The organism is Alishewanella longhuensis, from assembly GCF_014653435.1.
GTDB lineage: Bacteria > Pseudomonadota > Gammaproteobacteria > Enterobacterales > Alteromonadaceae > Alishewanella > Alishewanella longhuensis.
The window spans coordinates 890,753-932,896 of record NZ_BNAO01000001.1; the positions used below are offsets into that span (position 1 = coordinate 890,753).

The 42,144-nt window shown below is 47.1% G+C and carries 38 protein-coding genes (1 of these 38 running past the window's edge); 17 read left to right on the forward strand and 21 right to left on the reverse strand.

Going from position 1 to position 42,144, the window contains the following annotated elements; genetic code table 11:
- Together der and IE163_RS03790 are read left to right on the forward strand one after the other, a co-directional pair.
- Positions 1–5: the final stretch of a ribosome biogenesis GTPase Der gene (gene der / locus IE163_RS03785; protein ID WP_189430338.1), read on the forward strand. 1,489 nt of this gene lie to the left of the window's left edge; 5 of the gene's 1,494 nt are visible here — the last part of the coding sequence; its start codon lies beyond the left edge, outside the window; it ends in the stop codon at positions 3–5.
- Positions 6–8: 3 nt separating this feature from the next.
- Positions 9–2,264: an arginine/lysine/ornithine decarboxylase gene (locus tag IE163_RS03790; RefSeq protein WP_189430340.1), complete on the forward strand. Its 2,256-nt coding sequence runs from the start codon at positions 9–11 to the stop codon at positions 2,262–2,264.
- Positions 2,265–2,384: 120 nt separating this feature from the next.
- Here the strand turns inward: IE163_RS03790 and IE163_RS03795 are convergent, their stop codons facing one another.
- Positions 2,385–2,960, reverse strand: a complete 576-nt coding sequence (locus IE163_RS03795) for a gamma-glutamylcyclotransferase (protein WP_189430342.1) — start codon at positions 2,958–2,960, stop codon at positions 2,385–2,387.
- A gap of 338 nt (positions 2,961–3,298) precedes the next feature.
- Here IE163_RS03795 and IE163_RS03800 point away from each other — a divergent pair, with 338 nt between their 5' ends.
- Positions 3,299–4,366, forward strand: coding sequence for a hypothetical protein (locus IE163_RS03800; protein WP_189430344.1), 1,068 nt, complete (start codon positions 3,299–3,301; stop codon positions 4,364–4,366).
- A gap of 17 nt (positions 4,367–4,383) precedes the next feature.
- Here IE163_RS03800 and IE163_RS03805 read toward each other — a convergent pair whose 3' ends face one another.
- The 3 genes from IE163_RS03805 to xseA all read right to left on the reverse strand — a co-directional run bounded on the left by IE163_RS03805 (position 4,384) and on the right by xseA (position 7,748).
- Positions 4,384–5,565 (reverse strand): GGDEF domain-containing protein, encoded by a 1,182-nt coding sequence (locus tag IE163_RS03805; protein ID WP_189430346.1) that lies wholly within the window; start codon positions 5,563–5,565, stop codon positions 4,384–4,386.
- Positions 5,565–6,209: a DsbA family oxidoreductase gene (locus IE163_RS03810; RefSeq protein ID WP_189430348.1), complete on the reverse strand. Its 645-nt coding sequence runs from the start codon at positions 6,207–6,209 to the stop codon at positions 5,565–5,567. Before IE163_RS03810 ends, IE163_RS03805 begins: the two co-directional genes overlap by 1 nt.
- A 201-nt stretch (positions 6,210–6,410) precedes the next feature.
- Positions 6,411–7,748 carry an exodeoxyribonuclease VII large subunit gene (gene xseA, locus IE163_RS03815; protein WP_189430349.1) on the reverse strand — a complete coding sequence of 446 codons (1,338 nt, stop codon included), beginning with the start codon at positions 7,746–7,748 and terminating at the stop codon, positions 6,411–6,413.
- 162 nt (positions 7,749–7,910) lie between these two features.
- Here xseA and guaB point away from each other — a divergent pair, with 162 nt between their 5' ends.
- Both guaB and guaA read left to right on the forward strand, forming a co-directional pair.
- Positions 7,911–9,380 (forward strand): IMP dehydrogenase, encoded by a 1,470-nt coding sequence (gene guaB, locus IE163_RS03820; RefSeq protein WP_189430351.1) that lies wholly within the window; start codon positions 7,911–7,913, stop codon positions 9,378–9,380.
- Between the two features lie 58 nt (positions 9,381–9,438).
- Complete coding sequence (gene guaA / locus IE163_RS03825) at positions 9,439–11,016, forward strand: glutamine-hydrolyzing GMP synthase (RefSeq protein ID WP_189430353.1); 1,578 nt, start codon at positions 9,439–9,441, stop codon at positions 11,014–11,016.
- A 76-nt stretch (positions 11,017–11,092) separates the two neighbouring features.
- Here guaA and vapC read toward each other — a convergent pair whose 3' ends face one another.
- Both vapC and vapB read right to left on the reverse strand, forming a co-directional pair.
- Positions 11,093–11,497: a type II toxin-antitoxin system tRNA(fMet)-specific endonuclease VapC gene (gene vapC / locus IE163_RS03830; protein ID WP_189430355.1), complete on the reverse strand. Its 405-nt coding sequence runs from the start codon at positions 11,495–11,497 to the stop codon at positions 11,093–11,095.
- Positions 11,497–11,730: a type II toxin-antitoxin system VapB family antitoxin gene (vapB, locus tag IE163_RS03835; protein WP_189430357.1), complete on the reverse strand. Its 234-nt coding sequence runs from the start codon at positions 11,728–11,730 to the stop codon at positions 11,497–11,499. The genes vapC and vapB overlap by 1 nt, the downstream gene beginning before the upstream one ends.
- Positions 11,731–11,848: 118 nt before the next feature.
- Between vapB and IE163_RS03840 the strand changes: the two genes are divergently transcribed.
- Entirely contained in the window at positions 11,849–12,319 is a 471-nt protein-coding gene (locus tag IE163_RS03840) for a GNAT family N-acetyltransferase (RefSeq protein WP_189430359.1), read from the forward strand.
- Between the two features lie 59 nt (positions 12,320–12,378).
- Here IE163_RS03840 and IE163_RS03845 read toward each other — a convergent pair whose 3' ends face one another.
- Both IE163_RS03845 and srmB read right to left on the reverse strand, forming a co-directional pair.
- On the reverse strand, positions 12,379–13,437 hold the full coding sequence (locus IE163_RS03845; protein WP_229833416.1) for a S66 peptidase family protein: 1,059 nt from the start codon (positions 13,435–13,437) through the stop codon (positions 12,379–12,381).
- 201 nt (positions 13,438–13,638) lie between these two features.
- On the reverse strand, positions 13,639–14,859 hold the full coding sequence (srmB, locus tag IE163_RS03850) for an ATP-dependent RNA helicase SrmB (RefSeq protein WP_189430363.1): 1,221 nt from the start codon (positions 14,857–14,859) through the stop codon (positions 13,639–13,641).
- A gap of 74 nt (positions 14,860–14,933) precedes the next feature.
- On the opposite strand from srmB, the gene IE163_RS03855 reads away from it, so the two are divergent.
- Complete coding sequence (locus IE163_RS03855; protein WP_189430365.1) at positions 14,934–15,659, forward strand: tRNA1(Val) (adenine(37)-N6)-methyltransferase; 726 nt, start codon at positions 14,934–14,936, stop codon at positions 15,657–15,659.
- A gap of 13 nt (positions 15,660–15,672) precedes the next feature.
- Here IE163_RS03855 and fldB read toward each other — a convergent pair whose 3' ends face one another.
- Complete coding sequence (fldB, locus tag IE163_RS03860; RefSeq protein WP_189430367.1) at positions 15,673–16,191, reverse strand: flavodoxin FldB; 519 nt, start codon at positions 16,189–16,191, stop codon at positions 15,673–15,675.
- Positions 16,192–16,357: 166 nt separating this feature from the next.
- Positions 16,358–17,716, reverse strand: coding sequence for a hypothetical protein (locus IE163_RS03865; protein ID WP_189430369.1), 1,359 nt, complete (start codon positions 17,714–17,716; stop codon positions 16,358–16,360).
- Between the two features lie 481 nt (positions 17,717–18,197).
- Here IE163_RS03865 and xerD point away from each other — a divergent pair, with 481 nt between their 5' ends.
- The 5 genes from xerD to lysS all read left to right on the forward strand — a co-directional run bounded on the left by xerD (position 18,198) and on the right by lysS (position 24,499).
- A complete protein-coding gene (gene xerD, locus IE163_RS03870) occupies positions 18,198–19,115 on the forward strand; it encodes a site-specific tyrosine recombinase XerD (RefSeq protein ID WP_189430371.1) in 918 nt (305 codons plus the stop codon).
- A gap of 18 nt (positions 19,116–19,133) precedes the next feature.
- On the forward strand, positions 19,134–19,865 hold the full coding sequence (gene dsbC / locus IE163_RS03875) for a bifunctional protein-disulfide isomerase/oxidoreductase DsbC (protein WP_189430373.1): 732 nt from the start codon (positions 19,134–19,136) through the stop codon (positions 19,863–19,865).
- Between the two features lie 12 nt (positions 19,866–19,877).
- Positions 19,878–21,611 carry a single-stranded-DNA-specific exonuclease RecJ gene (gene recJ, locus IE163_RS03880; protein WP_189430375.1) on the forward strand — a complete coding sequence of 578 codons (1,734 nt, stop codon included), beginning with the start codon at positions 19,878–19,880 and terminating at the stop codon, positions 21,609–21,611.
- 195 nt (positions 21,612–21,806) lie between these two features.
- A protein-coding gene (gene prfB, locus IE163_RS03885) for a peptide chain release factor 2 (protein ID WP_189430377.1) occupies positions 21,807–22,905 on the forward strand; the annotation gives its coding sequence in 2 pieces (ribosomal slippage) (positions 21,807–21,881 and positions 21,883–22,905; 1,098 coding nt in all).
- Between the two features lie 73 nt (positions 22,906–22,978).
- Positions 22,979–24,499, forward strand: a complete 1,521-nt coding sequence (gene lysS, locus IE163_RS03890; RefSeq protein ID WP_189430379.1) for a lysine--tRNA ligase — start codon at positions 22,979–22,981, stop codon at positions 24,497–24,499.
- A gap of 128 nt (positions 24,500–24,627) precedes the next feature.
- On the opposite strand, the gene IE163_RS03895 is transcribed toward lysS, so the two are convergent.
- On the reverse strand, positions 24,628–24,978 hold the full coding sequence (locus IE163_RS03895) for a VOC family protein (protein ID WP_189430381.1): 351 nt from the start codon (positions 24,976–24,978) through the stop codon (positions 24,628–24,630).
- A 165-nt stretch (positions 24,979–25,143) separates the two neighbouring features.
- Between IE163_RS03895 and yghX the strand changes: the two genes are divergently transcribed.
- The gene (gene yghX, locus IE163_RS03900; RefSeq protein ID WP_189430383.1) at positions 25,144–26,034 is read left to right on the forward strand and encodes a YghX family hydrolase; all 891 of its coding nucleotides are present in this window, start codon (positions 25,144–25,146) and stop codon (positions 26,032–26,034) included.
- Between the two features lie 124 nt (positions 26,035–26,158).
- Here the strand turns inward: yghX and IE163_RS03905 are convergent, their stop codons facing one another.
- Positions 26,159–26,623 carry a CreA family protein gene (locus IE163_RS03905; RefSeq protein ID WP_189430385.1) on the reverse strand — a complete coding sequence of 155 codons (465 nt, stop codon included), beginning with the start codon at positions 26,621–26,623 and terminating at the stop codon, positions 26,159–26,161.
- Between the two features lie 215 nt (positions 26,624–26,838).
- Here IE163_RS03905 and IE163_RS03910 point away from each other — a divergent pair, with 215 nt between their 5' ends.
- Both IE163_RS03910 and IE163_RS03915 read left to right on the forward strand, forming a co-directional pair.
- Positions 26,839–27,186: a PadR family transcriptional regulator gene (locus IE163_RS03910; RefSeq protein WP_189430387.1), complete on the forward strand. Its 348-nt coding sequence runs from the start codon at positions 26,839–26,841 to the stop codon at positions 27,184–27,186.
- Positions 27,186–28,142 (forward strand): HAAS signaling domain-containing protein, encoded by a 957-nt coding sequence (locus IE163_RS03915; RefSeq protein WP_189430389.1) that lies wholly within the window; start codon positions 27,186–27,188, stop codon positions 28,140–28,142. The genes IE163_RS03910 and IE163_RS03915 overlap by 1 nt, the downstream gene beginning before the upstream one ends.
- A 101-nt stretch (positions 28,143–28,243) precedes the next feature.
- Here IE163_RS03915 and IE163_RS03920 read toward each other — a convergent pair whose 3' ends face one another.
- From IE163_RS03920 to IE163_RS03930, 3 genes are all read right to left on the reverse strand, one after another.
- Positions 28,244–28,465 (reverse strand): hypothetical protein, encoded by a 222-nt coding sequence (locus tag IE163_RS03920; RefSeq protein WP_189430391.1) that lies wholly within the window; start codon positions 28,463–28,465, stop codon positions 28,244–28,246.
- A 423-nt stretch (positions 28,466–28,888) separates the two neighbouring features.
- The gene (locus tag IE163_RS03925; protein WP_189430393.1) at positions 28,889–29,101 is read right to left on the reverse strand and encodes a hypothetical protein; all 213 of its coding nucleotides are present in this window, start codon (positions 29,099–29,101) and stop codon (positions 28,889–28,891) included.
- Positions 29,102–29,115: 14 nt separating this feature from the next.
- The gene (locus IE163_RS03930) at positions 29,116–29,334 is read right to left on the reverse strand and encodes a hypothetical protein (protein WP_229833417.1); all 219 of its coding nucleotides are present in this window, start codon (positions 29,332–29,334) and stop codon (positions 29,116–29,118) included.
- Positions 29,335–29,562: 228 nt separating this feature from the next.
- On the opposite strand from IE163_RS03930, the gene tadA reads away from it, so the two are divergent.
- Positions 29,563–30,120 carry a tRNA adenosine(34) deaminase TadA gene (tadA, locus tag IE163_RS03935; protein ID WP_189430403.1) on the forward strand — a complete coding sequence of 186 codons (558 nt, stop codon included), beginning with the start codon at positions 29,563–29,565 and terminating at the stop codon, positions 30,118–30,120.
- A 166-nt stretch (positions 30,121–30,286) separates the two neighbouring features.
- On the opposite strand, the gene mltF is transcribed toward tadA, so the two are convergent.
- Complete coding sequence (gene mltF, locus IE163_RS03940; RefSeq protein ID WP_189430404.1) at positions 30,287–31,741, reverse strand: membrane-bound lytic murein transglycosylase MltF; 1,455 nt, start codon at positions 31,739–31,741, stop codon at positions 30,287–30,289.
- A 198-nt stretch (positions 31,742–31,939) separates the two neighbouring features.
- Here mltF and purL point away from each other — a divergent pair, with 198 nt between their 5' ends.
- A complete protein-coding gene (purL, locus tag IE163_RS03945) occupies positions 31,940–35,830 on the forward strand; it encodes a phosphoribosylformylglycinamidine synthase (protein ID WP_189430406.1) in 3,891 nt (1,296 codons plus the stop codon).
- Between the two features lie 150 nt (positions 35,831–35,980).
- Here the strand turns inward: purL and IE163_RS03950 are convergent, their stop codons facing one another.
- From IE163_RS03950 to IE163_RS03970, 5 genes are all read right to left on the reverse strand, one after another.
- A complete protein-coding gene (locus tag IE163_RS03950) occupies positions 35,981–37,105 on the reverse strand; it encodes a GGDEF domain-containing protein (RefSeq protein WP_189430409.1) in 1,125 nt (374 codons plus the stop codon).
- Positions 37,106–37,209: 104 nt separating this feature from the next.
- Positions 37,210–38,100, reverse strand: a complete 891-nt coding sequence (locus tag IE163_RS03955) for a tetratricopeptide repeat protein (protein WP_189430411.1) — start codon at positions 38,098–38,100, stop codon at positions 37,210–37,212.
- 75 nt (positions 38,101–38,175) lie between these two features.
- Positions 38,176–39,093, reverse strand: a complete 918-nt coding sequence (locus tag IE163_RS03960) for a histone deacetylase family protein (RefSeq protein WP_189430413.1) — start codon at positions 39,091–39,093, stop codon at positions 38,176–38,178.
- Entirely contained in the window at positions 39,093–40,934 is a 1,842-nt protein-coding gene (locus IE163_RS03965; RefSeq protein ID WP_189430415.1) for a bifunctional acetyl-CoA hydrolase/transferase family protein/GNAT family N-acetyltransferase, read from the reverse strand. The genes IE163_RS03960 and IE163_RS03965 overlap by 1 nt, the downstream gene beginning before the upstream one ends.
- 196 nt (positions 40,935–41,130) lie before the next feature.
- Entirely contained in the window at positions 41,131–41,826 is a 696-nt protein-coding gene (locus IE163_RS03970) for an OmpW/AlkL family protein (RefSeq protein WP_189430418.1), read from the reverse strand.
- Positions 41,827–42,144: the final 318 nt, after the last annotated feature.

Here is a 42,144-nt window from a genome sequence, read left to right on the forward strand (position 1 = left end):
ATTAACAGATGAAATTCCGTTTTCCCGTTATCGTTATTGATGAAGATTTTCGCTCAGAGAACATTTCAGGCTCCGGTATTCGTGATCTGGCTGAAGCCATAGGTAGTCACGGTTTTGAAGTGATTGGTTATACCAGTTACGTCGATCTAACCGCCTTTGCCCAGCAAGCAAGTCGAGCATCATGTTTTATCTTATCCATTGACGATGAAGAATTTGGTGGCGGTAGCGATGCCGAAGTAAACAGCGCTTTGTTAGAGCTACGTGCCTTTGTGAAAGAAGTGCGCAAGCGCAATGCCGATATTCCTATTTTCTTATACGGTGAAACCCGCACTAGCCGCCATATCCCAAATGATATTCTGCGCGAGTTGCATGGCTTTATTCACATGTTTGAAGACACACCAGAGTTTGTGGCAAGGCATATTATCCGCGAAGCGCGTAAATATTTAGATGCCTTAGCACCCCCGTTTTTTAATGCACTAATGGATTATGCACAAGACAGCTCTTACTCCTGGCACTGCCCGGGGCACTCCGGCGGCGTGGCCTTTTTGAAAAGTCCTGTTGGCCAAATGTTCCATCAATTCTTTGGTGAAAACATGTTGCGGGCCGATGTCTGTAACTCGGTCGATGAGTTGGGGCAATTACTGGATCACACCGGGCCGGTAGCCGAGAGTGAAGCCAATGCCGCACGGATCTTTAACGCTGATCACCTGTTTTTTGTAACCAACGGCACTTCTACGTCAAACAAGATGGTGTGGCACTCCGTGGTCGCTCCCGGCGATATCGTAGTAGTAGACCGTAACTGTCATAAATCGATTTTACACTCGATTATTATGACCGGTGCTATTCCGGTGTTTTTAATGCCAACCCGTAATCATTTTGGCATTATCGGCCCTATTCCCAAAAGCGAGTTCTCGCCAGAGGCGATTGCCAAAAAGATTGAAGCTAATCCGTTTGCCCGCAATGCGAAAAACAAAAAACCGCGTATTTTAACCATTACACAAAGTACCTATGACGGTATTTTGTATAACGTGGAAGAGATTAAGCAAGAGCTGGGTTCAACCATTGATACGTTGCATTTTGATGAGGCTTGGTTGCCGCATGCCAGCTTTCACGAGTTTTACCACAATATGCATGCCATAGGTAAAGATCGGCCGCGCTCTGAAGAGACGCTGGTGTTTGCTACTCAATCTACCCATAAGCTGTTAGCGGGTTTATCGCAGGCATCACAAATTTTGGTGCAAAATGCCCAGCATCGTAATTTAGATACACACCGCTTTAACGAGTCTTATTTAATGCACAGTTCTACCAGCCCGCAATATGCCATTATTGCTAGCTGTGATGTAGCTGCGGCGATGATGGAGCCACCGGGCGGTACTGCTCTGGTAGAAGAATCGCTATTGGAAGCCATCGATTTTCGCCGCGCTATGCGTAAAGTCGATGCCGAATTTGGCGATGATGATTGGTGGTTTAAAGTTTGGGGCCCGGATTTACTGCCAGAAGAGGGCATAGGTAAACGTGAGAAGTGGGTGCTGCATGCTACCGATAGCTGGCATGGCTTTGGTGAAATTGAATCGGGCTTTAATATGCTGGATCCGATTAAAGCCACCATTATCACCCCTGGCATGAACCTGCATGGTCAGTTTGATGAAACCGGTATCCCGGCGGCCATTGTCAGTAAATATCTGGCAGAGCACGGTATTATTATTGAAAAAACCGGCCTCTATTCGTTCTTTATTATGTTTACCATTGGGATTACCAAGGGGCGCTGGAACTCGATGGTAACCGAGCTGCAGCAATTTAAAGACGACTATGATCAAAACCTGCCAATGTGGCGGGTGATGCCAGAATTTGCCGCTAAGAATAAGCGCTATGAAAAAGTCGGCCTGCGCGATCTGTGTCAGCGTATTCATAATATGTATCGTAAGTATGACGTGGCGAAAGTGACCACCGAAATGTACTTATCGCATATTGATACCGCCATGACCCCAGCCGATGCCTGGGCCAAGATGGCGCACCGTGAAATTGAACGGGTATCCATTGATGAAATTGAAGGCCGGGTAACCGCGATGCTGGTAACGCCTTATCCACCGGGTATTCCACTGATGGTGCCGGGCGAGCGCTTTAACAAAACCATTATCAATTACCTGAAATTCACCCGTGATTTTAACGGCGAATTCCCGGGCTTTGAAACCGACGTACACGGTTTAGTTCGTGAAATGGTAGATGGTGAAGTGAAATACTTTATTGATGTGGTGAAAGAATAAGATTTAAACGGTGTTGCTTAATAGCAGCTAAAAGCCGTTACCAACAAAAAGCCGGGATAGCTAGTTAGCATCCCGGTTTTTTTAACGGGCGAACGTAGAGCGCATTGCTAAAGCTGTTGATTAACGCTGCTCAAGCTGTAGCAATAGCGCCTGTTCTATCGCAAATACATGTTCATCCTGCTCACTCAACATACGCAACGCCTGCGCTAACTGCAGTAAATAGTCGCTATTCGTGCCACTTGGTCCTTGGCTTTTCGCAATATGCGCAGCAATGTCTGCCTCACTGGCTGGTCCTAAATAAGCCGCATTATCAGCGCTTGCCACATAAACCACACCGACTTCCTGGCCAAATCCGTCTAACCAATGCAACTCGGTAAAAAAGCGCAGATAGCCGTTTTTCTCGCGATGATCCAGATGCTCAAAGGTCTCCGGTGTAACCTGATACGCCATACCAACACAGCGCGCACCGTCGGCTGCCACTAGCGTGACTACCCGACCCGGTGCTTCCGGCGTGCCACGATGATCGTGTGAACCCTGCCAAAAACGCCGCTGCCAGCCATAAATACAAGCTGGCTTACATTGCAGATAGGGAAAATCGGCCTTATAAATCAGTGAACCATAGCCAAACAGCCACACCGACTCCAGATGCTGTAGCGGTTGGCGTTGTTGGTTTAAGGCAATAGTATTGTGTGACATAAGGCTCCAGACAAGTACATCAAATCAGCACGAGAGTATCAGTGTTGATACTACCAATAAGCTAAGCAAAAATGCAGTAAAGGTTAACTTAATGCTTTTTTATCAGTAAGTTTTTCTGTCTGGCCAATTAATATTGGCGAGTTTTGGTACACCGGAATAATCCTTCAGAAAAACGGTTAGCTGACCAGATATATTTTTCTGCTCGAGCACTATTTCTCTTATTATTATTTAGTGTCATAATTAGTGACTTTAAATAAATTGGGTGAAGCAACATGGCAATCAAGTGCAGCTACGATAATACTCAATCTGCAGTAACAAGGAGCAGAAGTGCAGTCAATATGGGCATAATGACCCGAATGTTTATAAGGCACTTTGAAACTGACAGAAAAGCATCCGGTAATGTTTCTCAAGAAGTGTTGCAATATCAAACTTCGAGTTGTAACAAGAATGCGGTTCAGCAGTGGCATAATCTTAGCCGCCAGACTTGGGGATCCCGGCTTGCCGCATTGTTCCTTGCCTTTGCTATAGTCTCATCGGCTGGACCTGCCATCGCTGCTACTGTTCATAAAGCGCCTGAAGGAACTGCCGGCGTGCTTAAAATCAAACTTGAAGTGCGGGGGAAGGGAACCAAAGGTGCGCGCAATAATATTGAGTGGGAATCTTTGGCGGTAAATCGTCTTTACCAGGTCGAGTTTCCCTTGATAATGCAGACGGTCAGTGCTTTTGATCCTTTAGCCGGACTCATTGAGCGCTCGCTTGAGGAGCATATTGAAGACGAAAATACGGCTACTGCGGAGAACGAATATGCCGATATGGCCGCTGCTATGGAAATGTGCAACGGTGATACCGCTTGCCTGATTGAAACCGGCAAGAAATTCGCCGATGGTATCGCCAGCGGTCAGCGGCAGATGCCAAAATTGCTTGTAGCGGAAGGGAATTTTGCTACTTGGGGCCTATCTTATGATACCAAGGCCTCGTGCAAAGGCAAGTCTATCATTGCTGACAGGGGGCAAGGCGTTGCCATTGATCCGCCTAAACCGGCCCACAATTACACCTATATAATCAGTGGTGAAGGGTACCCGATCTCAGTAGACGATTGCGTGGTGACACTGAGCTATGACGTCAACAGGCATACCTATAGTTTCAGTTTACCGAGCCTGGGCTCAGTTGATGTTATTGCTAATATCTCCTGGTCAGGAGATGAGTTGCGCCGGGTCAATTTTCTCGATGACCTTGAGTCGATTTCAGGCAGTAACGGTGGTATTTTACTAAGTAATATCAAAGCTTCCAGTAAAGGTGGCTTTCTTGAGGGGCGCCAGCAACTGCAAGGTAGTGTTAGCTATTTATTTACTCAAGACGTTGTTCCGGTGACCGCTGAGTTAAGCTGGCGCTTTGAAGTGGAATAATACGTTTGCTATGCGGGTTAAATGTCAAACTTTAGCCCGTTATCAATGTCCGGTCCAAACTTAGCCAAGGTTACGGTGTTGCGGCCAGCTTGTTTGCTGGCATAGAGTGCGTCATCAGCTAGTTTAAATGCAGTAATGCGATCGTGTTGCACGGGGATAACATGCACCATGCCAATGCTGATGGTCAGTTCAACATTGGCCTCTTCAATAAACTTTAATTGCTCTGCTACTTGTTGACGCAAGCGATGACTAATTTTTAGTGCAGTTTGCTCGTCAATATCAATGAGCAACACGGCGTATTCTTCACCACCAATTCGGCCAATAATATCGTTACTGCGTAACTGCTTTGATAATAGCTTGGCTACCGAAACAATAGCCTGGTCACCGACGGCATGACCGAAGGTGTCATTCACTTTTTTAAAGAAATCGATATCAATCATCATAAAAACCGCAGGCGTAGATGGGTATTGCTGCCAATAGCGCTCCAACTGATTAAAAAAATGCTCGCGGTTTGCCAGGCGGGTTAAACCATCACGTTGTGATTTTAGCGTAAGTTTACGTTCCAGTTTTAAGAAGCTTAACCAAGGTAGTAACAAGGTGGTAAGGGTAGTCAGTAAAATATGACTGAGCAAAGTATAAACCGACGACTCCGGGAGGCCATGTAGATTAAGTTGCTGCCAATTAAGCATTACCAGTAAAGCTTGAATAAACATCACCAGGGCATGAAGCAAAAACACGCTTTGCAGTGTTCTGGTGAAAGTGGGTTCGGTGATGATAGATTTATGCAGTAGGTAAGCACATAAGCAAAATGTTAGCGCTATAGCCAAGGCTACTGTGATACTGAGTAAACCAGGTTGCTGATAACTCGCCAAAAAAATTGCTATCACTATTGCCAGCGTGCCTAACGCTTGCTGGCGACGCTGTTTGGTATAGCGAAACCGGGAAAATTGCGCCAATCCTGCTAGTAAATAAACCGGTGCCAACAATAGCAAGCAATCAGCAATAAAAAAGCTGAAAAAATTTGGAATGGCATAAGGGCGTAACACCACCAGAGCAGAACCCAGCACAAAAAAGCCACAGGAATAGGACCACAGTTTAAAGCAGCGATCTTTAGGCTTGCGCTGGTACAGCAGGTAAAGATACAGGCCAACAATAAAATTGGTTGCTAGTGCCAGCGTAATCACGGTGGGTAAATGCACTAGTTTGCTTCCGCCGCAATTTGACTCAGAGCCGCGGCCAATTGTTGTGGTTCTTGTGCGCCAGAAATTAGGTATCGATTATTAATAATAAAGGCGGGAACAGATGAGATACCAGTTTGTTGGTACTGGGCAATATCTTCTCGCACCAGCTGCGCGTAGTCATCACTAGCAAGGAGTTGTTGCGCTATTGTTGTGTCAAGCCCAGTGTTAAGCACGCAATCAAGTAATACCTGGTGATTAGAGACATCAGCCGCTTCACCAAAATAGGCGGTAAATAATGCCATCTTCATGGCAGTGGCTTTGCCGAAGGTGTCGGCCCATTTCACCAAGCGGTGGGCATCAAAGGTATTGCAGGTAAACCGCTTTTGCATCTTACTAAAGTTAAGCCCCAGGCCCGCGGCGAGTTCCATCAGGTGTGCTTGGGCCTGGCGCATGTCCGCTTCACTTTTGCCATACTTTCGGCTAAGTGCCGGTAAAATGGCTTCTTGTGGGGCTTTTTTGTCCGGGTTTAATTCAAAAGCGCGCCACTTTAATTCGACGCTAATATTTGGCAGTGTTGCCAGCGCTTGTTCTAAACGCGCATAGCCTATGGCACACCAGGGACAGGCGATATCGGAAACTAAATCAATCTTTAAGGGGGTCATGCCAAAGCGTCCTTATTGGTCTTATGAAACAAGGTACTGCGTTATTTTGCAGTAAACAAGTTTAAAACAGGTTTAGAATAGCAACTCATTGAGATACTTAGCTAAGCAATTAAGCTGAAGATTGCTTTGCTGTGTTCAACGCTATCTCTGTACGGTACTTACCGTTAATTGGCTCAAAAAGTGCGGCAACTGAGATAATACTTAGGTATTAAGTATCTCAGTGACCACTGCAGCAAAACGCCCTGTTGCTAGTTGCGTGCTAATCGTCTCACCGACCTTAAGCTGCGCTGCGCTGGTCAGTGCTTGTTGCTCGGCATTAAAGCTAATACTGTAACCGCGTGCCAAGGTCGCCAAAGGGCTTACGGTATGGAGTTGAGCACTAAGGGTGGCTAGTAGTTGTTTGTGTTGTTTTATCTGCTGTTGCTGCGCCTGTGCTAACCGTTTGCTCAATTGTTGCAGCTGCTGTTGCTGTTGCATAATGGCTTTAGCCGGCGATAAATGCTGCAGACTTTGTTGTAAATAACTGTGCTGGCGTTTGATTTGTTGTAGCTGTTGTTGCATCTGTCGCTGCAAACGCAGCTGCAACTCATCTAGCCGTTGTTGTTGTTGCTCTAAGCGCCGCTGTGGATGTAATTGCTGCAAGCGTTGCTGTAACTGACTAAGCTTAGGGGCAAGGCGCTGTAAATACAGGCTCTGGGCTCTGGTCAAACGCGTAGCGAGTTGTTGCAGGCTAATAAGATGTTGGCTCTGATCGGGTGAAACCAGCTCAGCCGCTGCCGATGGTGTTGGCGCACGCATATCGGCCACAAAGTCGCTTAAGGCAAAATCAATCTCATGCCCTACTGCGCTGACCGTAGGGATAGGGCAGGCGGCTATGGCACGGGCCAGACCTTCATCGTTAAAACACCAGAGATCTTCCAGCGAGCCACCACCACGACCAATAATCAGTACATCCACTTCATTACGTTGTATCGCAATGCTAAGCATAGTGCGTAGCTGCTGTGCGGCAGTGTCGCCCTGCACCTGGCAGGGATAGATAATCAGTTCTATACCCGGCGCGCGGCGCGCCATAACCGTAATAATATCGCGTACGGCAGCACCGGTAGCTGAGGTAATAATACCGACCCGTCGAGGGTTTGCCGGCAGAGGCTTTTTCCGTTCCTGCGCAAAGAGCCCTTCGGCGGCAAGCTTCGCTTTTAGTTGCTCAAACTGTTGTTTTAGCAAACCAGCGCCGGCGGGTTCGATAAAATCAGCAAGCAGCTGATATTCACCTCGTGGCTCATAGACGCTAATGCGGGCGCGAATCATCACTTGCTGGCCATTCTGTGGCCTAATCAATGCATTGCGGTTAGCCTGTTTAAACATGGCGACTTTTACCTGTGCTGCCTGATCTTTTAAGCTGAAATACCAGTGCCCCGAGGCAGCCGCCACAAAGTTAGACACTTCGCCTATTAGCCACAGTTGCTGAAACTGTAACTCCAGCGTTAAGCGCACTTCGCTGTTTAAGCGGGAGACGGTATAAATATCGGGGTTTTGCATAGCCTACTCAGGGGGGATTACTCAGATAATTAATAAGGGCAGTGTACGTCATTGTGCCCTGTGCTGACAAAAAGAAAAAACCGTTTGTTCTATCGCCGGATTTCCGCTAAAATTGCACCGCAACATTCCCTATCTTTTCATCCACACAGCGAGATTGTTGCAATGCTTAGGATCATTAAAGAAGCCCTTACCTTTGACGACGTGTTATTGGTACCGGCGCACTCTTCCGTGCTACCCCATACTGCGGATTTACGCACAAAATTAACCAACACAATCACGCTTAATATTCCTATGGTCTCCGCTTCTATGGATACCGTAACGGAAGCGCGCTTAGCTATTGCTTTAGCGCAAGAAGGCGGCATTGGTTTTATTCATAAAAATATGACCATTGAAGAACAAGCCGCCAACGTGCGTAAAGTAAAAAAATACGAAAGTGGTGTGGTATCTGATCCGGTCACTGCGCTGGCCGATATGACGGTGCGGGATGTGCAGGCTTTAGCCCAGCAACATGGCTTCTCCGGCTTTCCGGTATTAGACAAGCAAGGCGATCTGGTCGGTATTGTTACTGGCCGTGATATGAGCTTTGAAGCTAACCTGCAAGCTAAAGTTACCGAAGTGATGACGCCACGCGAAAAGCTGGTGACAGTAAACGAAAACGCACCGCGTGAAGATGCGTTAAAGCTGATGCATAAGCATCGCATTGAAAAAGTCTTGGTAGTGGATGATAGCTTTAAATTAAAAGGCCTGATCACCGTTCGCGACTACTACAAAGCGGCCAGCAAGCCCAATGCCTGTAAAGACGAATTAGGTCGCTTACGGGTGGGTGCTGCGGTCGGTGTTGGTCCAGGCACAGACGAACGCATTGCGGCCTTGGTAGAAGCTGGTGTGGATATCCTGCTGATTGATACCTCGCATGGTCACTCGCAAGGTGTTATTGATCGCGTAAAACAAACCCGTGCCCAGTACCCTGATTTACAAATTGTTGCCGGTAATGTCGCCACAGCCGAAGGTGCCAAGGCGCTGGCCGAAGCCGGTGCCAATGCCGTGAAAGTGGGTATCGGCCCAGGTTCTATTTGTACCACCCGTATTGTTACTGGTTGTGGTGTACCGCAAATTACCGCTATCTCTGATGCGGTGGAAGGGGTAAAAGGTACTGATGTCTGCATTATTGCCGATGGCGGTATCCGTTTCTCTGGTGATGTAGCCAAGGCCTTAGTCGCTGGCGCCCATTGTGTGATGGTCGGTTCTATGTTTGCTGGTACTGAAGAAGCACCGGGTGAAGTAGAGTTATATCAAGGCCGTTACTATAAGTCATACCGTGGTATGGGCTCGTTAGGTGCTATGGCCCAGCGTAATGGTTCTTCAGATCGTTATTTCCAGGGCAGCAACAATGCGGAAAAACTGGTGCCAGAAGGTATTGAAGGCCGTGTGGCGTATAAAGGCCCGATTGAAAATATTATCCATCAGCAAATGGGCGGCTTACGCTCAGCCATGGGCTTAACCGGCTCTGCGGATATCGAAACGTTAAGAACCAAGCCGCAGTTTGTTAAAGTGACAGCAGCAGGCATGGGCGAGTCACATGTGCACGATGTGCAAATTACCAAAGAAGCACCCAACTATCGGTTAGGTTAACCGCTTTCGGCTTTCAGGGCTGGCTTATGGCCAGCCCGCTTACTTTGTAAAGGTTAGTATGAACAAAAACATCCATCATCATCGTATTTTAATCCTCGACTTTGGTTCGCAATACACCCAGCTTATCGCCCGCCGTGTGCGCGAAATTGGCGTGTACTGTGAGCTTTGGGCCTGGGATGTGACCGAAGCACAAATCCGTGAATTTAACCCAACCGGTATTATTTTATCGGGTGGCCCGGAAAGCGTACACGAAGCTAATTCACCACGTGCACCGCAGTATGTTTATGAGGCTGGCGTGCCGGTATTAGGTATTTGTTACGGTATGCAAACCATGGCCGAGCAGCTGGGCGGTAAGGTGCAAGGCTCGGATATGCGCGAGTTCGGCTATGCCCAGGTAGAAGTGGTGGCAGCAAACGATTTATTTGCCAAAATTGAAGATCATATTGGTAGCAATGGCAACGCCTTGTTAGATGTTTGGATGAGCCATGGTGATAAAGTGGTGCAAATTCCAGCAGGTTTTGTGACCTGTGCCAGCACCTCAACTTGCCCACATGCCGGCATGGTAGACGAAGCTCGCCAGTTCTACGGCGTGCAGTTCCACCCGGAAGTGACGCATACCCGTCAGGGGCTGCGCATGTTAGAGCACTTTGTGGTGGATATCTGTGGCTGTGACAAGCTGTGGACGCCAGCTTCAATTATTGAAGATGCGGTAATTCGCTTAAAACAGCAAATTGGTGATGATCAGGTTATTTTAGGCTTATCAGGTGGGGTGGATAGCTCAGTGGTGGCCATGCTGTTGCACCGCGCTATCGGCAAAAACCTGACCTGCGTGTTCGTAGATAACGGTTTGCTGCGTTTAAACGAAGGCAAGCAGGTGATGGATATGTTTGGCGATCACTTTGGTCTTAACATTATCAAGATTGATGCCGAGCAGCGTTTCCTTGATGCCCTAGCCGGCGAAAATGAGCCAGAAGCCAAGCGGAAAATTATTGGTCGGGTCTTTGTCGAAGTGTTCGACGAAGAATCGCAAAAACTGGAAAATGCGAAATGGTTAGCACAGGGCACCATTTATCCGGATGTGATTGAGTCTGCTGGCTCAGCTACCGGTAAAGCCCATGTGATTAAATCGCACCATAACGTGGGCGGCTTACCAGCTCATATGAAGCTGGGTTTAGTTGAACCACTGCGCGAACTGTTTAAAGACGAAGTGCGCAAAGTCGGCCTGGAGTTAGGCCTGCCGTACGATATGCTATACCGTCATCCGTTCCCAGGCCCTGGCTTAGGTGTAAGAGTACTTGGCGAAATCAAAAAAGAATATTGCGATATTCTGCGCCGTGCCGATGCAATCTTTATTGAAGAGCTGCATAAAGCGGATCTATACAATAAAGTCAGCCAGGCCTTCGCGGTATTCCTGCCAGTAAAATCGGTGGGTGTGATGGGCGATGCCCGCAAGTACGATTGGGTAGTCTCACTGCGCGCCGTTGAAACCGTCGATTTTATGACCGCCCATTGGGCGCACTTGCCGTATGAGTTGTTGGGTAAGGTGTCGAATCGGATTATTAACGAGATTAATGGTATTTCCCGAGTCGTCTACGATATCTCAGGCAAGCCGCCAGCAACGATAGAATGGGAATAGTTTTGGCGTTGTCTTTGTCACTGTAGCGGCATTGTCTTCGCCGCTCACCCCGGTCACATACTATTTGTATGTGACCTTATTTTTTTAGCCAGTTTACGACTCTTAAGCCTGCCACACGTTCAAACTCTCGGGTTTTGTTAGTAATCAGTGCCAGCCCTTCACTTCTAGCATGGCCTGCGATATGCAGATCATTAACGCCTATTGGCGTACCGGCTTTTTCTAGTTCTGCGCGAATATCACCATAGTGTTGTGCTGCTTTTTCGCTATAGGGTAATACCACTAATCTGGAGCAGAAATCTTCTACTGCTTGCCGGTTTTGCTCGGGTTTCGCGCTTTTATCGACACCATGGCACAGCTCAGCATAAGTAATACTGCTAATACATAGCAAACCTGCGTACTGGTTAAAGGTTTCTAGCACTTCCAAGGGGCGACGTTTAATCACGTAGATACAAATATTGGTATCGAGCAGGTATTTAAGCATTACAAGGCTTCCCGCTCTTGTTGTTCCTGCGAAGCGCGCTCAGGCATAAAGTCTTCTGTCACGGCAGGCCCTTGTAAGAAAAAAGAATCCCAGCTATGGCTAACAGGCGTAAGGATGCGATCTTTTCCTACAACGCGCACTGTGACTTTTTTTACATCGTCCGGAAAGCGAGCATCAACCGGCAAGCGTACCGCTTGCGTATTGTTATTTTTAAAAACAGTACCTGTATCCATAATACGCTCCTAAAATTTACGAGTATAATAATTATAAACCCTAATAGTAGATACTCAAGGTATCTACCTGTAATGGCGTTCGATAATTCTAAATACCTTTTATGGACAACCTCTTTCAATGAGCAATAAACCCACTTTAACCTTGCTAAAACACTGCCCTGAACATATTCCAGAAATTGCTAAGTGGCACTATCACGAGTGGGGGGCGTTATTTCCAGAGAAAAGCGAGGCTGATTTTGCCAGCGATTTAGCGGCTACCTTAAACGACGCTGAGTTGCCACTGAGTTGGGTGCTGCTGTTAGATGAACAAGTAGTGGGTACGGCCTCTATTTTATTGCAGGATATGCAAACCAATCTCGATTTATCACCCTGGCTGGCGAATATTTACCTGGCCCCCGCCGCGCGGGGTAAAGGTTTAGGCAAATGGCTGGTAACGCAAGTTATGACTAAAGCGCAGCAGCTCGGTTTAACCAAGCTGTATTTATTTACAGAAAACAAGCCGGAGTTTTACCAGCAACTAGGTTGGCAGCCCCTAAAACAGGAACTTTACGAGGGAAAGCTAGTGACCATTATGCACTGGCAGGCTTAAGCGACGTGATTTTAGGGAGCCAGCAGCACCGGTTTGGCAGGTGCTGCTTAGCCGTTTGCTCAGCTTTGAAACACCGGCTCCAGCAATTTGAAGGTACCGTTATCCGCATCCATTTCAACCTTGGCGCCTACCGGTACAATAAATTGTTTCGGGATATGGCCAATCATAGCGCCACGATAGGCCGGTATGCCCAGCGGTTTAATAAAGTCAGCGAAAATTTCATCCAGGGTTAAACTGCCCCAACCATTACCCGGACTACAGCGGTTACAGTCACCAAAAATAAAGCCTTTAATTTTATCCAGGGCTCCCATTAGCTGAAGGGTGCTCATCATGCGGTCAATACGATAAGGTTGTTCTTCAATATCCTCTAAAAACAGAATTTTATCCTGAAAGTCGGGTAGGTAAGGCGTGCCAGCCAAGGCAGTAAGCACGGTAAGATTGCCGCCAATCAGTTGCCCCTGCGCTTTACCCGAAGTGATCACCCGGGTGCGATTTTCCCGCACCACCAGTTCACCTTTCGGATCTTGTTCATTTTGATAGGTGAGTAATTCGCGCTGAAAGAATACTCGCTCAAATTGGTCGACATTAAAGGCATTCCAGCTGCCGATGCCGTTAGGACCATGAAAGCTCACCAAGCCCGCTTTGGCAAGGAGGGCGTTATGCAGGGCGGTAATATCGGAGTAACCTAGTAAGGGTTTTGGGTTACGGCGGATCATGGCGTAATCAAGCAGCGGCAAAATACGGGCTGCACCAGAGCCACCGCGGGCGCAGATAATGGCTTTTACTTCGCTGTCGGCAAACATCGCATTTAAATCCGCGGCCCGATCTTCATCCCGACCAGCTAAATGCCCGCGACGCTCATTATAAAAACGGCCGCTTTTTACCTTAAACCCCATTGCCTGCAGTACTTCTTTGGCAATGACCAAATCTTCCAAATCTGCGACTGCAGCTGAGGAGGCGATTAAGCCTACGGTATCCCCTTTATTTAAAGCTTTGGGCAAAATCCGGCTAGGTGTGGCATTGGCTGAAGTGGCTGCGGCGGCACTAATGCTGCAACCAGCTAATGGCAGCATGCTAAGTGCCAGGGCACTGTGTTTAATAAATTGGCGTTTGTTCACGAGCGACTCCTTTGACTTAACAGCCATCAGTAGACAGTAATAATTTATTCCTATTGATACCATGGTTTTGGAATAATTGCAGTAGTTGTGCGTTAAAAATCAACACACCTTAAGCAGTGGTTGTGACTGGCGGATATAAACAAGATAAGAAAAAGCCGCAGTACAGGCTGCGGCTTAGCGGGAATGAGATACAGAAAAAACTTATTTCTTGGCTTTTTTCGCCAATTTTTTTGCTGCTAACTTACCTGGCTTTTTCACTTTTTTAGTGACTTTCGCTTCTTTATTTTTTGGGCGTAAACCTTCAATCACCCGGCGTTTTAGCGGCTGCTCGGTATAGCGCTCAATTTTGCCTACTACGGCCATATCGTGGGCTTCTACCAAAGAGATTGCCGTGCCTTTTTTACCAGCGCGGCCAGTGCGGCCAATCCGGTGCACATACACATCTGCCGTGCGCGGTAAGTCATAGTTAATAACATGGCTGATATCGTCGATATCTAAACCACGGGCAGCGACATCGGTAGCCACCAAAATGCGCACCTGATTATTAGTAAAACGGGCTAAGGCCAACAAACGTTTATCTTGCGGCATCTCGCCTTGCAGCCAGCAACTGCGAATACCGGCTGTTTCTAACTGGCCGGTAAGGGTGGCTAAACGCTCGCGGGTTTTGACAAAGACGATAGCTTTGGTGACATCAGGTTGTTTTAATAAGTGAATAAGCAGTGCCAGCTTATGGTTAGCATCATCAGCTAAATGGCACCATTGTAAAATTTTGGCCTTTTCTTTGCGCGAAGGCTGCGCTTCTACCCGCTCTGGCTCTTTTAACACATTGCTGGCGAAACGTTCTAATGAAGCGCCCTCTAAGGTGGCCGAAAGTAACAACGTCTGGCGACGACGCTTGGCTTCCAACACAATGCGGTTCATCTCACCAACAAAGCCCATATCTAACATGCGATCGGCTTCATCCAGGATTAGCATTTCTACTTCATCGGCTTGAAAACTTTCTTCGTCCAGATACTCAATTAACCGGCCCGGTGTTGCCACCAGAATATCGTTGTTTTTTTCCAGTGTATCTTTATGGCTACCATAGTTAATACCGCCGGTAATTAGGCCGACATTTAAGGTGGTAAACTGGCTAAATTGTTTGAACTCGTCATACACCTGATAAGCCAATTCACGGGTAGGGGTCATTATCAACACCCGGGCGAAGCCTGGATCGCGGCGCGGGAAGTCCAGCAAATACTGAATAGCAGGTAGCACAAACGCCAGTGTTTTACCGGTGCCGGTTGGCGCACTGGCCAGCAAATCACGACCTTCCAGGGCTATGGGGATCGCCAATTGTTGGATCTGGGTTGGCTGATCAAAACCCGCCACTTCCAGTGCCCGGTTTAGGGCGTCATCCAGTTGAAACTCGGTAAAAGACATGGGTGTTACCTCAAGTTAAACGTTTACCTTATGACATACAGCGCTACTGCGGTTAAACTGGCAGCGGAGGGCTTATGTCAGCAGGTTTTCAATGTAAACAATTCTATATTGCGCATCAGCATTGCGCGATGAAAGTCGGCACTGATGCACTATTATTGGGTGCCTGGGCACAATTACCGACCAGCGGTGCCATCTTAGATATTGGCGCTGGCAGTGGTATTATTAGTTTGATGCTGGCGCAGCGTAGTCAGGGCACCTTAGCGATTAGTGCGGTAGAACTCGATGACGCCGCAGCAATGCAAGCAACGGACAATGTCCGGCACAGCCCCTGGCCAACGGCCATAACTGTGATAAAGGGCGATATTCTAACCTATCAGGACGCCCAGCGTTATGCTTTAATTGTGTCTAACCCACCTTTTTTTCAGGATGCGTTGCCCAGTAGCGATGCGAAGCGTCAACAAGCGCGCCATACCAACAGTTTGCCCTTTAGCGCTTTGCTTAGTAAAGCGGCCAGCTTATTAGCGCCTGGTGGCGAGTTTTGTTTGGTATTACCCGCAGCCAGCCAGGCAATTTTTGCCAAAGCCGCCAGCGCGAGCGGTTGGCAGTGTCAGCGACTTTGTGCAGTGCAAAGCAAGGCCGAAAAACCGGTAAGCCGTTATTTACAGAGCTGGCGCTTAGCCGAAGATAACAACGGCACTACTCCGTTTCCCATTGCAAGCACTTTGCAGATCCATGCTGCCGATGGTCAATATTCCACTGCATACCGGGCACTATTAAAAGATTTTTATTTAAAGTTTTAGGATTAACAGTAAGTTAGAGCAAGTCACTTATCTCATTAAGTACTTGCTCAACCCATTGTGCTAAACGCTCGTCGGTTTGCTCGTATTGGTTTTCATCATCCAGCGCCAGGCCATAAAACCACTCGTTATCCGGGGTAACCGCTTTTGAGGCAATAAAGTCATAACCACTGTTAGGCCAAAAACCGACCCGCTTTACCTGTTGCTGGGCAATTTCATGGTGCAGCATGCCAAGCGCATCCTGAAACCATTCGGCATAACCAATTTGATCACCCATGCCATAAAGGGCAATAATTTTACCGTTTAAATCTACCTGATTGATCTCAGGCCAATGCGCTTCCCAGTCTTCCTGAATTTCACCAAAATCCCAGGTAGATAGCCCTAAGATCAAGATATCGTAATCGGCCATTGCCGAGAGCGGCGTATCTTTTAAATTATGTAACGCCACCAGTTCAGGGCCAACCAGTGCCTGAATTTTCTCTGCCACCATCTCGGTATAACAGGTGGTAGAGCCGTAAAATAAGCCAATTTTCATTTGAGATTTCGTCTAGAACGCCATATCGCTATTTTATACCCAAACCCCGGCAAGATGCGAGTTTGGGCTACTTAGGTGCTTAAAATGCAGAGCAGGTATCTATGGGAATAATATTTCTGTTGCTGAGCGCTCACTTATACTGGGGAGGTGATATTACTGTCCTTTATCAATGAGGCATAGAGGGTTTATTAGTGCTCAGATGTTCCGCCATAAATCTGAGGTTTAGTGCTAATATCACCGAAATACTGTCGCTATACTTTACACAAAATTCCTCAACGCTCTCCGTAACTTTATCTGACTCCAGCGATATCTTTTTATAGAGCTGGTCAGCATGATTGAATGACGTAAAAATGAATTCTTGATCGCTGTGATCTTGTTCAATTTCTGCCGATGTCTGCTGAACTTGAGTAACACAGAAAAACTCTGGTTTACCACCTCGATTAAGCATTCTGCTAAAACCAATTACTTTAGTTGTCATTGTTACATTTTTTGGATTGATGCCACACTCTTCACACAACTCACGTTCCGCAGCGTTCTTTACTAAGGTTAGTAAATCTGTGTGTTTTTTTACGTCTTTCCAGTCAATTGACCCTGAACCGCTAGGGGCAAGCAAGCGGCGGCTTTGGATATTATGACGTGACTGACCGGTAATAATGACGACTTGGTCAGAAGTGATAGCCATAGTGGAGACTCCAATATGATTTGAACATGTCGTCGAGCTTAGAGGCTGCAGTAGATAGGTTGAATCGGGTAAAGGGTCTAAAAATAAACTTAATCCATTGTAAATTTCTGTTGCCGAATTCTTTAGATCAGTTGCTTTGCGAATAGATAGTTGGATAAACGACATTTCATTTGAAGCTAAACTATTAAAATAACTCGTTTTTTGCAAGTTTACAGGCGGCAGATGTTGCTTGTCATTGATAAGTAGGTCGGTATTTAGCCGAACTTTATTTTCGTTAAAGACATAGCTCTTACCTTTCAATCGCAATATCGAAAAAGGCAGGAGCTCTTGTCCTTTAGCTTTCAACCGCCAAGAGGTTTTAATTGGAAAAATGGGAATTGAGACAGCATCACGAAGTACGTTATTAACCATGTTCGAGATAATGACTAAATTTCTCTTGTTTGCAAATTCTAGCTTATCTATGTAATAACCAGAGTTTTTGTAGTCCTTACTGACAAGCAAGTTAGCGGGATCAATAATGTCTAACTTCTTATCTATCCATTGGTTATTTCTTTGTTGTAAAGTTCGAATACTAGAAATAAAAAGTAATATGCTGATTAGCATTGTTGCTACACTTAACAGAAGTTTCAACCAATTCTCAGTTGCATAGAGCTTAACCGCGGGCAATACATGCGCATTAAAAAGCACTATCAAATCTGGTAGTTCGAGTGATGAAAACAGCCCATACAACGAGGTAAAAGCAGTAATTAAAAATGCTGTAGATTTTAACTTTAAATTCTTTCTTTGCTCTTTGTCTAACGTAGCCCAATAACGCTCAATTAATGATTGTGCAGATAACCACATAGAAAATACCAATTTTATTAAAGTTATTGTAATTATTTATGCAAAGGCTAAATAGGTTTGATTTGAGTCGCTTACATATGCTTCTCGAGTAAGCCAGTGGGCCGCTGCACATCTTCTCTTTCTTCCGGCTCTGACGTGTTGCTGAGAAAAAGCTTAAATGTATATCTCTGATATAAATACGTTTAGATATAGGCGTCAAGCTCATTTGGGTCTGCCACTGCTGCTAATTAGCAAGTTGCACTTAGCATTTTAGGATGAAATAAAATCATCAATCTTAAATTACTCATAGCTTAATATAATAAAAATTTAATTGGTAGTTGGCAGATCTCATAAAGAAACAGCCTGCTTATTTCAAAGCTGTTGAAAATGAACTCGACCGATCTGGTAGTTCAGCTGATTTATCTCACAAGGGTTTATTCAAGGCTATAACTGCCAAGTGAAATCCGTTACTATGGCCGCATCTGGATTTTTAAAGCCTGCTATGAGTACGACTTCCACTATTGAGCTACCTGCCAGCACCCTAGCGCATATTCAACAGTTTTTGGATCAGCTTTATTTAGAGCAGGATGCCAGCCCACATACCTTAAGTGCCTATGGTACCGATTTAAAGCACTTTGCCCGTTATTTACAGCATAAACAGCAACACTTGCTCTTAGTTAACGCCAATGAGATCAACGGTTATTTAGCCGAGCGGGTTGACAAGGGGTTTAATCCGCGTAGTACCTCTCGCTTGTTAAGCAGTTTACGACGGTTTTATCGCTATTGGCATCAACAAGGCGCTATTAGCGTAAATCCGGTTGAACATTTACTTAACCCGAAAATTGGCAGTAGTTTACCGAAAACCTTGTCGGAAGCGGATGTGGATGCCTTACTCTCGGCGCCTGATTTAACCGACACCATTCAATTTCGTGACAAAGCGATGCTGGAGCTGCTGTATGCCACCGGCTTACGGGTCACGGAGTTGGTAAGCCTGACTATGCAGCAGCTGTATATTAATCAGGGCGTGGTGCGGGTGTTAGGTAAAGGCCGCAAAGAGCGTCTAGTGCCAATGGGCGAAGAGGCGCAGCATTGGTTAACCCGCTATTTGCGCGAAGTGCGGCCTATGTTGTTAGGCACCGCGCAGGATGTCGTTTTCCCAAGCAATCGCCAGCAAACCATGACCCGGCAAACCTTCTGGCATCGTATCAAATTTTATGCGAAAGTAGCGGGCATTCAGGCAACTTTGTCACCACATACGGTACGGCATGCGTTTGCTACCCATTTACTTAACCATGGTGCAGACTTACGCGTAGTGCAACTGTTATTGGGACATAGTGATTTATCCACGACCCAAATATACACCCATGTTGCCCAGGCGCGACTAAAACAACTGCACCAACAACATCATCCGCGTGGTTAACGCGGGCTAGGGACCCTTATGAAATTTGCGTTAAAAACATTATCGGCATTATTGTTCACAGCGGCTTTACCGCTCTCGGTATCGGCTGACCAGGCGAAAATCAGTGAGGCATTGGAGCAGGTTGGTTTAAAGGTGCAGCAAGTAAGTGCGTCACCGATGACCGGGGTATCACAAGTCGTCACCGATCGTGGCCTGTTTTTTATGTCGGATGATGGCCGTTACCTTATTGCGGGCAATGTGCTGGACTTACAAAACTGGCAGCAGGTGCGCGGTCAACAGGTACCTACTAACCTAAAAGATCAGTTAATGGCCCCCATTATTGTTGATAAGTTAGTCGCAGAAAAAGCCAGTATGATTGAATACAAAGCGCCACAAGAAAAGTATGTGGTGCATGTCTTTACCGATCCTAGCTGTGGCTATTGCCGCAAGCTGCATTCAGAAATGAAAGATTATTTAAAAGCCGGTATTACTGTGCGTTATTTAGCTTACCCAAGAGCCGGTGTAAGCTCAGAAACCGGCTTACAAATGCAGCATATTTGGTGCGCCAAAGACAAACAAGGCGCCATGGATAACGCGAAAGGCGATAAAAAAGTAGCGAAAGCCATGTGCCAAAATCCGGTTGCCAGCCATTATGAATTGGGGCAGTTTTTTGGGGTAACCGGCACGCCAGCAGTCATTATGCCTAATGGTCAATTAGTACCGGGTTATATGCCGGTAGCGGCGATGTTGCAGCAGTTAAGCGCTGAATAAGGAGTTAATGCGTTGCAGTTAAAACAAATAAGTCGCAGAGCCATCCCCGAATTTGAGACGGTATTGGATCCTGCTTTACACCCTATTTTACGTCGTTTGTATCTTAGCCGTGGTGTACGCAGTAGCGACGAGCTGCAACGCAGTGCAGCGGCATTGTTACCTTTTGGCCTGCTGAAAGGCATTAGCGCCGCCAGTGCTTTATTAGTTGCTGCGCTACAGCAGCAACAACGTATTGTGATAGTGGGCGACTTTGATGCCGACGGCGCCACCAGCACGGCCGTGCTGATGAGTGGCTTAAAAGCCTTTGGTTTTAAATACTTGGAATATATGGTGCCCAACCGGTTTGAGTATGGCTATGGCTTAACGCCGGAGCTTGCTGAAATCGTGGTAGCACAAGGCGCTGAGCTGATTATCACTGTGGATAACGGTATTTCGGCTATTGAAGGCGTGGCGTTGGCCAAAAACGCTGGGGTTAAGGTGTTGGTTACCGATCACCATTTACCGGGTACTGAATTACCGGCTGCCGATGCCATTGTTAACCCCAATCAGCCAGGGTGCGAATTCCCCAGTAAAGCCCTGGCTGGCGTAGGTGTGGCTTTTTATCTGTTGCTGGCACTGCGGGCAACACTGCGCGAACAGGGCTATTTTCAGCAGCATAATCTACCTGAACCTAACGTCGCTGAACTGCTGGATTTAGTGGCGCTTGGCACCGTAGCTGATGTGGTGCCGCTGGATAGCAATAATCGTATTTTAGTGCATCAGGGCTTAATGCGGATTCGGGCCGGTAAATGCCGCCCCGGTATTCAGGCGTTAATTGATGTCGCTAATCGTGATGCAACTAAACTTACGGCCAGTGATTTTGGTTTTGCGCTGGGGCCGCGGTTAAATGCCGCTGGTCGCTTGGATGATATGGCATTGGGTATAAGCTGCTTGCTGGCGCCAAACTTGGGGTTAGCGCGACAATATGCGGCAGAGCTAGATGCACTTAATGCCGAGCGGCGCAGCATTGAGCAAAGTATGCAGGTTGAAGCGCAGGCGTTTTTAAGCCAATTGTCGTTTGATGGCAGCAGCCTGCCAGAGTGTCTGTGTTTATACAGATCCGACTGGCATCAAGGGGTGATTGGTATTTTAGCCGGGCGCATTAAAGAGCAGTTTCACCGGCCGACTATTGCCTTTGCCCAAGGCGATAATGGCGAGCTTAAAGGCTCGGCGCGCTCAATACCCGGCCTGCATATGCGCGATTTACTGGAAGAAATTGCCAGCCAATACCCTGGCTTAATTAAAAAATTTGGTGGCCATGCGATGGCCGCAGGCTTAACCATTGCCGAAGAGAAGCTAGACACCTTTAAAGTCGCCTTGAGTTTTACCGCTAAAAAACATCTAACAGCAGAGCAGCTAGAAGCTATTATTTTTAGTGATGGTGAGCTCGATCATAGCTGTTTTGAACTGGATTTTGCGCAGTTGCTGCAAAATGCCGGCCCTTGGGGCCAAGCCTTTCCTGAACCGGTGTTTGATGGCGAATTTAAACTTCTAAACCAAAAGATGCTGGCCGACCGCCATTTAAAGCTCATGCTACAAGGGCCGGGTGGTAAGCTGGTAGATGCTATCTGGTTTAATGCCGACAACAAAGCCTGGCCTAATGTCAATGTGCAGCGGGTACGGTTGGCTTATCAGCTGGATATTAATGAATACCGCGAACAGCAAAACCTGCAACTGATTGTACGGCATATGGAAGCATTGGCGTAAGCCAAACAAAAAGGTGCTTTGTCAGGGCAGGCCAGCTTAAGCAAACTGAGTTGTCTATGTGCTAGCTGGCAATACCGCGATTGTTTTTCGGGCGCAGATAAGATGGAAATTTCTGCGCAATAACTGCCCTTAGTGGCAGTTTTTTTGTTATAATCCGCGCCAATTTTTTGTGTTGCATTACAGGTCAGCCACAGCATGTTTGAAGTAAATCCGGTTAATAACAGTATTAAAGATCTGACTGAACGCACTAATGTGCTTCGGGGGTATCTTTGACTACGATGGCAAAAAAGAGCGCTTAGAAGAAGTTTCCCGCGAACTGGAAGACTCCGCCATCTGGAATACCCCGGATAAAGCCCAGGCCCTTGGCAAAGAGCGCTCGGCGCTAGAGCAAGTGGTGGGTACTATCGACAAGCTGGATCAAGGTTTAGAAGATGTTGCTGGTTTACTGGAATTAGCAATAGAAGCGGAAGATGAAGACACCTTTGAAGAAGCCAAAGCCGAATTAGCCGATTTAGAAAAGCAATTAGGCTTGCTGGAATTTCGCCGCATGTTTTCGGGCAAAAATGATCAAAACGATTGTTATCTGGATATTCAATCTGGCTCGGGTGGTACCGAAGCGCAAGATTGGGCCAGTATCCTCATGCGGATGTATCTGCGTTGGGGTGAAGACAAAGGCTTTAAACCGGAGATTTATGAGGTCACCGACGGTGATGTCGCTGGCATTAAAGGCTGTACCATCAAGTTTAGCGGTGAATATGCTTATGGCTGGTTACGCACCGAAACCGGCGTGCACCGCTTAGTTCGGAAAAGCCCGTTTGACTCAGGCAATCGCCGTCATACGTCTTTTGCTTCGGTGTTTGTCTCGCCAGAAATTGATGACGATATCGAAATTGAGATTAACCCAGCGGACTTACGTATTGATACCTACCGCGCCTCGGGCGCCGGTGGTCAGCACGTAAACCGGACGGACTCTGCGGTACGGATCACCCACTTACCCACCAATATCGTCGTGCAGTGTCAAAACGATCGCTCGCAGCATAAAAACCGCGACAATGCCTACAAGCAACTGCGCGCCAAGCTGTACGAGTTTGAACTGCAAAAGCAAAATGCCGAGAAACAAGCTTTGGAAGACACCAAGTCGGATATCGGCTGGGGCAGTCAAATTCGCTCTTACGTGTTAGACGACTCACGCATTAAAGATTTACGTACTGGTATCGAAACCCGCAATACGCAAGCGGTACTGGATGGTAACTTAGACAAATTTATTGAAGCCAGCCTTAAAGCCGGTCTGTAATTTTAACTTACTAAGCTTAACTCACTTAGCCTTAGCTTAGATGTATTATTTTAACTCACTCAGGAATCAAAAAATGTCTGAACAGCATAACCAACATGAAGAAATTCAGGATGTTAACAAACTGATTGCTGAGCGAAAACAGAAGCTGGCTGCTATTCGTGAGCAAGGCATTGCCTTTCCTAATGATTTTCGTCGTGAGCATATTTCGGATGAAATTCATGCTAAGTACGATGCGCTAAGCAAAGAAGAACTGGAAGCGAATAAAGTTGAAGTCAGCCTGGGCGGCCGCATTATGACGCGCCGTATTATGGGTAAAGCCAGCTTTTGTACGCTGCAGGATATGGGCGGCAAGTTTCAGGTGTATGTGGCACGCGACAGCCTGCCAGAAGGCTTGTACAACGAACAGTTTAAAAAGTGGGACTTAGGCGATATCGTTGGTGTTAAAGGCCATTTATTTAAAACCCAAACCGGTGAGCTAACCGTATGGGCTAGCGAAATTCGCTTATTAACCAAAGCGTTGCGCCCACTGCCAGACAAATTCCATGGCTTAACCGATAACGAAGCGCGCTATCGCCAGCGTTATTTAGATTTGATCTCAAACGATCAATCACGCAAAACCTTTTTAGTGCGCAGCAAAACCGTCGCCTATATTCGTCGTTTCTTTAACGATCATGGCTTTTTAGAAGTCGAAACGCCGATGCTGCAAGCGATTCCGGGTGGCGCCTCAGCCCGGCCTTTTGAGACGCACCACAACGCGCTGGATATGCAAATGTTCCTGCGGATTGCGCCAGAGCTGTATTTAAAGCGCTTAGTCGTCGGTGGTTTTGAAAAGGTATTCGAGCTTAACCGTAACTTCCGTAACGAAGGCGTATCGACCCGGCATAACCCAGAATTTACCATGCTGGAGTTCTACTGGGCCTATGCTGACTATAACGACTTAATGGATCTCACCGAGAAGTTATTCCGTGGTTTAGCATTGGATGTACTGGGCAGCACTGAAGTACCTTATCAGGGCGAAGTGTTTGATTTTGGCAAGCCGTTTGCACGGATGTCGGTCACCGAATCTATTTTACACTACAATCCAGAGTTAACTATCGAGCAGTTAAATAGCCGCGAAGCGGTAGCTGCGCTGGCTAAATCGTTAGGGATTGAAGTAAAAGCTAACTACGGCCATGGCCGTATTTTAATGGAAGTGTTTGACGAGCTGGTCGAAACCAAGCTGCGGCATCCGACTTTTATTACCGAGTATCCGGCAGAAGTATCACCGCTGGCGCGTCGTAACGACGATAACCCGGAAATTACCGATCGCTTTGAATTCTTTATCGGCGGTCGTGAGCTGGGTAATGGCTTTAGCGAGTTAAATGATGCCGAAGATCAGGCCGAGCGTTTCCGCGAGCAAGTTGCTCAGAAAGACGCCGGTGATGACGAAGCCATGTTCTATGACGAAGACTTCGTTACTGCATTGGAGCACGGTTTACCGCCAACAGCAGGCCAGGGGATTGGTATCGATCGCTTAGTGATGTTGCTGGCAGATGCCGCTTCTATTCGTGATGTGATCTTGTTCCCGCATATGCGTTTACACAACGAAAAGTAATCGCTAATTCGTTTAAAAAGCCGGGCTTGGTGTATGCACTAAGCCCGGCTTTTTTGTTCTGAGTTTGGGCGCAGAAAATTATCGCTTAACCGATCAAGCCTTGGCTTGGTTATTTAAATAACCCCAAATTATTCTGACCAAACGGCATATTCATTGCCACCTGGCTCAATAAAGTGAAAGCGCCGTCCTCCCGGAAAGCTAAAAATAGCCAGGTTAACGCTAGCGCCTGCGGCTACTACTTGCTGCAGGGTCTGTTCCAGATTATTGCTATACAGCACCACCAAGGCACTGCCCTGTTCGGTGCGGGCGCAACGTTCGCTTTTATAAAAACCGCCGTCGATACCCGCATCGGTAATTGCCATATAGTCCGGACCGTAGTCTACGAAACCCCAGCCAAAGGCCTCACTAAAAAAGGCTTTGGTTGCCGCCAAGTCGCGGCAGGGCAGTTCAATATAATTAATTTTGCCATGTTGATTCATAACCAAGAGTTCCTCTTTTGGTTTTACTGATGACGACTTATGGTATAGGTTAAAGGCACTTTATCATGCAATTTATGCTGATTTTTAATCTGTTGCTGCTTATTTGCTGTATTCATACCAAATAGACACCCAGCTTAATCATAGTCCTCATTCAAGGAGTGCCGCATGCCCCGTTTAACTGCCGCCGATTTTAGTCCTGAGCTGTTAGAACTCTACGACTTTTATGTACATGGTAAGCTCAGTCGCCGCGACTTTCTGGAGCGCGCAACCAAGTATGCTATTGGCGGGATGACGGCTATTGCGGTGTTGTCGGCGTTAAGCCCAAATTATGCGCTGGCGCAGCAAATTTCGTTTAATGATCCTGAAATAGTGGCCACCTATATTCGCTATCCATCACCTAATGGCCATGGCGAAGTACGAGGTTATTTGGTGCATCCAGCCAAGTTAGACAAACCAGTGGGTGGCGTGGTGGTGGTGCATGAAAACCGCGGGCTAAATCCTTATATTGAAGATGTAGCCCGGCGAGTAGCAAAAGCGGGTTACGTAGCGCTGGCGCCAGATGGTTTAAGCTCAGTAGGCGGTTATCCAGGGAATGACGAAGAAGGGCGTGCCTTACAGCGGCAGATAGATCCAGAAAAGCTAATGAACGATTTTTTTGCGGCAATAGAGTTTTTAAAAGCCAGTGAACTGACTACCGACAAAATCGGCATTACCGGTTTTTGTTATGGCGGTGGTGTATCAAATGCCGCCGCTATTGCCTACCCGGAACTGGCGTGCGCTGTGCCGTTTTATGGCCGACAGGCCGATCCTGCGGCAGTGGCCCCGATTAAAGCACCTTTGTTGTATCATTTCGCAGAGACTGATCCTAATGTTAATGCCACCTGGTCAGCCTTTGAAGCAGTCCTAAAGGCGGCCAATAAACACTACGAAGCACATTTTTATCCTGGCACTTTTCATGGCTTTCATAATGACTCGACACCGCGTTATGACGAGGCCGCTGCCAAGTTAGCCTGGCAACGCACGCTAGACTGGTTTGCCCGCTATCTAAATGCGTAAGCTTGTCTTATCAAGACTAACTCAACGATGACTCCGGTATGCTAAACGTACCGGAATCGATGCTAGGGTATTGAAACAATCTCGCGTTAATGACTAAAAATAGCTGGCAGTGAATAGATACAGCCTAAGGTGCAACAGCCGGCGCGCTATAGGCCTCGGTTCCCCACAGCGACACAGTCGATAAGCCATGTTTAAAGCTACCCGAGGTTTCCTTTGTTGAGTAAGATAAATACATCAGCGTCTGATTTTTCGCATCGTAAATACGGCGGATTTTCATGCTCTTAAAAAATACACTCTTCGATTTGCTAAACAGCACTTCACCGTTTTTGCTTTTATCAATCTTGGTAATCATCTCGGCGGTTATAGGGCCTGTTTGCCGGCAGGAGATCGCGCTGTCAGAAGGATCTGAGAAATCCAGGTTAGCCTCAATACTGGATACATGACAAGTTACGCCGGTGACGATAGGATCAGTAAAGGCATCCAGCTTAATATCCTTGGTGGTAAAGAGCCCCAGGGACACATCACCCACTTCATTTCTATTACAGCCGATAAGTAGTGATAGCAGTAATACGCCGATAATTATTCTCATATGAGGCTCCTTAGTTCCTTTTGCTTTTCACTGCCTGCCTGGCAGTTTCGGCAATCATACCGCAAGCAGAAGGATTTTTATAATCTGACTATGATGGCATTTACGCCATACAGTTTAATTATTTTTAACTTATGGCTTGCTTTTATACTGTGTGACACCTAGTATAGTTAACTGTGTGGCACACAGTATGCGCTGCACAGTATCAGGAGCAAGAGATGACCCAATCGCAACTGGATAAAATTCGCCTGGAGCTGCGCCGTGGGGTGTTGGTGCTGGCCGTGCTAGCGTCGCTAAAAGAAGCGCATTATGGCTACTCGCTGCGCAAACAGCTAAACGACAACGGCATTGAGATTGATGAAGGCACCCTGTATCCACTGATCCGCCGCCTGGCAGAGCAGGGATTACTGGACAGTGAATGGCAGCAAGGAGAAGGACGGGAGCGGCGTTATTACCAGCTGTCTGTCAGCGGTCATACCTTGCTTGGTCAGTTAACCGAAGAATGGCAACAGCTTAATGGCGCACTGAGTAACTTACTGGGCGTGCAGCCAGAGGAGATAGCATAATGGATCTCGTTACACGTTATATCGCTGCGGTGCAGCGTGAGTTACCAGAAAATAAACGCGATGAAATTGGTCGTGAACTGAATGCCAATATCCGGGATCAGCTGGATGCGCTGGCAGAGCAAAAAGGTGAGCTTAGTGATGACGACAGCGCTGCTGTGCTACTGCAGATGGGGCATCCTCGCGACGTGGCACAGCAGTTTGTGCCACCGCAGCCGCTAATTAGCCTCGCCTATATGCCGGTGTATCGTTATACCCTGTATATGGTGCTGGGCATCCTGTTTGTGTTGCAAATTATCGCCAGCACCAGCGCCTGGCTACATAGTCAGTTTGGTTTACTGCTGTATCTGAAAAGCGTTGCCAGTGGCTTTATCGGCGATGCTTGCCTGGCGTTTACGGCGATTACTGTGACCTATATGTTATTATCGCGTGAGCCAGCAGCAGCGGCTAAAGCCAAACCAAACTGGCATCCACGGCAATTACCGGCAGTGGGGCCGGGCTGGCAGACGATTTCGCTGCAGAATATTTTTACCGATCTTGGTACCTATGCCTTTTTATTAGTGATGATCTGGTATCCGCTTTGGTTCAGCCCAGAGCAGCTTGACGCACAGCGCATTAGCCTGAGCGAGCCGGCACGGCAGTTTCTAGCCTGGTGTACACCGGTGTTGCTGGCTGGAATAGTGCTGAATATTGGGCAGCTAAAGCAGCGCTTCTGGAATCGCCCCATGCTGATGGCGAATATTCTAGTGAATAGCGCGTTGGTAGTGATCTTGCTTTATTTGGCGATTAATGTGCCGCTATTGCAAATTAAAGTGGATGTATGGCCTTATGCCTTTGACTGGGAATCGCTACAGTTCAGTATAGTGCTGTGTTTGCTCATTACGGCTTGCTTCCCAGCGTACGAGTTGGGGCGGGACCTACTACGCTTAAAGCGTTTAGCGAGTAGCCAGGTAAGGTAAATGCAGCGCCAGAAAGAACAGAGGCTGAGTTATGACTCAGCCTCTGTTGTCAATCTTAAACCACCACCTATGGCGGTGCCTGCCGTATGCTAGATCAGTGATTAATACTGCCTGCTACGCTTATTGTCGCGCACCAGCCACCACACTAAATAGGCAACGATTAAGATAGGCGCCAGTGTTACCAGAAAGGTAATGCCAATACCGATTATTGCGCCAAGTAAGCCAACCGCCAGGGCAAAAATTGTTGCAACAATAGCCAGTAGGGTGGGTAAACAGTAAATACCTACTGCAACCAATAAAATGATAACGAGTGTTCTGTTCATCTGCTGCTTCCTTCTTATGAAATGTTGGTGTGCTTTTATCTCTGCGATGTCATTATATAATCAAAAGCTGTGCCATTATTAATTTTTATATAAATCATTGGTTTATATTTTTATTGGCAACAGGGCGTTATTAAAGTCAGTGAGCTTTAGTGAATTTGACCAATAGTTAGTTAAAATTTAAAGCTATTGTTTGCGGACTAGTTTGTCTAAAAACGCCAGTGTTTTGAGGAACAGCGAATACCCAGGTAAGCGGCTACCTAGCGTTGCTATTTATTAAAAAAGTAATGGCTGTGGCAAAAAAGTATCGGCAGTTTGCCTGAAAAAAGCAGCTGCTAATTGTTGAATGAGCCGAACTACTTGCTTGGAGTGAAGCAGCCGGTATGGCTGCAACATAGGAAGAAGAGGGGCAATAAAGCGGTAAAATCAGAGCTTATTAATTTGCTCTTTTAGTTGATAAGATTTATCGGTAACAATGCTTTCCAGGGTGGCAACCCGTTGTTTTAGTTTTGTTAGCTCGTCTTGCAATGCTGCGACTTCCTGGCTGTTATTGCGGTCTTTACTGTTCATATAGGTTTTATAGCCCGAGATAGCACAGCCGCCAATAATGGCAATAGCGGCAATTTCAAAAGGTCCCATGATGTTACTCCAAATTATAAACGATTAATTTCTTCATTTAGTTGATATTTTTTGTCGGTAACTATGCTTTCCAGCGTAGCTAATCTCGCTTTTACTTGTGTTAATTCTTGCTGTAAGTCTTCATAACCTTTTCCAGATGCCAGGTGCTGATACTTATAGCGCATCTTCATTGCATCGTAAAAAACACCACCAACAATAGCTACCACTACAATCACCACAACGCCCATATCCATTTTTCTCTCCTTTTCTGCCTTTTGCAATTGACTCTATAGTACAAGTTAAAGTTGACTAAGAACCTTGCTTAAACTAAGCAAACACAATGCCATTTCGAAAAGTAAGATAAAACATAAGCTTAGGTTTTATAGGCTTAGCAGCTTTAGTTTAAAACACAAAATAATGGTCAGTATTACACTAGTCTAGTGTTAAAATTGACTAATTAAAGTGGAATTTTGTAAGCCATTATGACAACTAAAAATATAACCGACGAAGACTGGATGCGCCATGCCATGCAATTGGCCGCCAAAGCCGAAGCGGCGGGCGAAGTACCAGTAGGGGCAGTACTGGTCAAAGATCAGCAACTTATTGCTGAAGGTTGGAATCAGATGATTAGTTTACATGATCCTTCAGCGCATGCTGAAATGCAGGCGGTGCGCAGCGCCGGGCAATTGCTACAAAATTACCGGCTAATTGATTGCACGCTTTACGTGACCCTAGAGCCATGCAGTATGTGTGCAGGTATGTTGGTGCATAGCAGAGTTAAGCGGTTGGTCTATGGCGCCAGTGACTATAAAACTGGCGCAGCGGGTTCAATTATGGATCTGGTTTGTCATCCTCAGTTAAATCATCAACTTGAGGTGACTGCTGGTGTACTAGGCGAGGAGTGTGCTGCCATGTTATCGGCGTTTTTTAAAAAGCGGCGAGTACAGCAAAAGCAGCTTAAACAGCAGGCGCTGCTTCAGGTAAATGTTGAAAATAAGTCTGAAAACCGCGACGACGATGATGCAGCTTCATCGTACTGAAATTACGTTTAATTCGTCTGCGGCTGGAGGCAACATCCAGAAGCCGACGACGACGTTTTAACGCTGGTTTTTTCCGTTTTAGCATTACAACTCCTTAAGTTCTTCATATTACTTGGATAATAGGGCTGCGACGGCTGAACTACAAGCGGTTAATGTGAATTTATTATTAAAGTGGTGGTGTAATGACTTCTGGTTCAGCTAGCTGCTCAGCTGTTGCAGGCTCAGCTAATTGTTCGACTAATTTTTGCCGTTGTAGTTCCAAGCGATCTTCTAGCTGTTGTCGTTCGTCTACACCCACCAGCGTATCGTAATAGCGCCGAATGTTTTCTACGTACATAGCAGCTTCATCACCTCGGGCAAAACCAAAACGGGTATGTTGATACACTGATTTTTTACGTAACAAGGGTAAGCGTTGTTTTACTTCCAGCCATTTGTCGGGATCGGCACCATCGCGTTGCGTTAAACGGCGGGCGTCTTCTACATGGCCCCAGCCGATATTATAGGCGGCTAAGGCGAACCATAATCTATCGGGCATGGGGATCCGCTCGGGGATGCGACGCAGTAGCAGTTGTAAATAACGGCTACCGCCATCAATACTCTCTTCCGGATCGATCCGGCTGTGCACACCCATTTGTTTAGCGGTAGGCAGTGTTAACATCATTAACCCCCGCACGCCGGTTGGGCTGCGTGCTTTGGGATTCCAATGCGATTCTTGATAACTAAGAGCGGCGAGTAAGCGCCAATCTAGCTCACCAGCGTATTCGATAAACCAATCTTTATATTTAGGTAACGTTTTTTCTATCGATTGGATAAATCTTAAGGTATCAACATAGTCAAATTGCTCAATATGACCAAAATAGCGGTCTTCCAGCGTGACCAAATCACCATTTTGATAAACATGACCAAAATATTCGATCAACACACTGTATAAGCTGTCATCTTGATTTTTTTGTAATAGCCAACCAACGGGTAAGTTTTCATTTACGGTAAAAGCGATACTTAGCTGCGGAAATAACCGGCGGTTAACAGCGAGTTGATTCGAGTCGGTTAGGGTGTAAGCAATGCTACCTTCCACCACCTTTTGCAGTATTTCATCGGCATCTAGCTCGGGATCCTCGCGAAACTCAATGCTTTGCTCTTCGTTTTGTAATGCAGCCAGGCTCTCGGCATGGCTGCTATGTGCCATCACAATGATAGGTTCGTTTAAATCGGCCAATTGTCGCGGCCAGCTGTTGCCTTGCCGGAAAACTAACACTTCATTAATCCAGCGATAAGCCGGTGCGGCCCGAAAACGCTCGGTGCGGGATGGTGTTAATGTTAAGCCTCCGGCGATAAAATCCACCTGGCCTGCTGCCAGCTTTTCTTGCAGTTCTTCTAAATCAAAGCTGGGGGCTAAACTCAATTCAACACCTAGACGATCGGCCAGCGCCTTGGCCAGCTCATATTCAAAACCAGTAGGGCCATCTACGCCGATATAATAGCTGGTTGGACCATGTAAAATACCAACCCGCAAACTGTTGCGCTGATAGATCTCTGCCAATTGGCTATTGCTCTCTGGCGCAGGTGGCGCGCAGGATAGCAACAAGCAACAGCAGCAGAGTAATAACAGCATTCTTAGCATCTTCGGGGTCCGGTAAAAGTTGGCAGCGACTGTTATAGCAAACTTCTTGCAGTCAGTCAGGTTTTTCGCATATCACTTAGCGCGAATTTTCTTTATAATATGCCGCCTTTAAGAGCGTGTTAACCTTTGCTGCAAAATAAGCAGCAAAGGTTAACACGCCCTAGGTTCCACTGTCGTTCAACCAACGGAAATAAGCCTATGTTGATCCTGCGTGGTGCGCCTGCACTGTCCGAATTTAGAATTCAAAAGTTACTAGACCTTTGTGCCCAGCAAAATTTACCGGTAACGGGTATTTACGCTGAATTTATGCACTTTGCTGATTTGGCTGCGCCGTTAAGCGCCGAACAGCATGCTACTCTGGATAAGTTGTTGACCTATGGTCCAACGGTGGCCAGCCACCAACCAGTGGGGCAATTACTGTTAGTAACACCACGCCCAGGCACTATTTCGCCCTGGTCTTCTAAGGCGACTGATATCGCCCATAATTGTAATCTGCCACAGGTAAAACGCCTGGAACGCGGCATAGCCTATTATGTTGAAGGGCAAGCCGTAAGTACTGCGCAGTTAGCTCAGGTAAGCGCCTTATTGCATGATCGGATGATGGAAGCAGTCTTTACCGAGCTCACCCAAGCCGAAGCCTTGTTTGCCAAGGCTGCGCCGGGTGAACTCAGTTCGGTTGATATCCTGGGCGGTGGTCGCGAAGCCTTAGCGAAAGCCAACCTGGATTTAGGTTTGGCTCTCGCTGATGATGAAATTGATTATCTGGTCACCAATTTTCAGCAGCTCGGCCGTAACCCGAACGACATTGAACTTTATATGTTCGCGCAGGCCAACTCAGAGCATTGCCGGCACAAAATTTTTAACGCCGATTGGACTATCGACGGCGAAAAACAGCCGAAATCGCTGTTTAAAATGATTAAAAACACCTATGAACAACACCCGGAGTATGTGCTGTCTGCCTATAAAGACAACGCTGCTGTCATGGTGGGTTCAGAGGCAGGGCGCTTCTTCCCAACGCCAGAAGGTAAAGACTACCAGTATCACCACGAGCCTATTCATATCTTGATGAAGGTGGAAACCCATAACCACCCAACGGCGATCTCGCCTTACCCAGGTGCGGCTACGGGTTCTGGTGGTGAAATTCGCGATGAAGGTGCTACCGGTGTGGGCTCTAAGCCGAAAGCCGGTTTAGTCGGTTTCTCGGTATCAAACTTACGTATTCCGGGCTTTGAACAGCCGTGGGAAACCGATTTTGGTAAGCCGGCGCGCATTGTTACTGCACTAGAGATTATGCTAGAAGGGCCACTAGGTGGCGCGGCTTTTAACAACGAATTTGGTCGCCCGGCAATTACCGGTTATTTCCGGACTTATGAAGAAAAAGTCACCAGCCACAATGGTGAAGAAGTACGTGGTTATCATAAGCCGATTATGATTGCCGGTGGTTTAGGTAATATCCGTGAAGATCACGTGCAAAAAGGCGATTTACCGGTAGGTGCCAAGTTAGTGGTGTTAGGTGGTCCAGCGATGAATATCGGTCTGGGCGGCGGTGCCGCTTCGTCTATGGCCTCGGGTCAGTCAGCTGAAGATCTGGACTTTGCCTCGGTACAGCGTGAGAACCCCGAAATTGAACGTCGTTGTCAGGAAGTGATCGATCGCTGCTGGCAGCTGGGTAAAGATAACCCTATCGTCTTTATCCACGACGTGGGTGCGGGTGGTTTATCTAATGCTTTCCCAGAGTTAGTTAATGACGGTGGTGTTGGCGGTAAGTTTGAACTGCGCAATGTGCCTAACGATGAACCAGGCATGTCGCCATTGCAAATTTGGTGTAACGAGTCGCAAGAGCGCTATGTTATGGCCATTCCTGCCGACAAAATGCCGGTGTTTGAGCAAATTTGTAAGCGTGAACGCGCCCCTTATGCGGTAGTGGGGGAAGCTACCGCTGAGCAGCACTTAACGCTAAGCGACAGCTATTTTGGCAATACGCCCATTGATTTGCCACTGAATGTGTTGCTGGGCAAAGCACCGAAAATGCACCGCGACGTACAAAGCCTGCAGGTGCAGGGTAAGCCACTGGATCGCAGTGCTATTACCATTGCGGATGCGGCAGAGCGGTTACTGCGTTTACCGACTATTGCTGAAAAAACCTTCTTAGTGACCATTGGCGATCGTACCGTAACCGGCTTGGTGGCGCGTGATCAAATGGTCGGTCCTTGGCAGGTGCCGGTAGCTAACTGCGGCGTCACTGCTGCCAGCTACGATACTTATCATGGTGAAGCCATGGCCATGGGTGAGCGTACCCCTGTTGCCTTGTTAGATTTTGCGGCCTCTGCCCGCTTGGCGGTAGCAGAAGCGATTACCAATATCGCGGCAACGGATATTGGTGAGTTAAATCGCATTAAGCTTTCCGCAAACTGGATGGCTGCAGCCGGTCACCCAGGTGAAGATGCCGGTTTATATGCCGCTGTGAAAGCCGTGGGCGAAGAACTGTGCCCGGCGCTGAAAGTAACCATTCCGGTGGGTAAAGACTCGATGTCGATGAAAACCCGCTGGCAGCAAGACGGCGCAGAAAAAGCGGTTACCTCACCGATGTCTTTGGTGATCACCGCCTTTGCCCGCATTGAAGATGTGCGTAAAACGGTAACGCCGCAACTACGCACCGACAAAGGTGAGAGTGCCTTAGTATTAATTGACTTAGGGCAGGGCGCTAACCGTTTAGGTGGCTCTTGTTTGGCCCAGGTGTATAAGCAGTTAGGCGATAAAGCAGCGGATTTAGATAGCCCTGAGCTACTTATCAACTTCTTTAATGCCATGCAGCAATTAACCCGCGAGCAAAAGCTGCTGGCTTACCATGATCGCTCAGACGGCGGTTTATTGGTTACCCTAGCGGAAATGGCCTTTGCCGGTAAAGCTGGTATTAGTGCCGATATCAGTGCCTTAGGTGATGATGCGTTAGCCGCACTGTATAGCGAAGAGTTAGGTGCAGTGGTGCAGGTAGCGCAAGCGGATGTGGCCTATGTGCAGCAGGTGTTAGCAGCGCATCAGTTAGCGACAGTAAGCCATGTGATTGGTAGCGTAAATAATAGCGATAAGCTTGAGATCACTCAGCACGGTAAGGCTGTGTTTAGCGATAGTCGCACCCGTTTACGCTTAATTTGGGCGGAAACTACCTATCAGATGCAGGCATTACGTGATAATCCGGCTGGTGCTAAGCAAGAGTTTGACGCCAAAGCCGATCAGCAAGATCCGGGCTTAAATGTTAAACTCAGCTTTGATCAAAATGCCGATATTGCCGCACCCTTTATTTTAAAAGGTGCCGCACCTAAGGTCGCGATTTTACGCGAGCAAGGTGTTAACTCGCAGCACGAAATGGCGGCAGCCTTTAACCGTGCTGGCTTTACGGCGATTGACGTGCATATGAGCGACATCTTAGCCGGTCGGGTAAAACTGAGCGACTTTAACGGTTTAGCTGCTTGTGGCGGTTTCTCTTACGGTGACGTATTAGGTGCCGGTGAAGGTTGGGCTAAGTCGATTCTATTTAACGAGCAGGCGCGCCAAGAGTTCCAACGCTTCTTTGAACGGCAATCGACTTTTGCGTTAGGCGTTTGTAACGGTTGTCAGATGATGTCGAATCTGAAGAGCCTGATCCCGGGTGCAGAACTGTGGCCTCACTTTGTGCGCAATAAGTCAGAGCGTTTCGAAGCGCGTTTTAGCTTGGTAGAACTGCAGCAGAGCCCGTCACTATTTTTTAGTGGGATGGCAGGTTCACGGATGCCTATCGCCGTATCACACGGTGAAGGTCATGCTGAGTTTGCGAATGCGGCCGCTTTTGCAGCGGCCAATAGCAGCGGCACCATTGCCATGCGCTTTGTTGATAACTACGGTCAGGTCACTGAGCAGTACCCAGCAAACCCGAATGGCTCACCGGCAGGTATTACCGCATTGACGACTACCGATGGCCGCGTCAGCATTATGATGCCGCACCCAGAGCGGGTCTTCCGCACCGTTGCCAACTCCTGGCACCCAGATGATTGGCAAGAAGACAGCCCGTGGCTGCGGATGTTCCGTAACGCCCGTGTTTGGTTGGGATAATGCTGATTCATCACTAATAAAAAACCTGCTGCGGCAGGTTTTTTTATGAGTGATTTCTTTAGAAACAAGCTGTCTTGATATCGGTTTGGGTTATCTTGCCAGCCAAAGTAACAAGTTAGAAGCGACTCCGCGTTTTCGTTATCGGCTTTGTTAGCTGTTAAAACTTGGGTCTTTGGTTTGGGTTGGCAGATAGTGCTGTACTGCTTGATTACGGCCTTGTTCTTTTGCCTGATAAAGCAAATTGTCTGCAATTTGCATTAGCTCGCTTGAACTATAGTACTTGGCCGGATAAGAAATAGTAGCAATACCAATAGATGCCGTAACAACACCAAAAGGTGAGGTGCTATGTGGGTAGTTCAATTTATAGAGTTGTTCAGGTAAAGATAATAAGCCGGGTGCTTGCTCGGCAGGGTGCTGCTCTACTAAAATAAATTCCTCTCCACCAAAGCGAACAACTAAGAGCGCTGGATCCTGAGAGAGGAGACGGGAAATATTTACCAGTACGAGATCTCCGTCTAAATGCCCGTAGCAATCGTTATAGTATTTAAAAAAATCAATGTCTAATAATCCTAGCGACAATTGCTGCCCGGGTTGTAATGCCTGTAATTTTTGTTGCAGGCGTTGTTCAAAGCTGCGGCGGTTTAATAAGCCGGTGAGTTGATCGGTTTCAGCTTTTTGTGTCTCAAGGCGAACCGCTTTAAACTGACTACGCAGTAAAATATCCAGCTGCCGCTGCCAATTAAAACAAAGAAAAATGGTAATAGAAAGATAGAATAAACTCCAAGCAGTATCAGTAGTTGTGCAATATTTTAAGAAAGCCACACTGACAAATAATAATAACCAAAGTAGGATTTTTTGCTGAACGTTAAAGATCGGAATGACAGTAAGCGCTATTGCTACTAGCATGGGACCGCCCTCTCCAAGCTCGCCATAATATTGTGCGGCTGCATAGAATGTGACAATAAGCAGTAAAATAACAAGCGCACTTACCAGTAACCAACCTTGTAAGTAGTTATCGGCGGTTAATCTGGTAGAGTAGGGAAAGAAAATCAGCAATAGCATCGCGATGCCAGCGCGGGTTAAATTATTCAGGCTATGCCAGCTATCACCTAAAAGTAGATCCGTCAGATTAAATAACACAAGCAAGACCACACAGACTAAGACCAAACGCTGCATGGTCTGTTTGGTGCGTTGCACTATGTAGTGGCGAAAGGCCACTTCACTGGCGGCATCTAAGTAATACAGTGATGGAAACCAATGTTTAATAAAGGACATAGAGTAGAATACTGGCTGCTTTATCACAAGCATAGCAGGTTTATACGCGACTATAACAACCCTTTAAATACAGCAAAGATGACCCTGTCAGTGCCTGTACTGCTTTAATAGCTGCCCGTTATAGTTTGATTAAGATCTCTATCGCCAGCACGAGGACTGATGGATATACAGCCTGTCGTGTCATCACAACGCTGAGTTCTGATCCGTAACATGCTTCCCTGCAAATATAGGCCACTGCGTTTTAATTGCGTTACCATATTACCAAGCATGCTTTCGGTTTTAAAATCACGGCCAATAACCTGAATCACTTCCATATCATAAGATTGCTGTAAATCGGCTACCAGTTCAGCCGATTCAGGCTTAGGGGTGAGTTGGGCAATGCTTTCTCTTAAGTACGGTCTGGATTCTTCATGGCCTGATAATACCAGCGTTTTAAATAGTTGTGCTGCGCCTTCCAGATCAGGGGCTGTGGCGATACCTTCTCGCTTTAACCTTGCCAGCAAAAACATGGCATCGACCAGGCGTTTATCACTGGCCCGCTGCAACAGCGCTAATCCCTCTGTGAGATTTTCTGCTGTTGGGTCTTGGAGTAACTGCAGCGCTTTTTTATAAAGTGCTGGCGGAAATTCAAAGCGAATAGCTTTAGCAAGTAACGCCTCAGCTTCTGCGGGATCGTGCGGCGCGACAAAGCCCCGACTGTGCCATTCAGACAGCAAATAAACGGCCATGGGATGATTGTGCTGAGCTGCGCGGGTTAAGAAACTGAGAGCCCTTTTCGGATCCGCCTCGCGGCCATCACCCGTGGCATAAATCATGGACAACAAGGTCATGGCTTCAAAACTACCATAACGTGCTAGCGCGTGAAGATCTCTAATTTGTTTATCACATTGGCCGCTGCTACAGTTTGCGGCGCTGAAGGAGGTGCTGGCTTGGCTTAATGCAGGGAACAGTGCTAGCAGAATGAAAAGAGGGACAGTGTATTTAAGCCATTGCATAAAGTGTAGTCCAGACTGATTTTGTATAAAAATCAGTCTAGGATACAAAAATAGCACTGTCAATAATCAATTTTTTTACATTAGTCCCTTTAAAAAAGCCACTACACTACGGCCTAAGGCACTTAAGGCATAGCCGCCTTCCAGCATAGCGACTACCCTGCCTTGGCAATGCTTGTCAGCTAATAATTTAAGCTCGCTGGCTATCCACTGATAATCATCTTCGCGTAACATAAAATGCGCCATATCATCTTCAGCATGGCCATCAAAGCCGGCGGATATGAAAATTAATTCAGGGGCAAAGTTATCTATTGCTGGTAACCAATGCTGTTGTACTTGCTCACGCCAGGCGGTACTTTTACAACCACCGGCTAAAGGTAGGTTTATAATATGTTCGTTACTGCTGTCCGCGCCTGTATAGGGGTATAAGGGATGCTCGAAAGAAGAGCAAAATAACACCCGCGGTTCATGCTGAAAAATATCTTCAGTGCCATTACCGTGGTGTACATCAAAATCGACAATAGCAATCCGTTTTAAGCCGTACTGATTTAACGCATGCTCTGCGGCCACGGCGATATTGTTAATCAGGCAAAAGCCCATAGCCTGTTCGCGGGTAGCATGATGCCCCGGTGGCCGGATAGCACAAAACGCTTGTTGATTTGCAGCCGACATCACTTTGGCGACGGCATTAATACCGCTACCGGCTGCATGTAAGGCGGCGTTCAGGCTTTTGGGGCCCATCACCGTATCTGGATCTAGCCAAATATGCCCCTCGGTTGGCGCTTTAGCAAATAATTCATCCACATAGCGTTTGCCATGGGCTAAATACAAATCTTCCCGACTGGCTGGGCTGGCATCAAGCTGCATTACCACATATTCCATGCCAGAGCGGATCAGCTGATCATTGATAGCAGATAGCCGTTCTGGGCATTCTGGGTGATCTACGCCATTTTCGTGATAGTAACAGCTGGGGTGGCTGAAAATGGTGATGGGCATTACTTCTCTCCTGGCGGTAAATCAAGTTTCAAAAAGGCTTCTGAAGGCTCTTCGCTTTTTAGGCGGACAAAACCAGCATTCTCAAATACTCTTAACATGGGTTTATTTTCGGCCCGAACAAAGGCTTGCATTGAGGAGAGGCGACGGCTTTTCGCCACTTCAATCATCTCCGCAAGTAAGCGTTTTGCCATGCCTTTACCCTGAAACTTTTCCCGGGTTACAAAGGCGACTTCGCAGCTATTTTGGCTTTCAATCAGGTAATAACGGCCAACCGCCTGGATCTCTACCACTGAGCCTTTTTGCTTTACGATACAAAGCGCCAGATCTTTTGATTGATCGACACTGACCAGCGTACAGGACTTTTCCCGACTCATTTGGGTGGGTACTGAGTTATAGCGCATCTGCAAGGTTTCTTTGGTGTGTGAGTAGAAAAACTCTTGTAAGCGGCGCTCATCAGAAGGATTTAACGGCCTAAGATCAAAGCTATCGTTGCCGACTTTCAGTTCCTTAAAACCGACAGGCCCCAGCTCAGGTACTTCAACCGGTGTTTGCACTTGATAATGCGGCACCCAATAGTTTTTTCGTACTTCCGCCAGCAGCTGGTTGCGAAATTTAGGGTGGGCTACCCGAATTAACTCCAATGCGCGTTCGCGGATACTCTTGCCGCGCAAGGAGGCTACGCCAAACTCAGTGACAACGTAATGCACATGCGCCCGGGTAGTAACCACCCCGGCGCCTTCACGAATATGCGGTACTATGCGCGAAATGGTGCCGTTTTTGGCGGTTGAGGGCAGGGCAATAATCGGTTTACCGCCATTACTCATGGACGCGCCGCGGCTAAAATCGACCTGGCCACCAACACCGCTATAAAACTGATGGCCGATAGAGTCGGAAACCACTTGCCCGGTTAAATCGACTTCTATGGCGCTATTAATGGAGACCATGCGTTCGTTACGGGCAATATTGGCCGGCGAATTGACATATTCACTGGGGTAAAAACCAATATGCGGGTTCTGATGTACAAAATCATATAATGGCTTAGTGCCAATACAAAAGCTGGTCACGCTTTTACCCGGGTGAAAGGTTTTGCGCCTGTTATTAATTACCCCTTTTCTAATCAGCTCCAATACGCCATCAGTTAACAGCTCGGTATGCAGTCCTAAGTCTTTATGATTGCTAAGATAGCGAGTAACGGCGGCACAAATTTTACCTACGCCCACCTGGATAGTGGCACCATCTTCAATTAGTAGTGAGACATATTGACCGATACGCTCAGTGCGGGCATCCAGCTCGGGGGGCGCAACTTCAGGTAAAGGTTGCTCGGCATAGAAAAAGGCGTCTATCTCGTCTTTATGAATAAATGACTGGCCGTAGGTGACTGGCATAGAAGGGTTAACCTGGGCTATCACGATTTTAGCGGCGCGAGCTGCGGCAGCAATAACATCTACAGATACCCCCAAAGAGTGATAACCATGCTCATCGGCCGGACTGACCATGATAAGGGCGGCATCTAACGGTAAGACGCCATCGGTAAACAGGGCGGGGATATCCGTCATAAAGCAGGGCGTGTAATCGGCGCGCCCTTCTGCTACGGCATCACGAATGGTGTTGCCACCAATAAAGAAGGTGTTTACTTTAAACAGGTGCTGAAACTCCGGGCGTGCCCATTTATTGTCTGATAGCGTCACCAGTTGCACAATTTCAATATCATGCAGGCTTTTGGCATTGGCTATGAGATCGTCAATCAGCTTAGTTGGCACACTGGCGTGCGAGCCGATAAAAATGCGGTTACCGGATTTTAGTAATTGTTGCCAGTTCAATTTAGAGAGAGGACTTGGCATAACAGCTCCATGAAATTGGGATCTTTAGTCTGGATATAGTGTTTTTAACTTACGCTTCATTTTGCACCAGAGCAAATGCCCCAAAATTTCTTTTAATGTAATTCAGAAGTGATAACGAAAACAGCCCCGACTTTGGTCGAGGCTGTTTGATATGCAATAAAGGCAATAAAGATTACCCGCAGTAGCTAAGTCGCGCTTACAGTGTCCAGCGCAGACCGATCATTGCAACCAAAGGATCGATCTTAACATCGACGCTTTGTACAGTATTACCGTTCACCCGCACATGCGCTTTAGTATCGATATCAATTTTGCTCAGCATAAAATGAATACCCAGGTTGTCAGATAGCTTAACGTTGACACCCGCTTGGGCTGCTAGACCCCAGGAATTTTTTAGCTTAATGGTTACTGGATCATTGGCACCTGCAGCACCTAAAGCCACTAAAGTAGAGACCAGTTGACCGTCTGCTTCAGTGTTAAAAAAGTTGGTATAGTTTACGCCTAAGCCGACGAATGGCTGAATATTGCTGTTACCCAGGTCAAAATAGTACTGGCCTAATAAAGTAGGCGGTAAGTGTTTTGTTTTACCTATTTTTAAACCGTCAATAGCGCCATCACCCGTTATTCTGTGGGTAAAAGGTGTGGCTGCAATTAATTGTACACCCCAGTTTTTATCCAATTTGTAATCGAACGTTAAGCCTACCTGGGTATTATTATTGACCTGAACACCAGTGGAGCCTGCAGGTAAACCTGCCACCGTTTCGACGACGTTTAAGTTGCTGCTGCTATCGCTCGGCATTACGCTGATAGCGCCCACATTGACCGAAAACTCCGCCATGGCTGGCGCAGCCAATAAACCCAAACCCAAAGTAACAGCTGTTAACATTGTTTTCATTTTGATCTCCCATTAGATAAGTAAAGCTATTCTGCGCTGATTTAGCAGCAATACTTTGGGCTGGATCAAAAAAGCCCACTGGTTAGTGGGCTTTTAAAAGGCAGTTTTGTTCTGTATCAATAAATTGCAACAATCACCGTCTTAGTGCTGCTGTATTTGTTGACGTTGCTCGACTCTGGCTGAGCGGCTAGCTTCATTCCGCTGCATGCGAGGCTCTTGCTGCGGTCTGCTACTGGGTTGTGCGCGTTGCTCCTGCTGTGGCCTGCTAACTGGTTGCGCGCGTTGCTCCTGCTGTGGCCTGCTAACTGGCTGTGCGCG

What these genes read in the sequence shown, in the direction of transcription:
- IE163_RS03790 (WP_189430340.1), top strand. Translation starts at nt 9, where the DNA reads ATGAAATTCCGTTTTCCCGTTATCGTTATTGATGAAGATTTTCGCTCA.
- IE163_RS03795 (WP_189430342.1), bottom strand. Translation starts at nt 2,960, where the DNA reads ATGTCACACAATACTATTGCCTTAAACCAACAACGCCAACCGCTACAG.
- IE163_RS03800 (WP_189430344.1), top strand. Translation starts at nt 3,299, where the DNA reads ATGGGCATAATGACCCGAATGTTTATAAGGCACTTTGAAACTGACAGA.
- IE163_RS03810 (WP_189430348.1), bottom strand. Translation starts at nt 6,209, where the DNA reads ATGACCCCCTTAAAGATTGATTTAGTTTCCGATATCGCCTGTCCCTGG.
- xseA (WP_189430349.1), bottom strand. Translation starts at nt 7,748, where the DNA reads ATGCAAAACCCCGATATTTATACCGTCTCCCGCTTAAACAGCGAAGTG.
- guaB (WP_189430351.1), top strand. Translation starts at nt 7,911, where the DNA reads ATGCTTAGGATCATTAAAGAAGCCCTTACCTTTGACGACGTGTTATTG.
- guaA (WP_189430353.1), top strand. Translation starts at nt 9,439, where the DNA reads ATGAACAAAAACATCCATCATCATCGTATTTTAATCCTCGACTTTGGT.
- vapC (WP_189430355.1), bottom strand. Translation starts at nt 11,497, where the DNA reads ATGCTTAAATACCTGCTCGATACCAATATTTGTATCTACGTGATTAAA.
- vapB (WP_189430357.1), bottom strand. Translation starts at nt 11,730, where the DNA reads ATGGATACAGGTACTGTTTTTAAAAATAACAATACGCAAGCGGTACGC.
- IE163_RS03840 (WP_189430359.1), top strand. Translation starts at nt 11,849, where the DNA reads ATGAGCAATAAACCCACTTTAACCTTGCTAAAACACTGCCCTGAACAT.
- srmB (WP_189430363.1), bottom strand. Translation starts at nt 14,859, where the DNA reads ATGTCTTTTACCGAGTTTCAACTGGATGACGCCCTAAACCGGGCACTG.
- IE163_RS03855 (WP_189430365.1), top strand. Translation starts at nt 14,934, where the DNA reads ATGTCAGCAGGTTTTCAATGTAAACAATTCTATATTGCGCATCAGCAT.
- fldB (WP_189430367.1), bottom strand. Translation starts at nt 16,191, where the DNA reads ATGAAAATTGGCTTATTTTACGGCTCTACCACCTGTTATACCGAGATG.
- IE163_RS03865 (WP_189430369.1), bottom strand. Translation starts at nt 17,716, where the DNA reads ATGTGGTTATCTGCACAATCATTAATTGAGCGTTATTGGGCTACGTTA.
- xerD (WP_189430371.1), top strand. Translation starts at nt 18,198, where the DNA reads ATGAGTACGACTTCCACTATTGAGCTACCTGCCAGCACCCTAGCGCAT.
- dsbC (WP_189430373.1), top strand. Translation starts at nt 19,134, where the DNA reads ATGAAATTTGCGTTAAAAACATTATCGGCATTATTGTTCACAGCGGCT.
- lysS (WP_189430379.1), top strand. Translation starts at nt 22,979, where the DNA reads ATGTCTGAACAGCATAACCAACATGAAGAAATTCAGGATGTTAACAAA.
- IE163_RS03895 (WP_189430381.1), bottom strand. Translation starts at nt 24,978, where the DNA reads ATGAATCAACATGGCAAAATTAATTATATTGAACTGCCCTGCCGCGAC.
- yghX (WP_189430383.1), top strand. Translation starts at nt 25,144, where the DNA reads ATGCCCCGTTTAACTGCCGCCGATTTTAGTCCTGAGCTGTTAGAACTC.
- IE163_RS03905 (WP_189430385.1), bottom strand. Translation starts at nt 26,623, where the DNA reads ATGAGAATAATTATCGGCGTATTACTGCTATCACTACTTATCGGCTGT.
- IE163_RS03910 (WP_189430387.1), top strand. Translation starts at nt 26,839, where the DNA reads ATGACCCAATCGCAACTGGATAAAATTCGCCTGGAGCTGCGCCGTGGG.
- IE163_RS03915 (WP_189430389.1), top strand. Translation starts at nt 27,186, where the DNA reads ATGGATCTCGTTACACGTTATATCGCTGCGGTGCAGCGTGAGTTACCA.
- IE163_RS03920 (WP_189430391.1), bottom strand. Translation starts at nt 28,465, where the DNA reads ATGAACAGAACACTCGTTATCATTTTATTGGTTGCAGTAGGTATTTAC.
- IE163_RS03925 (WP_189430393.1), bottom strand. Translation starts at nt 29,101, where the DNA reads ATGGGACCTTTTGAAATTGCCGCTATTGCCATTATTGGCGGCTGTGCT.
- IE163_RS03930 (WP_229833417.1), bottom strand. Translation starts at nt 29,334, where the DNA reads ATGGATATGGGCGTTGTGGTGATTGTAGTGGTAGCTATTGTTGGTGGT.
- tadA (WP_189430403.1), top strand. Translation starts at nt 29,563, where the DNA reads ATGACAACTAAAAATATAACCGACGAAGACTGGATGCGCCATGCCATG.
- mltF (WP_189430404.1), bottom strand. Translation starts at nt 31,741, where the DNA reads ATGCTAAGAATGCTGTTATTACTCTGCTGCTGTTGCTTGTTGCTATCC.
- purL (WP_189430406.1), top strand. Translation starts at nt 31,940, where the DNA reads ATGTTGATCCTGCGTGGTGCGCCTGCACTGTCCGAATTTAGAATTCAA.
- IE163_RS03950 (WP_189430409.1), bottom strand. Translation starts at nt 37,105, where the DNA reads ATGTCCTTTATTAAACATTGGTTTCCATCACTGTATTACTTAGATGCC.
- IE163_RS03955 (WP_189430411.1), bottom strand. Translation starts at nt 38,100, where the DNA reads ATGCAATGGCTTAAATACACTGTCCCTCTTTTCATTCTGCTAGCACTG.
- IE163_RS03960 (WP_189430413.1), bottom strand. Translation starts at nt 39,093, where the DNA reads ATGCCCATCACCATTTTCAGCCACCCCAGCTGTTACTATCACGAAAAT.
- IE163_RS03965 (WP_189430415.1), bottom strand. Translation starts at nt 40,934, where the DNA reads ATGCCAAGTCCTCTCTCTAAATTGAACTGGCAACAATTACTAAAATCC.
- IE163_RS03970 (WP_189430418.1), bottom strand. Translation starts at nt 41,826, where the DNA reads ATGAAAACAATGTTAACAGCTGTTACTTTGGGTTTGGGTTTATTGGCT.